Below are 56192 nucleotides of genomic sequence, written 5' to 3' on the forward strand. Positions count from 1 at the left end.
TAGCCGGCGAACTGCGTGACGCCGATCTCGGCGAGCGCCTCGAGCTTGGCGATGTGCTCGTCGGCCGTGCCCAGCACGCAGAAGCGCTCGACGATCTCGTCCGGCACGAACGAGGTGTGGCTGTTGCCCGCCCGCCCGTGCTCGTTGTAGTCGTAGCCCTCGCGCCCCGCGATGTAGTCGGTGAGGGCCTGCGGCACCGCGCCGCTGCTCCCGTAGCGGCCGACGATGTCGGCGACGTGGTTGCCGACCATGCCGCCGAACCAGCGGCACTGCTCGTACATGTGGGCGCGGTCGGTGCCGATGTACATCGGCGCGGCGATGCAGAACTGCAGCGACTCGGGGTCGCGGCCCACGTTCGCGGCCGCCTCCTTGACCGTGGTGATCATCCAGCGCGCGATGTCGACGTCGGCCAGCTGCAGGATGAAGCCGTCGCCGACCTCGCCCGCCAGCTTCAGCGCGAGCGGGCCGTAGGCGGCCACCCACATCTCGAGCGAGGAGCCGCGGCTCCACGGGAACTGCAGTGTCGAGCCGTTGTACTCGACCGAGCGGCTGTTGGCGAGCTCGCGGATGACGTGGATCGACTCCCGCAGCGTCTTGAGCGTGGTCGGCGCCCCGCCCGTCACGCGCACCGCGGAGTCGCCGCGGCCGATCCCGCACACGGTGCGGTTGCCGTACATCTCGTTCAGCGTCGCGTGCAGGGAGGCGATGACCGTCCAGTCGCGCGTCGCCGGGTTGGTGACCATCGGGCCGACCGTGATGCGGTGCGTCTTCTCGAGGATCTGCGAGTAGATCACGTAGGGCTCCTGCCAGAGCAGGTGCGAGTCGAACGTCCACGCGTAGTCGAAGCCGTAGGTCTCGGCCAGGACGGCGAGGGCGACGGTGCGCGAGGCGGGCGGGTTGGTCTGGAGGACGACTCCGAAGTCCATGGGGTTCCTTTGTGCTGCGGTCGGACGAGGAGAGGTCAGATCAGATATTGCGAGAGTCCGCGCTTGATGTACTTGCCGTCGCCCTTGGTACCCACGTACTGCCCGTCGTCGACGACGACCTTGCCGCGGGAGATCACGGTGTCGACGTGCCCGTCGATCTCGAACCCCTCCCACGCGGAGTAGTCCATGTTCATGTGGTGACTGCGCCCCTCGCCGATGCCGATCGAGGTGTGGCCGTTCGGGTCGTAGACGACGACGTCGCCGTCGGCGCCGGGCTGGATCACGCCCTTCTTCCCGTACATCCCGAACATCCGCGCCGGAGTCGTCGACGTCAGCTCCACCCACCGAGGGAGCGTGATCTGCCCCGACACGACGCCCTGGTACATCAGGTCCATGCGGTGCTCGACGGAGCCGATGCCGTTGGGGATCTTCGAGAAGTCGCCGACGCCCATGTCCTTCTGGCCCTTCATGCAGAACGGGCAGTGGTCGGTGGACACCATCTGGATGTCGTTCGTGCGCAGCGACTGCCACATGTGGTGCTGGTGCCCCTCCGCATTCGAGCGCAGCGGCGTGGAGCACACCCACTTCGCGCCCTCGAACCCCGGCGCGCCCAGCTGCTCCTCGAGCGAGAGGTACAGGTACTGCGGGCAGGTCTCGCCGAACACGTTCATGCCGCGGTCGCGGGCCTGCGCGATCTGCTCCACCGCCTGCTTCGCCGACACGTGCACGACGTAGAGGGGTGCACCGGTGAGGTCGGCGATCATGATCGCCCGGTGCGTCGCCTCCTCCTCCGCCTGCCACGGGCGCGAGGTGCCGTGGAAGTACGGAGACGTGTTCCCGGCCGCGAGGGACTGCTTCACGAGCTCGTCGATGATCGCGCCGTTCTCGGCGTGCATCATCATCATCGCGCCGTTCGAGGCGCCCTTCTGGAACGCGCGGAGGATCTGCCCGTCGTCCGACAGGAACACGCCCTTGTAGGCCATGAAGAGCTTGAAGCTCGTCACCCCCTCGTCCATCAGCTCGTCCATCGCGACCAGCGACGAGTCCTGCACGTCCGACAGGATCTGGTGGAAGCCGTAGTCGATCGCGCACTCCCCCGCCGCCTTCGCCTGCCACGCCTGATACCGCTCGACGACGCTCTCGCCGGGGTACTGCACCACGAAGTCCACGATCGAGGTCGTGCCGCCCCACGCGGCGGCCCGCGTGCCCGTCTCGAAGGTGTCCGAGGCGAAGGTGCCGCCGAAGGGCATCTCCATGTGCGTGTGCGCGTCGATCCCGCCCGGGATCACGTACTTCCCCGTCGCGTCGATCACGCGGTCGACGTTCGCCCCGAGATCGAAGCCGAGCAGGGTCGACCCGGGCGCGAGGACCGCCGCGATCGTCTCTCCGTCGATCAGCACGTCGGCCGCGCCGGTGCCGGTCGCGTTCACGACCGTGCCGTTGATGATGAGGGTCTTCATCGTCGCTCCTGGATGGTTCGCGCGGTCACGGCTTGGGGATGCTGGTGTACGACTCCGGCCGGCGGTCGCGGTAGAACTGCCAGTCGTCGCGCATCTGCTGCACCATGTCGAGATCGAGGTCCCGGAGGAGGATCTCCTCGCTCTCCCCGGAGCCGCGCTCGCCGACGAACTCGCCGCGCGGGTCGATGACCTGGCTCGTGCCGTAGAAGTCGACGGCGAGGTCGCCGTACTCGTTGTCCTCGCGGCCCACCCGGTTGGGCTGCAGCACGAAGTACCCGTTCGCCACGGCGGCAGCGGGTCCCTCGACCTCCCACAGGCGGTTGGAGAGCCCCGGCTTGGTCGCGTTGGGGTTGAAGACCATGTGCGCCCCGTTCAGGCCCAGCTCCCGCCAGCCCTCGGGGAAGTGCCGGTCGTAGCAGATGTGCACGCCCACCTTGCCGACGGCGGTGTCGAACACCGGGTAGCCGAGGTTGCCCGGGCGGAAGTAGAACTTCTCCCAGAACCGGTCGAGGTGCGGGATGTGGTGCTTGCGGTACTTCCCGAGGATCGTGCCGTCGGCGTCGACGACCACCGCGGTGTTGTAGTAGACGCCGGTCTGCTCCTCCTCGTAGATCGGGAGGATCATCACCACCCCGAGCTCCTTCGCCAGCGCCGCGAAACGCTGCACGATCGGCCCGTCGGCCGGCTCGGCGTAGCGGTAGTACTTCTTGTCCTGCGTGATTCCGAAGTACGGACCGTAGAACAGCTCCTGGAAACAGACGATCTGCGCCCCGTCGGCGGCGGCGTCCCTGGCCATCTGCTCGTGCTTGTCGAGCATCGACTCCTTGTCGCCGGTCCAGGTGGTCTGCGTGATCGCTGCGCGGACGATGGTCATCGGTACCTCCATGACAGTGGGGCCATCCGCCAGCGGGGCTTCGACGGCGGAACTCCTCGGGTGCCTCGGCACCGTGCGGATGCGGAGTCGGGGGACCGTGGTCCCACTGTGGTGGGCCGAGCGCCCGAAGGCAACGACCCGCCCGACTCCGTGGACAGGGGTTCATCGTCGTCCTCCGACGTTTCCCGCGTGTTTCGAGTGGGAATCCGTGGGATTAAGGAGTCGGCTCCACCGATTCCGTCGCCGCTCGACGAGGGCGGTACCGTGAGTGGATGCGCATCACGATCCTCGCCGGCGGCGTCGGAGGAGCCCGCTTCACCTCGGCCGTGCGGGGGCACCTCCGCGACCTCGAGGCCGCGGGTGGCGGCCCGTCCGAGATCACGGTGGTCGCGAACACGGGCGACGACATGTGGCTCACCGGCCTCAAGGTCTGCCCCGACCTCGACTCCCTCACCTACGCCCTGGGCGGAGTGAACGACACCGAGCGCGGCTGGGGCCGGGCCGGCGAGTCGGAGCGGGTCTCGGCCGAGCTCACCGCATTCGGCGTCGGCTGGCCCTGGTTCACCCTCGGAGACCTCGACCTCGGCACGCACATCGCCCGCACCTCGATGATGCGCGACGGTCTCACCCTGTCGGAGGCGACCGAGCGGATCACGGCGCGCTGGCCGCTCGGCGTCCGCCTGCTCCCCATGTCCGACGACGACGTCGAGACGCACGTCGAGGTCGAGATCCCCGGTGAGGGCGTGCGGCTGCTGCACTTCGAGGAGTGGTGGGTGCGGCTGCGCGCCTCCGTGCCCGCCCGCCGCTTCGTGCAGAAGGGGGTCGCGACCGCGCGTCCCGCTCCCGGCGTCCTCGAGGCGATCGCCGACACGGATGCGGTGCTCGTCGCACCGTCGAACCCCGTCGTGTCGATCGGCACGATCCTCGGCGTGCCGGGCATCGCCGACGCCCTGCGCGCCACCGCCGCCCCCGTCGTCGGGGTGTCCCCCGTCATCGGCGGAGCCGTCGTGCGCGGGATGGCCGACGCGTGCCTCGCCGCGATCGGCGTCGAGACCTTGGCCGAGGCGGTCGGCCTGCACTACGGCTCCCGCTCCACGGGCGGGCTGCTCGACGCGTGGCTGGTCGGCGAGGAGGACGCCGGAGCCGTCTCCGCGCTCGAGGCGGCCGGTCTGCGGACGCGCTCGGTGCCCCTCTGGCTCCGCGACCGCGAGACCTCCGCCCGCCTGGCCGCCGACGCGATCGCCGCCTCCCGCGGCTGAGCCGTGGTGTCTCCCGCGCGGCCCGCCGTCGCCCGATCGGGCCGTTTGCTTGTACCGTCGTCCCGGATCGACTTCCCGGGCGACGAGCGCCGGAACCGGAGTCGCACGACCGCCCGTCCAGGACCGCCCCCGCGGATCCGCCGCTCGGGCCGCAGGGCGCGCGCGCTCGCAGGAGGACTCATGCAGCATCGCACCCGCATCGGAGCGGACGCCGTCCGCGGTGCCGGCGGTGCGCGCCGTGCCTGAGCGCTCCTTCGTCCTGCACACGCCCCCTGACGACGGCATGACCGCGATCCACGAAGCGCTCGAGGAGCTCTGGGCCGAGAGCCCGGGCCTGGGCTCGTGGGATCGCATGTCCTTCACCACGGCCCTCGTCGAGGTGACGTCCAACGTCGTTCAGCACGCGCGCTCCTCCCGGCCCGTCGTCTGCCGCGTCGAGATCCGCGTCGACGACCTCGAGATGCGCGCCGTTCTGAGCGACTCGGGCGAGGCCGCCGACATCGACGTGGCCGAGCGCCGCGACATGCCCGACGAGTGGGAGGAGGCCGGCCGCGGCATCCCGTTCATCCAGGCCCTCGTGACCAGCTTCGAGCACCGCCGCGTCGACGGGCAGAACGTCTGGACGATCGTGCGCGAGCGCAAGCGCTCCTGAGCGCTCCCACCGGACGCGGGAGCCGACGCCCAGGACCGTGTGACAGCGTCGGAGGAACCGCGTCCGGACCACAGTCGCGGACCCCCTGCGGAAGGAACTCGTTCATGCCTGGTGCCCTCGTCCTCGCCGGAGGCGGACTGGCCGGTATCGCCTGGGAGCTCGGCGTCGTGCGCGGCATCGCCGACGCGTCCCCCGAGGCGGCCCGGCTCCTGCTCGACCCCTCGACCACGTTCCTCGGCACGTCCGCGGGATCCGCCGTCGCGGCCCAGCTCAGCACCTCCGTCGGCCTCGACGAGGCCTACGCCTCGCAGCTGCGCGAGGAGTCGGCCGAGATCGGCGCCGTCATCGACTCCGAGGCCCTGCAGGCCAGCTTCGCCGCCGCGATCGAGGGCGCGACCTCGCCCGAGGACGCCCGCCGTCGCATCGGCGTGCTCGCCCTGTCGACGTCGACCCTGTCGGAGGAGTCGCGCCGGGACGTCATCGCCGCTCGCGTCGCCGACGCGGGCTGGCCCGATCGGCGCCTCCTCATCACCGCCGTCGACACCGCCACCGGCGCCCTCGTCGTCTTCGACCGGACGAGCGGCGTCCCGCTCGTCGACGCCATCGCCGCGAGCTGCGCCGTTCCGGGCGTCTGGCCGCCGGTCACGATCGACGGCGTGCGCTACATGGACGGGGGCGTGCGCTCGGGGAGCAACGCCGACCTGGCCGCCGGAGCCGACTGGGTCCTCGTCGTCACTCCGCTGCCCGGCGTCGGCGCACCCGGAGCGGGCACCCTGCCCACGGCCGAGCTGGACGCCCTCGCATCCTCGCGGGTCGAGGTCGTCTACGCCGACGAGACGTCGATCCGGGCCTTCGGACCGAACTCGCTCGACCCCGCGGTGCGCGCCGCCTCGGCGGAGGCCGGTCGCGCCCAGGGTGCCCGGATCGCGAGCAGGATCGCCGAGCTCGTCGGCGCCTGACGCGTCCTCAGCGCACGACGCCGTAGCGGAGGAAGAGCGTCCCGTCGCTGAAGCGCCGCTGCTCGCGCAGATCGAGCGCCGTGCGGAACCCGGACGGCAGGAACCGCGTCCCGCCTCCGACCACGACGGGCACCACGTACCAGCGGATCTCGTCCACGATGCCGGCGCGCAGAGCCTGAGCGGCGAGGTCGGCCCCTCCGATCGAGGCGTCGTGGTCGAGCGCGTCCACCTGCTCGCGCACCGCCTCGGGGTCGAAGCGCCGCTCGAGCCGGGTGCGCTCGGTCCGGACGTCGTCCAATGTCCGCGAGTACACGATCTTGTCCGCCGACCGCCACATCTCCTGGAAATCGCGGATGAAGGCGAACTGCTCGGCGAGAGCGAATCCCGGCCCCCAGGGGCTCATGGTCTCGTACATCCGCCGGCCGTAGAGATAGGTGCGCACCTCCGCCTCGGTCTCGTTGATGAAGCGGTGCACCTCGGGCCGCGGCTCCGCCCAGGTGAAGCCGCCGGCCTCGTCCCGGGTGTACCCGTCGACCGAGGCGATCCCGCTGTAGACGAGCGCGCCCACGTCGGCCTCCTCCGCGGGCGGGTTCGGGTTCCGCCCACGAGCGCAGGCTAGACGCGAGAGCGCTCTCACGCAACACGGAGCGGAGGGATCGGCGACGATCGACGGGTCGGCGATCCCTTCCCGACCGCGTAGGGTTCAGGAGGCCGTGCCCGCGGCCGCGAAGGGTTCCGGATGAAGATCAGCCAGCTGCGTCACTTCGTTGCGGTCGCCGAGGAGCTGCACTTCGTGCGCGCCGCCGAGAAGCTCGGCATCTCGCGGAAGAAGCTCGACTCCTCCGTCGCCGCCGTCGAGTTCGACCTCGGGCGCCCGCTCTTCGAGCCCGGCGCGTCCCGCACGGTGCTCACCGCGGCGGGCCGCGAACGGCTCGCCTCCGCGCGCGCGGAGCTCGCGGCCCTCGGCGACGAGCCCGAGGCGGCTCCCCCCGCCGGCGGCAAGGCGAAGGCCTCGAAGGGCACCGGCCGCGCCCCGATCGTCAAGGGCCAGCCCAAGCCCTACAAGCGCCGTCAGACGCGCTGAGAACGGATCCGCCGGGCCCGCCGAGCGCGATTCCGGAGTGGGCCCTACCGGGCTCGAACCGATGACATCCACGGTGTAAACGTGGCGCTCTACCAACTGAGCTAAAGGCCCCCGTCGCGGCCTGGCCGCCGACGAGCGTCCCCATCGTACGACACCCTCTCCCGCGTCCCCGGCCGTCGGGCGCCGCTAGCCTCGGCACATGACCGACGCACCCGGCGACCGGGCGAGGCGGCGCGCCGAGAGCCGCTGGCCCGCCTCCGCCGCCATCCTCGTCGCCGTCGCCCTCAACGTCGTGGGGCACGACGACCGCACGTCGGCGGTCAGGCTGGCCGCGGCGGCGCTCACCCTCGTCCTCCTCGTCCCGCTGTTCGTCGTCAACCCGCGCCGCCTCGACAGCGAGACGAAGTGGTCGCGCGTCGTCTCGATCTCGCTGGCCGTCGTCCTCGCCGTCGCCAACCAGGTGAACGTCGTCGCCCTCGTTCTGGCGCTCGTCGACGGATCGACGGACGGACCGCTCCTCCTGCTCACCGCTCTGCAGGTCTGGGTGACGAACGTGGTCGCCTACGCGCTGCTCTACTGGGAGCTCGACCGCGGCGGCCCCGTCGCCCGCGGGACACTCCCGCGGAGCGGGCTGCCCGCCGCCGATTTCGCGTTCCCGCAGGACGGCTACCGGGACACGGTGCAGGAGGTCTCGGCGACATCCTCCGAGCGCGCAGATTGGCGGCCCGGCTTCGTCGACTACCTCTACGTCTCGACGACGAACACCATGGCGTTCAGCCCGACCGACACCATGCCGCTCTCGAGCCGGGCGAAGCTCCTGATGGCCGTCGAGGGCGTCACCGGATTCGTCCTGCTCGCGCTGGTCATCGCCCGCGCGGTCAACATCCTGAACTGACCCGGTACCCGATCACTCGGGTTGCGTCTCCGCGAGATGCCACTCCGGTACGCGACACGCCGCAGGAGCCGTACCGAAGTGGCATCTCGCGAGGAGCGTCAGGCGTGCGCCGGCTGGAGCGCGTCGATCGCGGCGCGGTACGCGTCGATCGAGCGCGCCTCGCCGGGCTCGGTGATGAAGGTGTCGCGGATGACGCCCTCCCGGTCGATGAGGAAGGTCGCGCGCGTCGCGTAGCCCTTGCTCTCGACGAAGACGCCGTACTGCTTCGCCACGTCTCCGTGCGGCCAGAAGTCCGAGAGGAGCGTGAAGTCGTAGCCCTGCTTCTCGCCCCAGGCGCGCAGCGTGTGCTTGGAGTCGACCGAGATGCCGATCACTTCGACGTCCGCGTGCTCGAAGAGCGACAGGTTCTCGCGCAGAGCGCAGAACTCCCCCGTGCAGGTGCCCGAGAACGCGAGGGGGAAGAAGACGAGGGCGACGTTGCGCCGCCCGTGGAAGTCGCCGAGCTGGATCCGCTCGCCGTACTGGTTGGCGAGTTCGAAGTCGGGAGCGAGCGTCAGCTTCTCGAGAGCCATCGGTCCGATGTCCTTCCGTGCGCACGAGATTCGCGCGAGCACGAGGGGCAATGCTAGACCCGCTTCGCGCCCCCACCAAGGGGGATCGGCGAACCGGCGATCGGAGCCGGCTCCCCCGATGGCCGCGGAGGGCCCTCCGGATGGTGGAACCCCACAGACCGCTGAACGCTTCCGTCGTGGATCGCCACAGTAGGCGGGAATCGCTAGGCTTGCCCAGGTGCCTGCGCGCAGCTCGTCATCCGTAGCACCCGCGCGTGGATCCGCACCGCTTCATGAGAATGATGTCTCGGGCACGATCTGCCCCCAGAGAGAGGTCGAGGGTGACTGTTAACGATCAGGACCCGTATTCCGTCGGTCACGTGGACTCGGACCCCGAGGAAACGTCGGAGTGGAACGAGTCGCTGGACGCGCTCGTGCAGGAGCGGGGTGCGGGTCGCGGACGCGACGTCGTGCTCAGTCTCCTGAAGCGCTCCAAGGAGCTGCACCTCGGCGTGCCGATGGTGCCGACCACGGACTACATCAACACCATCGCGCCCGAGAACGAGCCCGAGTTCCCCGGTGACGAGGACGTCGAACGCCGCTACCGCGCCTGGATCCGGTGGAACGCCGCGATCCTCGTGCACCGCGCGCAGCGCCCCGGAATCGGGGTCGGCGGCCACATCTCGACGTACGCGTCGAGCGCGTCGCTCTACGAGGTCGGCTTCAACCACTTCTTCCGCGGCCAGGACCACCCCGGAGGAGGCGACCAGGTCTTCATCCAGGGTCACGCCTCGCCCGGCCCCTACGCCCGCGCCTACCTCGAGGGACGCCTGACCGAGCACCAGCTCGACGGCTTCCGCCAGGAGCGCTCGCACAGCGGCGGAGGGCTCTCGAGCTACCCGCACCCGCGCCTCATGCCGGAGTTCTGGCAGTTCCCGACCGTGTCGATGGGCCTCGGGCCGATCAACGCGATCTACCAGGCCCAGGCCAACAAGTACCTCACCAACCGCGGCATCAAGGACGCCTCCGACCAGCAGGTCTGGGCGTTCCTCGGCGACGGCGAGATGGACGAGGTCGAGTCGCGCGGTCAGCTCCAGGTCGCCGCGAACGACGGTCTCGACAACCTGAACTTCATCGTCAACTGCAACCTCCAGCGCCTCGACGGACCCGTCCGCGGCAACGGCAAGATCGTGCAGGAGCTCGAGTCGTACTTCCGCGGAGCCGGCTGGAACGTCATCAAGCTGATCTGGGGCCGCGAGTGGGACGACCTGCTCGCCCGCGACACCGAGGGCGCGCTGCTCGACCTCATGAACAAGACGCCCGACGGCGACTTCCAGACCTACAAGACGGAGGACGGCGCCTACGTCCGCGAGAACTTCTTCGGCCGCGACGAGCGCGCCAAGAAGCTGGTCGAGGACTACTCCGACGAGCAGATCTGGGGCCTTCGCCGAGGCGGCCACGACTACCGCAAGATCTACGCGGCCATGAAGGCCGCGACGGAGCACAAGGGCCAGCCCACCGTCATCCTCGCCCACACCATCAAGGGCTACGGTCTCGGCCGCAGCTTCGAGGGCCGCAACGCGACCCACCAGATGAAGAAGATGACGCTCGACAACCTGAAGGGCTTCCGCGACACCATGCGGATCCCGATCACGGATGCGCAGCTCGAGGAGAACCCCTACCTCCCGCCGTACTACCACCCCGGTCAGAACGACGAGGCGATCGAGTACCTGCAGGAGCGCCGTCGCGCGCTCGGCGGCTACCTGCCCGAGCGCCGCTCGAAGTACACGCAGCTCAACCTCCCCGACGACTCCGCGTACAAGATCGGCAAGAAGGGCTCCGGGACGCAGGAGATCGCCACCACCATGGCGTTCGTCCGCATCCTGAAGGACATCCTCCGCTCGAAGGACTTCGGCAACCGCGTCGTCCCGATCATCCCGGACGAGGCCCGCACCTTCGGCATGGACGCGTTCTTCCCGAACGCGAAGATCTACAACCCCCGCGGGCAGCACTACACGTCCGTCGACCGCGAACTGCTGCTGGCGTACAAGGAGAGCCCCCAGGGTCAGATCCTGCACGTCGGCATCAACGAGGCGGGCGCCCTGGCGGCGTTCACCGCAGTCGGCACCTCGTACTCGACGCAGGGCGAGCCGCTCATCCCGGTCTACGTCTTCTACTCGATGTTCGGGTTCCAGCGCACGGGCGACGCGATCTGGGCGGCGGGCGACATGATGGCCCGCGGCTTCATGATCGGAGCGACCGCCGGCCGCACCACGCTCACCGGCGAGGGCCTGCAGCACGCGGACGGGCACTCCCCGATCCTCGCGGCCACCAACCCGGCCGTCGTGAGCTACGACCCGGCGTACGGCTACGAGATCGCGCACATCGTGCAGTCCGGTCTCGAGCGGATGTACGGCGGGAAGCACTCCGACCCGAACGTCATGTACTACCTCACGGTGTACAACGAGCCGATCGTGCAGCCCGCCGAGCCCGAGGACGTGGATGTGGACGGCATCGTCCGCGGCATCCACCGCGTGTCCTGGGGCCAGTGGGACGGCCCCAAGGCGCAGCTGCTCGCCAGCGGCGTCGCGGTGCCGTGGGCGATCGAGGCGCAGAAGCTCCTCGCGGAGGACTGGGGCGTCTCGGCCGACGTCTGGTCGGTCACCTCGTGGAACGAGCTGCGCCGCGACGGCATGAAAGCCGAGCAGCACAACTTCCTCCACCCCGAGGACGCTCAGCAGGTGCCGTACGTCACCGAGAAGCTCGCCGACGCGAAGGGCCCCTTCGTCGCCGTCTCCGACTTCTCGCACCAGGTGCCCGACCAGCTGCGCCAGTTCATCCCGGGCGACTTCGCGACGCTCGGAGCGGACGACTTCGGCTTCTCGGACACCCGCGCGGCCGCTCGTCGCCACTTCAAGATCGACGGCCCGTCCGTCGTGGTGCGCACGCTGCAGCTGCTCGCCAAGCGCGGCGAGGTCGACCCCTCGCTGTCGGTCCAGGCGATCGAGAAGTACCGGCTGCACGACGTGAACGCCGGCACCACCGGCAACGCGGGCGGCGAGAGCTGACGGACAAGTCGGTGCTCTCCTCCGACGCGTCGTCGTCGTCGTCGACCACGCGAGGGTCTGCTCCCGCAGCCCCGGCCTCACGGCCGGGTGCTGCGCGCACCAAGGAGCAGACCCTCGCGTGGCTGCGCACCATCGCCGGTGAACTCGCGACGCAGACCATCAAGCGCCTCGACGACACGCTCCCCTGGTACGGAGCGATGCCTCCGGGTCGGCGCTCGGCCGTGGGTCTGGTCGCCCAGGCCGGCATCACGTCGTTCATCTCGTGGTTCGACGATCCGCAGGCGACCCCGTGGATCGCGGCCGACGTCTTCGGCGCGGCCCCTCGGGAGCTGCTCCGCTCGGTGTCGCTGACCCAGACGCTGCAGCTGATCAAGGTCACCGTCGAGGTGGTCGAGGACCGGGTGCGCAACGGCAGCGAGGACCTCCGCGAAGCGATCCTCCTCTACTCCCGCGAGGTCGCGTTCGCGGCGGCCGACGTCTACGCGCGCGCCGCCGAGGCGCGCGGACTCTGGGACGCGCGCCTCGAGGCCCTCGTCGTCGACTCGATCCTCACGGGCGAGGCCGACGACGAGCTGCCCAGCCGCATCGCCGCTCTCGGCTGGCACGGGCACGGCGAGGTCGCGGTCCTGGTCGGCACGGCGCCCAAGATGCTCGACGTCGACCAGCTGCGGCGCACCGCGCGGCACATGGACGCCGACGTGCTGATCGGCGTGCAGGGCAGCCGCCTCGTGCTGGTGATCGGCCGCGCCGAGCCGAGCGAGAACGCGACGGAGGAGACCGGTCCCCCGGTCGCGTTCCTCGAGATCGCGGAGGCGCTCGAGCCCGGCTTCGGCACCGGCCATCTGGTGCTCGGCCACGAGGTCCCGACGCTGGTCGAGGCGTCCCGCAGCGCCCGGGCCGCTCTCGCCGGCTTCGCGGTCGCCCGCTCCTGGCGGAACGCACCGCGCCCGGTCAGCGCCGACGACCTCCTGCCCGAGCGCGCCCTCGCCGGCGATCCGCTCGCCCGGCAGAGCCTCATCACCCAGATCTACAAGCCCCTGCAGAAGCACTCGACCGAGCTGCTCACCACGCTGTGGGCCTACCTCGACAACGGGCGCTCGCTCGAGGCCACCGCCCGCGAGCTGTTCGTGCACCCCAACACGGTCCGCTACCGGCTCAAGCGCGTCGCCGAGGTGATCGGCTGGGACGCGACGGGCGCCCGCGAGGCGCTCATCCTGCAGTCGGCGCTCATCCTCGGGTCGATGAGCGACCCCGATGGAGCCGTCCGCCGCCGTCCCGCGCGCAGCTGACCTCCGCTTCTTGTAGACCCGCCACAAGCTCTTTGTGGTTTCTCCGTACGAACAAGCGGCGCCCAGTGTGGCGCGGATCGGAAGACTGGACACGTGATCGTCGTCGTCGCCCCGGGTCAGGGCTCCCAGACCCCCGGATTCCTCGCGCCCTGGTTGGCCGTCCCGTCCGTCGCCGAGCAGGTGGCGGCCCACTCCGAGGCCGTCGGCATCGACCTCGCGGCGCACGGCACCGAGTCGGACGCGGACACCATCCGCGACACGGCCGTCGCCCAGCCGCTCATCGTCTCGGCCGGACTCGTCAGCCTCGCCGCCCTCCTCGAGGGCGGGCGCCGCGACCGGATCGCCGGCATCGCCGGGCACTCGGTGGGCGAGATCACCGCGGCCGCCGGAGCGGGAGTCCTCTCCGAGGCCGACGCGCTCGTCTTCGTCCGCGAGCGCGCCCGCGCCATGGCCGCGGCCGCAGCTACGGAGCCGACCGCGATGAGCGCCGTCCTCGGCGGCGACGAGCAGGCGCTCCTCGCACGCCTCGACGAGCTCGGCCTCGAGCCGGCCAACTACAACGGCGGCGGGCAGATCGTGGTCGCCGGAGCCGTCGACGCCCTGCAGGCGCTCAAGGACGAGCCGGTCGCCGGCACCCGCGTCATCCCCCTCCAGGTCGCCGGAGCGTTCCACACCCGCTACATGGCGCCCGCCCGCGACTCGCTCGCCGACGTCGCCGCCGGCATCACTCCGGCCGACCCGACCCTGCGGCTGTGGACCAACCGCGACGGCTCGGTCGTCGAGTCCGGCCCGGCCTTCCTGGACCTCCTCGTGGGCCAGGTCGCGTCCCCGGTGCGCTGGGACCTGTGCATGGCGGCGTTCGCCGAGGCCGGAGTCACGGGCCTCATCGAGCTCGCCCCGGCCGGCGCCCTGGTGGGCCTCGCCAAGCGCGGCCTCAAGGGGCTGCCGACCCTCGCGGTCAAGACCCCCGACGACCTCGACGCCGCCCGCGCCTTCATCGACGAGCACGCCGCCTAGCAGGAGAGACCCATGACGACCCCTACCCTCACCCAGTCCAGCGGCACCGCCTACACCCGGATCCTCGGCATCGGAGCGGCGCGCGGCGACCGCGTCGTGCCGAACGACGACCTGATCGAGCCGATCAACTCCTCCGACGAGTGGATCCGCCAGCGCACCGGCATCATCGAGCGCCGCCGCGCCTCGGCCGACGTCCAGGCGGTCGACCTCGCGACCACCGCCTCCCTCGAGGCGATCGAGAAGGCCGGCATCCGCCCCGACCAGATCGGCGTCGTGCTCGTCTCGACCATCAGCAACACGGTGCAGACACCGTCGCTCGCGGCCCTCCTCGCCGACCGCATCGGCGCCAACCCGGCCCCGGCCTACGACATCTCGGCCGCCTGCGCCGGTTACACGTACGGCATCGCGCAGGCCGACTCGTTCATCCGCTCGGGTCTCGCCGAGTACGTGCTCGTCGTCGGCGCCGAGAAGCTCTCGGACCTGGTCAGCCCCACCGACCGCAGCATCTCGTTCCTCCTGGGCGACGGCGCGGGCGCGGCGGTCGTCGGGCCGAGCGACTCGGCAGGCATCTCGAAGACCGTCTGGGGATCGGACGGCTCCCGCTGGGACACCGTCGGCATGGACAACCCGATGCTCGCCTACCGCGAGGGCCGCGCCGAGTGGCCCACCCTCCGGCAGGACGGCCCCTCCGTCTTCCGCTGGGCCGTCTGGGACATGGCGAAGGTCGCGAAGCAGGCGCTGGCGGAGGCGGGCGTCGAGCCCTCGGACCTCGCCGCGTTCATCCCCCACCAGGCGAACATGCGCATCATCGACGAGTTCGCCAAGCAGCTCAAGCTGCCGGACACCGTGATGATCGCCCGCGACATCGAGACGACCGGCAACACTTCCGCCGCGTCCATCCCGCTGGCGACCCACCGCCTGCTCGAGGAGCACCCCGAGCTCAGCGGCGGACTCGCCCTGCAGATCGGGTTCGGAGCCGGACTCGTGTTCGGCGCGCAGGTCGTGGTGCTCCCTTAGGGGGCACCGCCCCACCCCTAAACTGACTCACGGTCACTCGACGACAACCCGAACCGAACCCCTCAAGGAGAGCACCATGGCACTGTCCACCGAAGAAGTCCTCGCCGGCCTGGCCGAGCTGGTCAACGACGAGACCGGCATCGCGACCGATTCCGTCGAGATGGACAAGTCGTTCACCGACGACCTCGACATCGACTCCATCTCGATGATGACCATCGTCGTCAACGCCGAGGAGAAGTTCGACGTGAAGATCCCGGACGACGAGGTCAAGAACCTCAAGACGGTGGGCGACGCGGTCACCTTCATCGTCAAGGCGTCCGAGTAGCACTTCCGCGCCCCTGAGGCGGACACCCCGGCCCGGCATCCGCCCGGCCGGGGTGCGCCCGGCACCCACCCCGTCACGGAACAGAGATCGTCGTCATGAGCACCAAGAAAATCGTCGTCACCGGCATCGGAGCCACCACGCCCCTCGGCGGGACCGCCCGGGACTCGTGGAACGCCCTCCTCGCGGGGGAGTCCGGCATCAGCACCATCGAGGCCGAGTGGGTCGCGAAGCACGAGCTGCCCGTGACGTTCGCCGGCCAGGCCAAGGTCCGTCCCGAGGACGTCCTGCCCCGTGCCGAGTTCAAGCGGCTCGATCCCTCCGCCCGTTTCGCCGTGATCTCCGCCCGCGAGGCCTGGGCCGACGCGGGCATCACCGACGTCGATCCGCTGCGCGTGGGCGTCGACTACTCCACCGGCATCGGCGGACTCTGGACGCTGCTCGACGCGTGGGACACCCTGCGCGAGCGCGGACCCCGCCGCGTCCTGCCCATGACCATCCCGATGCTCATGCCCAACGCCGCCGCCGCGGCGATCAGCATGTCCATCCCCTCCCGCGCCTACGCCCGCACCGACGTCTCGGCCTGCGCCTCGAGCACCGAGGCTCTCGCGAACGCCTACGAGCACCTCCAGCGCGGCCTCGCCGACGTCGTCATCGCCGGCGGCACGGAGTCGGTCATCCACCCGCTCCCGCTCGCCGCCTTCGCCGCCATGCAGGCCCTCTCCCGCCGCAACGACGACCCGGCCACCGCCTCCCGCCCCTACGACGTGAGCCGCGACGGCTTCGTCATGGGCGAGGGAGCCGCGTCGCTCGTCCTCGAGACCGAGGAGCACGCCCTGGCCCGCGGCGCCCGCATCTACGCCGAGCTCGCCGGCGGCGCGGTCACCAGCGACTCGTACCACATCACCGCCCCCGACCCCGAGGGCTCCGCCGCCGCCCGCGCGATGATCGCCGCCCTCGAGCAGGCCGGCGCCGACCGCACCGACGTCGTCCACGTCAACGCCCACGCGACCAGCACCCCGGTCGGCGACATCGCCGAGTACCGCGCCCTCGCCCGCGTGTTCGGCGACCACCTCCCGAACATCGCCGTGTCGGCGACGAAGGCCGCCACCGGCCACCTCCTCGGCGGCACCGGCGCCCTCGAGGCGATCTTCACCGTCCTCGCCCTGCACGAGCGCACCGCCCCGCCGACGATCAACCTCACCGAGCAGGACCCCCAGATCCCCCTCGACGTCGTCACCAGCCCCCGCGCCCTCGGCGACGGCCCCCTCGTCGCCCTCTCGAACTCCTTCGGGTTCGGGGGGCACAATGCTGTGGCCGCGTTCCGGTCGGTCTGACGGGGCTTCGCCCCGTGGACCGAGCGGAACGCGGGCTTCGTTGCGCGTAGCGCAACGAAGGCGCGTCCGCTCCCTACGCGGCTGAGTTCCCGGGGGCCGGTGCGGTGCGGCGACGGAGATCCGCTGGGACGCGGATCTCCGGATACGCCTCGCGGCGCTCGGGTGGGGTGCGCGCTGCCCTCCGGGCATCGGCGCGGTACTCGCCCTGCCGGGCCTCGAGACACGGCTCGCCCTACCGGGCATCGGCGCACAGTTCGCCCTATCGGGCATCAGCAGACGACTCGCCCTACCGGGCATCGGCACACGGCTCGCCCTACCGAGCAACGGCACACAGGCCGCCCTACCGGGCATCGGTGGACAACTCACCCGGTCGGGCATCGGCGCACAGCTTCCGCCGTCCGGCTCCCGCATCAGGGTCGCCGACAGTGCATCAGCTGCGCCGCTCGCCGTGCCGGGCATCAGCACTCGTCTCCGAGACCCGCGGATCGCATCCCCGGCTCGCCGAATCGCGTCGGGCTCGCGAGACCACCGGCTTCCAACAAGCCCGTCCCGATCCCACGAGCCGAAACATGGAGAACACGCGCTCTGGCACCTCCGGTCGGCGACGGCCCTCCCGTCGACCCGATCGCCAGGTGTGCACGGGCTCGGCCCGATCCCCAGCGCTTTCCACGAGCCGAGGCTGCGGCACCCGGCCGGCTTCCACCGCGCGAAACTCCCGAGCTCGCCTCCGCATCCGGATCGCCGAGCCCCGCGAGGCGTATCCGGCGATCCGCGTGCCAGCGGATCGCCGTCGCCGAACGCACCCCGCTCTGCAGAACGCGACCCCGTCGCGAAGCCGACCGCGCGACGCCGCGCGAGGAGCGGCGTCGACGATGCACGGAGTCGGCGTCAGCCGACTCCGTGCATCCAGATAACCGGCGCGAAGTCGCTCGCGTACCGGAACGGCTCGAGTTCGTCCTCCCACGCCTGGCCGAGGGCGAGGCGGAGTTCGCGGTGCAGCTCGATGGGGTCGGCGCCGGCGGTCTCCATCGCGGCGCGGACGCGGTCCTCGGGGATGACGGTGTTGCCGACGCTGTCGGTCTGGGCGAAGAAGATCCCGAGGCCGGGAGTGTGCATCCAGCGGCCGCCGTCGACTCCGGGGGACGGCTCCTCGGTGACCTCGTAGCGGACGTCCTCCCAGCCGCGCAGAGCGGAGGCGATGCTCGCGCCGGTGCCGGGGGCACCCTCCCACGCGAACTCGGCGCGCTGCGTTCCGCGCAGGACCGGCTGATCGATCCACTCGAAGTTCACGGCACGACCGAGAGCGCGCCCGGCTCCCCACTCGAGGTGGGGGCAGAGCGCGCGAGGGGCGGAGTGCACGAAGAGCACACCCCGAGTCTGCTGCGCCACCATGCTGTCCTCCGTTCGTCCCGGTGCGTCTTCCCCAACGACCCGGACCACGTACGACTAGCGGTGCATTCTTCGATTGTGCGGTGGACGAGCCACCACGTCAGAGTATGCATCAGCCGTCCCGCGCCGACAAGGCGGCTCGCCGCGCCCGCCCGGGGCGCGCCCGGATCCCCTGCCTATACTCGGCATGTCCGGTGCCCGCTCCCGCTCGGGCCCGTCCGAGAGGAGTCCCGTGTCGGTCCGCGACGGTCTCCTGGCGCTCCTCACCCTCGGTCCCGCCTACGGTCTGCAGCTGCACTCCGAGCTCCTCGATCGCGCGGCGCACCGCCGCCGCGTCAACGTGGGCCAGATCTACTCGACGCTCGAGCGCCTGCGCGAGCGCGGTCTCGTCGTCCCGGCCGGAGCGACGGAGGACGGACTCCCTCTGCATGCGTTGACCGACGACGGCCGCGCGGAGGCGTCCGCCTGGCTCCACGGCGACGGCGCCTCGGCGCAGGAGGACTGGGACGACGTCCTCGACCGCATCCTGCTCGCGTCGACCCTCGAGGAGGCCGACCTCGATGCGGTCCTGGCCGCGTACTCGGTCGCGCTCCCGGAGGACGAGGAGCCCGTCGACGACCACCCGCAGCGCCGCCTCGCCGCCCGCGCCCTCCGGGTCCGCGACGACGCCCTGCGGAGCCTGCTCGACGCGGCCCGCGAGGAGCTGTCCGGAGCGGAGGCGGCGGCGGGCGTCCGCGGCTTCACGCTCGAGCGTCCGCGCCGGGGCCGGAGAGCGGTGTCCCGGGACGAGACAGGCGAAGGGGCCGTCGCTTAGGCTGGAGCGCATGTCCCGCTCCCCTCTCGGCCTCCGCGTCGCCTCGCGCACGCGTCGACGCCTGATCGCGGCGGGTACCGGCACTCTCCTCGTCCTCTGCGCCTCCCTCGCCTCGCCGCTCACCGCGTCCGCCGCGTACGATCCGGCCGATTACCCGTCGTGGTCCGACGTCGAGGCCGCGAAGGACAGCGAAGGCGCCACGGCGGCCGAGGTCGACAGGATCACGGCCTTCCTGGCCGATCTCCGCGATCAGGCCGCCGAGCTCACCGACGCCGCCATCGCCCGGGCATCCGAAGCCGACGCCGCTCGAACCGCCCTCGATGAAGCGGGTCAGCGCGTCACCGCGCTCGAGAGCCGCGCCGATGCGGCGCGCTCCGCCGCCGACGCCGCGAAGGAGCAGGCCGGTCGGCTCGCCGCCCAGCTCTACCGCACCGGCGGCACCGACGCCACGCTCAACCTCCTCGTCGGCGGACAGGAGTCGGACGAGCTGCTGTACCGCATCGGCACGATGAGCCAGCTGACGCTCCAGACGAGCACGCTGCAGACGGCGGCCGAGACGAGCGAGAACGAGGCCGGCGCTCTCGCCGCCCAGGCCGAGAAGGCCCGGTCCGAGCGGGTCGCGCTCGCCGACGCGGCCGGCCGCGCCCTCGACGAGGCCGAGGCGGCGCAGTCGGCGGCCGACGCGAAGGTGGCCGAGCAGGAGCAGTACAGCTCGACGCTCTACGCCCAGCTCGCCGAGCTCAAGGACACGACCGCCGCGCTCGAGGAGCAGTACGCGACCGGGCAGCAGGAGAAGGCGGTCTTCGAGGACCAGCAGCGCCGTGCCAGGGAGGCCGCTCAGCAGGAGGCGATCCGCACCGCGCCGTCCGCCGGCTCGCGTCCCGTTGCCGCTGCTCCCGCCCCTGCCGCTCCGGGCGGCGGGCCGCTGCAGCTCGGGAACGACGACCCGACCGGAGCGCGCAACAGCTCCGCCGAGACCATCGCGGCCCTCAGCACCTACGCGGGCCGCACCGACGGCCTGTCCCCCTCGCAGGCGCAGGCGTACGCACGGACGGTCCTCGGGAACTACGGTTGGGGGCAGGACCAGATGGACTCGTGCCTCGTCCCACTCTGGAACGGGGAGTCCGGCTGGCGCTGGAACGCTCTGAACCGCTCCTCCGGCGCCTACGGGATCCCGCAGGCGCTGCCGGCGAGCAAGATGGCCTCGTCCGGGTCGGACTACCAGACCAGCGCGGCGACGCAGGTGAACTGGGGCCTCTCGTACATCAAGAGCTCGTACGGATCGCCCTGCAACGCCTGGGCGAAGTGGAACTCCCGCTCGCCGCACTGGTACTGAGCCCGCGTCTCACTTCGCCTCGTCGTAGGCGTCGACCACCGCCACGGTCACGGGGAAGTCGATGTCCGCTCCGCCGAAGAGGGCGCGGCCCGCGCGGGCGGCCGACTCCCGGACGATCCCGGCGACCTGCTCGGCGACGTCCGCCGGTGCGTGCACGATCACCTCGTCGTGCAGGAAGTACACCAGGTGCGCCCGATCCAGGCCCGGGCCGCCGTCGCGCAGTCGGGCGCGCAGATCGCCCATCCAGCAGAGCGCCCACTCGGCGGCGGTGCCCTGCACGACGAAGTTCCGGGTGAAGCGGCCCCAGTCCCGCGCCCGCTGAGCGCTGCGCGCGTCGGGACTCTCGTCGTTCGCTCGGACCGCTCCCGGAGGGGAGCTGCGGCCGAGCCAGGTCGAGACGCTCTCGCCCCGCTCCCCCGCGCGGGCGGCGGCCTCGACGTGCGCGACGGAACGCGGGTAGGCCCGGGTGAGCCGCGGCAGGAGGCTCCCCGCCTCCCCGCTGGTCGCTCCGTACATCGCACCGAGCATCGCGACCTTGGCCCGCGGACGGTCGGGGACGACCCCGGCGTCGACGATGCCCTGATAGAGGTCGCGTCCACGCCCCGCTGCGGCCATGGCGGAGTCGCCCGCCAGCGCGGCGAGGATCCGGGGCTCCAGCTGCGCGGCGTCGGCCACGACGAGCTTCCAGCCGTCGTCGGCGACCACGGCGGCGCGGATCTGCCGCGGGAGCTGCAGCGCGCCTCCGCCCGACGTCGCCCAGCGACCGGTGACCACGCCTCCCACGACGTACTCCGGCCGGAACCGGCCGCCGTGCACCCAGGCGTCGAGCCACGCCCAGCCGTTCGCGGTCAGCAGCCGCGAGAGCTTCTTGTACTCCAGGAGCGGCGGGATCACCGGGTGCTCGAGGGACTGGAGCTCCCACGAGCGGGTCGACTCGACGGCCAGACCGGCGCGGCGGAGCGAGCGGATGAGGTCGGCGGGCGAGTCGGGGTTGAGCTCGGGTGCCGCCAGAGCCGAGCGGATGCGATCGGCCAGCGCCTCGAGACGGGCGGGGCGACCGCCGAAGACGGGCCGCGGACCGAGCGCCTCCGTCAGCACGCGGTCGTGCACGTCGGCGCGCCAGGGCAGGCCCGTGGCGGCGATCTCGCGCGCGATGAGCGCGCCGACCGACTCCGCCGCGAGGAGCAGGCGCAGTCGGCCCGGCTGCGAGGACGCCGTGACCGCCTCCTCCTGCCGGGCGAGCTCGACGACGGGGTCGAGCTCGGCGGGGTCGGCGTCGGCCTCCTCGAAGCCGACGAGCGTGTCGGTGGCGGCGGGCGCGACGGCGTCCGAGTCCCACGCGTCGCGGGGAGCTCGTGCGAGCGGCGAGCCTGCTGCGGCGACCGAGCGGCGGAGGATCGCGCGGCCGAGCCGCAGATCGTGGCACCGCGACACGCGGACGTCGGCATCGAGCAGCGCGGGATACCAGCGCGACGTGTCGTCCCACACCCAGCGCGGACGCCGGGACTCGTTCACCCGGACGAACCGGGCGAGGTCCCCGGCGCCGCGACCGCTCCCCTCGGGCGACGACTCCCCCGTCTCGGCGACGGAGACGGCCCACCAGGCACCCGAGGGTGAACCGGCGAGGACGAGGAGCATCCGTCCATTCTCCTCCGGCGAGCGGACGCCCCCGGCGCCGGGACCGCTCATCCCTGACGCTGCGAGGCCGGGTAGCCGGGGAAGGGCTTCTCCTGCGCGGTCGGCGGCTGACGCTCCCAGAGCGCCTTCGCGATGGTCTCCATGTCGCGGGAGTAGCCGACGAGCGTCCGCTTCTCGGGCTCGGCCGCCCAGGTCACCGCACGGAACCAGGTCTCGCGGTACGGGCCCGTCTCGATCCGGCGCACGAGTCCGATTCGGCCGGTGCGCACGGCGTCGACCATGACCCACTCGTCCGGGCCGCTGCTGCGCAGCATCTGCAGTGGACTCCACTCGATCATTGCGCCTCCCCGCCGTTCGCTCGTGGCCGTGGCGGGTGACTTCGCCGCGGCGTACACTCGCAGACTATCGAACACATGTTCGAACGGCCAACCGCCACCGGAGCATCCGGGCGGGTCGCCGACGAGGAGGAACGGGGCGCGAGGATGGCGGTGATCGACGAGACGGCGCTGGTCTCGACCGACGGCGAGGGCGTGCCGATCGCACTCGACTGGCGGGGCGGGCGCTACCGGGTGACCGACCGGCCGACGGTGTGGACCTGCACGAGCGCCTGGTGGGCACCGCTCGAGGGCTTCCGGCCCACGTTCGGACGACCGCCCGTGAGCATCGGGGGCTGGCGGTTCCAGGCGACCCACGTCGAGACGGGCGGATCGTTCGTCCTCGACGTCATCGCGTCGACGGAGCCGAGCTGGAGCGTCGTGCGGGTGTACGAGTGAGGCGCGACGGCGCCGGTGCTACTTGTCGGCCGACCAGGGCGCCACGGTCATGGCGATCAGGGCGGCAGTGCCCGAGACGAGGCCGGCGGCGGTGATACCTGCGATGACGAGCCAGAGCACGAGTTCCATACGACGAGTCTACCGAGCGCGTCGAGTCCTCCTTCCATCCCCCGGCTATGGAATACCGTCGGAGGAGTGACCGACGCCCCGACCCGTGCCAGCGTCGGACTGCGCTCCGAGCGCGGTCCGATCCTCCTCTCGCTGATGATCTCGACCGCACTGGTCGCCCTCGACGCCACGATCCTCGCGACGGCCGTGCCGTCGATCGTCGACGACCTCGGCGGATTCGCCCAGTTCCCCTGGCTGTTCTCGATCTACCTGCTCGCGCAGGCCGTCTCGGTCCCCCTGTACGGCAAGCTCTCGGACGTGATCGGGCGCAAGCCCATCATGCTGATCGGCATCGGGCTGTTCCTCCTCGGCTCCCTGCTCTGCGGGCTGGCCTGGAGCATGCCGGCGCTGATCGCCTTCCGGGCCCTGCAGGGGCTCGGCGCGGGTGCGATCCAGCCCATGGGCATCACCATCGCGGGCGACATCTACACGGTCGCCGAGCGCGCGAAGACCCAGGGCTACCTGGCGAGCGTCTGGGGGATCTCCTCGGTCGTCGGGCCGACCCTCGGCGGTGTGCTGTCGGATCTCGGCGCCTGGCGCGGGATCTTCCTGATCAACATCCCGCTCTGCCTGCTCGCCGCGTTCCTCCTCATCCGGAGCTTCCGCGAGACGACCAGAGGCGAGCGGCAGCCGATCGACGTCGCCGGAGCGGCCGTCCTCGCCGTCGGCACCGCGCTGCTGATCCTCGGCCTGCTCGAAGGAGGGACGGCCTGGCCGTGGCTCTCGCCGGCCGGGATCGGAGTGTTCGCCCTCTCGGCCCTCGCCTTCGCCGTGTTCGTCGCGATCGAGCGGCGCGCCAGTGCCCCGGTGCTGCCGCTCTGGGTGCTCAGCCGTCGCCTCCTGCTGTCGACGAGTCTCGTGTCCGCCGCCGTCGGCGCGATCACCCTCGGCGTCACGTCCTACTTCCCGACCTTCGCCCAGGGCGTGCTCGGCAGCTCGGCGCTCGGAGCGGGCTTCGCCGTGGCCGCGATGACGCTCGGCTGGCCCGTCGCGGCGAGCCTGTCGGGGCGCCTCTACCTCCGCATCGGCTTCCGCAGCACGGGATTCATCGGAGCGGGGCTCGTCGTCGTCGGCACCGCGCTGACGATCCTCCTCGGCAGCACCTCGACGCTCTGGCACATCGCAGGATTCTGCGTGCTGATCGGTGCGGGCATGGGTCTCGTGGCGACTCCGACCCTCATCCGGGCGCAGTCCAGCGTCGAGTGGAGCGAGCGCGGCGTCGTGTCCTCGACCAACTTCTTCGCCCGCAACATCGGCAGCGCGGTCGCGGTCGCGGTCTTCGGCGCGATCGTCAACGCCGCGACCGGCGACGGCACTCCCGCCCCCGAGGATCTGGCCGCCGGGACGCGGTTCGTGTGCATCGCGCTCGCGGTCGTCGCCCTCGGCATGCTGGCGGCGGTCGCGGCGATGCCGAAGGAGGGGCGTCCCGTCGCCGACTGATCAGTCGCGCGTGCGGTCGGCTCGTGCTGCGAGGGCACGGCGCGACGCGGCGATCCGCTGCAGCCGCCCGATCCGGGAGCGACGGACCCGGTGCGTCCAGCGCAGCACGGGGTCGCCGAGACCCGGGTGCCGACGGAGCGTGTGCAGCGCGCGGTCGAGGCGGCGCATCATGTCCCTCGCCGCGCCGAACGGCCGCGCCGAGATGCCGACCTCGAGGTGGCGGTCGAGCACGATGCGGTGGCGCACGCCGAGGTGCACGCTGATCTCGACGTCGTCGTGCACGTACGAGTCCTCGCGGTGCATCTCCTCCGCGATCTCCTGCCACGCGGAGCGGCGGATCGCGCAGTTCGACCCGAACAGCGGCCAGTGGGACAGTGCGGAGCCCATCAGGGCGAAGTACGCGTCCATGTAGACCACGCGGGCGAGCAGGCGCGGCACGGGGCTCAGCTCGACGAAGCGGCCGGGGCCGGTCACCGCTCCGACCGTCGGATCGGCGAAGTGGCCGGCGAGCCGTGCGATCCAGTCCGGTCCCGGCTGCGAGTCGGCATCCAGCCGCGCCAGCACGTCGCCCTCGGCGGCGTCGAAGCCGAACGCCGTGCTCGCGGGGATCCCGCTCCCCTCGTGCACGACGACCCGGGCGCCGAACGCCCGAGCCACTTCCGCACTGTCGTCGGTGCTGCCGTCGTCGACGACCACGACCTCGAGGGGGGCGAGGGTCTGCTCGGCGAGGAGGGCGAGCAGCCGCTCGAGGTGGCGGGCGTCGTCCTTGACGGGGACGACGACCGAGATGCGACGGTGTTCCATCCGCCCAGTCAACGCGATGCGAGGGGCCGGAGTGACCCTCCCACGCCGGACGCGCGTCTCGCGCTCGTGTCAAGCCGGTCCCGTCGGCCTCCTCCGGATGCTCGGATCGAGGTGACGACGACGAACCCACTCGGCATCAGGAGACGACATGACCCACGGACCTCGAGACTTCCAGCCGACGCGCGCCGTCGTGACGGCATCGGACTCCGGCATCGGCCGAGCGACGGCCGTCGCCCTGGCCCGGGCCGGGATGGACGTCGGCATCACCTGGCACAGCGACGAGGAGGGAGCGAACGGCACCGCGGAGGAGGTCCGCTCCCACGGCCGCCGCGCCGAGATCGCGCAGCTCGATGCGACAGAGCTCGACCGGGCGGGAGACGTGATCGACGATCTCGCCGAGCGCCTGGGCGGCCTCGACGTGTTCGTGAACAACGCGGGTGGCGGAGGCGGCGAGCCGTTCCTCCAGCAGAGCGTCGAGAGCTGGCGGAGCACGGTGGCGCTGAACCTCGACGGGGCCTTCGTCTGCCTGCAGCGTGCGGCGCGGCGGATGGTGGACGCGGGCACCGGAGGACGGCTGATCGCCGTCACCAGCGTGCACGAGCACCAGCCCCGCGTCGGCGCCGGAGCGTACGTCGCGGCCAAGCACGGACTCGGCGGGCTGCTCAAGGTCGCCGCACTCGAGCTCGGGGCGCACGGGATCACCGTCAATGCCGTCGCTCCCGGCGAGATCGCGACCCCGATGAACGACGCGGACGACGTCGATCCCTTCACGATCGACCGTCCCGGCATCCCGCTCGGCCGGCCCGGCGACGCGCGCGAGATCGCCGCCGTCATCGCGTTCCTCGCCTCCCCCGGAGCCGCCTACGTCACCGGCTCCTCGTACGTGGTCGACGGCGGCATGCTGCAGATGGGCCCGCAGGCCGGCTCGCACCTGCTGCAGGATGACTGGCGTGAGGCCTGAGCGACTCCCCGCGCCGCTCCCCCGACCGGTACTCTCGAAGAGGTGCTCCGGCGGGCGGGGCGCCGTGCTCGGGATGTAGGTGACGCGCGTGTGGTTCCGCCGTCGACGCCGACTCAAGATGAGGCCGTACGACCCCGATGAGAACCCCTCGCGCGAGCCGGTCTCGGTCGAGGAGGCGACCGAGGAGGGTCTGATGCTCGCCGAGTACGCGAGCCGGATGGCCGTGAAGAACCGCGTGCTGATGGACGGGCTCACCGCCGACGTCCCCTTCGACGTGGGCCACTACTCGCGGGCCGCCGCGCTCGAGCTGACGAAGCTCGCCGACGAGTCCGTGGCCGCAGCCGAGCGCCTGCGCGCGATCGCCGCCGAGGCGACCTCGGTGGGCGGTCGCTCCGACCACGTGCACGACTACCGCTCGGCCGACGTCGACAATCTCGACCACCGCGAGCGGCTCTCGATGGCGGTCGCCGACACCCTCCGCCGCCGTGCCGAGGACGACGAGTACCTCGCCGGACTCGTGGACGGAGCGCGGCAGGACGCCTGGCGCGAGCTCTCGCAGTCGATCGAGGAGACCCTCGACCGCGCACCGCGGATCGACCCCGACGACGAGGAGTACCGGCGCGACCGCTCCGTGCGGATGGCGCTGGTCGTCATCGACGACCTCGCCAAGCTCGCCCAGGACCGCGGCATCGACCTCGAGCCCTGAGTCGACCTCGAGCCCCGAGCAGGGCGGGAGTCGGTTCAGGCCGGCCTCGGTTCAGGCCCGGCCTCGGTTCCAGCCCAGCCTCGGTTCAGGCCCAGCCGGCGCGGAACGACTCCGTCGCCTCGGTCGACCTCTCGCGCACCGCCTCGAGCAGCTGCTCCATCGACTCGCTCCGGAGGAACGCCAGCCGGTCGAGCTCCGTCACCGGGGCGACGCCCGCGAGCTGCCACGCGTGCGCGGCCGGATCCTCGGCGAGCTCGACGACGGCGCCGTAGCGCTGCTCGACGAACTCGCTCGCCACGGCCAGCGCCGTGCGCACCGCGGATTCCGCGGCGGTCAGCGCCTCGGCGAGGCGCGGCTCCCACTCCAGGTCGGGCAGCAGGCGGACCTCGGCCCGCGGGTACGGGTCGTCCTCGTACCACCGGACGACCTCGAAGCGGTGCTCGCCGACCGAGTCGAGGGTGACGAACGACTCCGCGCCGTCGATGTTCAGGATGCGCGCCACGGTGCCGACCGCGAAGCGCTGATCTCCGCCGCCCACCTCCTGGCCGCGCTCGATGAGGACCACGCCGAAGGACAGGCTCTCGTCCTCGAGCACGTCGCCGAGCATCCGCAGGTACCGCGGCTCGAAGAGCCGGAGCGGGAGCGGCATGTGCGGCAGGAGCACGGAGCCGAGCGGGAACATCGGGAGGTCAGGCACAGCACCAGGGAATCATGTCCGGCAGTCGGCGGCCAGTACGGGCATCCGGGCGGCGGACGTGCTAGCGGTCACGCGGTGGACTCCGGACGCTGTCCGAGGACGGCGACCACGAGCTCGTCGGCGTCCGCCAGGTAGCCGAGCAGCTCGGCCGTCTCCCGCGCCTCCGCGAGCCCGGCGATCGTCGGCGCGCTGAACACCCCGTCGGTGGGGTCGCGGAGCAGGATCCCGCCGCGCGCGAGCGCCACCGCCGTGTCGTCGTCGAGCAGCCACGCGTTCACCCCGGCCGTCTCGACCGTCGCGTCGACGGACCGCCGCCCTCGGCCGGTGTGGACCCGGGTCGCCGACCGGACGGGCAGTGGCGCCACCGTCAGGTCTCCCCTGTTCACCGCGCGGGTCACCGCGTCGGACAGGGCGCCCCTCCCCAGATCGTGCAGCCGTGTCGCGAGCTCGATGTGCTCCACCGGTGATCCTCCGTCGTCCCTCGCGGCCGGCGGGGACGAGACGGCGGGCCCTCTCGCCCGCGGCAGGCCTCCTGCAGTGCGGGTGAACGCTCCGTCGCCTCCACGACCCAGGGTAGAGAGGTCGGGTCCCGCGCCGCGCCCCCCGTCGTGGACGGCGGCACCTGCTGTTCACCCGGCTGGTGCATCATTCTCCGGTGGCTGCTGACGTGAACCTCGACGAGATCGCCTCCGAGGTATCGGCGCGCCTGCGCGCCCGCTTCCCCGACCACTCGGCGGAGGAGGTCGACGCGACCGTCCGCGCCGAGCTCGACGCCCTCGCCGACCGCCCGGTCCGCGACTACCTGTCGGTGCTCACCGAGCGTGCCGCGAAGTCCCGCCTGAAGAAGTCGCCCTCGGCCTGACGGCCCCCGACTCCGCAGAAATTGTCGTACTCGGCGTCGAGTACGACGACTTCCGCTGACTCGAAGGACCTCGAGTCCGGAGAGACTGCGTTCACCCGGTCGCATCTGCGAAGCTCGACACTCCAAGCGTCCGCGGGGTCTCAGGCACCTGACCCGATGTCGTGTGGCTAGACGGACGCGCCGATGACGGCGAGCAGTTCGCCGAATCTCGGGGCATCGAGGATCTCGATCCTCTGACCCGCTAGCGCGAGTTCCCGCGCCTTCAGCACTTTCGCACTGACGATCTCGCCCGGCTTGAGCTCTCCCGGACCGAAAGTGCCCATCACCACGAGGGTCGTCTTTCTCGTGACGTTCGAGCCGATGCTGGCTCCGTGCGCGGCGACCAGCGCCTGAGCCTTCTTCCGCGGCATGCCGTCGATCTCCCCGGTGAAGACGACTGTCTCCCCGAACAGCGGACCGGTCGGATCGGCGTCCGCGGCGGGGGCCGGGAAATCCGCGAGACGAGTGTAGGCAGCGCGGGCGGACGTCTTCGGCACCCGACTGTCACTCCAGAGATGATGAACATCGTGACGCCCGAGACGGCGCCCGAGGGCGAGAGCCACTTCAGCGCTGGCGACAGCATCGGCTTCCGCATCGTGGTGGTCGTCGAGGACCACCCCGAGGTGTGCGGCGACGGTCGGCAGACGGTAGGAGTCCAGGGCCAGATGAGCTTTCGCCAGCACCACCGTGCACAGGAGGTCCGGAACAGGCGCGTCAAGCATCGCCAACTTGTGTGCGGCTGCGATCACTCCCTTCTCGAAGGGCGCGTTGTGAGCGATGACCGGATCGTCTCCGATGACCGTGTCCAACCATCCTGCGACCGCCGCCCAGTCCGGAGCGGTCTCGCAGTCCTCCCATCTCAGCCCGTGGATACCCGTGTTCCTCAGGGAGAAGTCGTCTCCTGTCAGCGGCCGGATGAGGGTCGACGCGCGATAGCTGATCACCCCGTTGGTCACCCGAGCGACACCGACAGCGCAGGCCGAGCCTCGCTGCGCGTTCGCCGTCTCGAAGTCGATCGCTGTGAAGGTGAGGGGCATCCGCGGTTCTCCTCTGGCTGGCGGGCAGTCCTCGGATCTTCGCAGCAGCGAGCGCTCGTGAACGCGCACTGGACGACGCGTGTCGCGTAGGTTCTCGAGCCGCCTTCCTGGGCGCCCGCGGAATCTCACCGCTATCCGCGCCGGCGACCGTCGGGCCACCGAGGCCGTGCGGACAGACGCGGCGCGGAAGTAGGGCGTACGGGACGTGAACCCGTGACCGGCGGATCATCAGCGCGGCGCCCACTCCTCACCGGCCCGAACGGAGACACCCTGCCGCAACGCACAGGGAACCTAAAGATTCACGCCGTAGCTCGAACAAACCAGCCTTCGACACTCGACTTGCGACTCGTCTCGGTACGGCTCGGACAACCTCGGCCGGGTGCAGTCGAGCGGTTTTCGGAGAGACTTGTATCGTGTGAATTAGACCCGCGAACCCGTGCGCTCGGACAGGGCCACTGTCGCACGAGCGCGAACGAGCGCGTTCGAGAGCACGAACCACAGACCCGCAGCCACGACGGTAGCTACAGCCGCAATTAAAGCGGCCACCCCGACCCAAGACCATGCACCATTTACGACGGCGCGATCAGCGGCTGCGGTCGCAAGCGCGTCTGCGCTCGCGTCCGTCGCGTCCTCAAGGCGCTCGGTTGCGTCCTCGAATTCCTCGACTACAGGGCTATACTCGGCCGCTGAGGCTGCGACTGCGGTGTCCAGTTCCGCCTTCAAGCCCGCGTCATAGCCGACAGTGGCCGGCCAAGCAGGGGCCGGAATGGACCCATTCTTTACTCCGCGAGCGACCGACACGTCATAGATCTGTGCGGCGTTCTGCTGGTCGTACTGCAGTTCTTCCCAGGCGACGTCTTTCCGGTACTGCGCCCCCTTTGCATCGCGCTTTGCCTCCGTCAGGTGCGAGGCAGCGGAAGCGGCAGATGCCGCCGACGCGTCTGCCCGGTACGAATGCTGCACGGCGCCAAAGATGCCGCTGCCGACTAGTACGAGACTGCCGGCGATCACGACGAAGAAGACCAGTCGGCCCACTTGGGCTGCCACCTCTGCGCGACGCAAGAAGTGGCGGACAGGGTCGGGAACAGTTGCGGTGGAAGCAGTCGGCACGCGGTGATCCTATCCAGACTCTGGAGAGGGCGGCGGCGGCCCGGTTCGCTGCCCCGCCCCTGGGCCGCTATGGCACGCGTGCCGGAGCAAACCAAGGCTGCTCACGGAGGACGCGGCCGCCTTGGCGCTCCTGCTCGGCCACGCTCGCGTTCTTCGAAAACTGCCGGATGAGCAAGGCGAATACATCGCCACCCGCCCACACGCCGCCGAGCCGACCGCGTCGCTGTGGCCGGGGCGAAACTACGGCGGGTGCGGCGACTTCCGCGGCGGGCTCAATTGGTCCAAGCGCATGCACTACAACTCGTTCTACCTGCTCCGGTTCCGTGACGCCGCCAAGGCCATCGGCCAGCTGGACCTGCGCTTCCATGACCTTCGCCACACCGCAGCGTCCTTGTTCGCCGCGTCTGGGATGCCGCTGGCGCGGGTCGCCCGAATCCTCGGCCACGCCGACACCGCGACCACCTAACAAGGTGTCCCTGCACTTCTCCCTCGATGACCACGCCGCCGACATGGATCGCCTCGACTCGTACCTCTCACCCGACCGTGGCCGCAAAGCCGCCGAGGCGCCGTTGACTCTAAGGGCGATGCTCTAACCGACTAGGTGTTGCTATTGTGCGTCGCCTTCAATCTGCCGTCCCACGGCATTCGGATGAACCTCGAAGCCGAATGCCTTATTGTGTTCGCCCATCAATCCGTGGCGACCGAGGACCGCGATCGCTTCCCACCAACGGTGCAGACTGTCGGCGATGGCGGTATTGGTGCCGCGAGTCAGCCGGTTGAAAGCCGCCATATCGCCAGCGAAGCCAGCATCTCTCAGCGCCTGTAGCTCTGGCGACGCGTCAATCGCGCAGTTCTCTACGAGAGTCCACTGTGCTGAGGGGCTGTCCCAAGACTGGGGTTCGTCCGCGAGCAAGTCCAGGTTGTAGAAGCGCCCCGACCGTCCGTAAGCATCGAGTGCATCGAGCAGGATCGGCCATACGGGATCGGTTTCGACCTTAGCAAACCAGCCTTGGGCATAGCTCGATTTGTCGCCGATACCGGCCCGCAGCTTCTCTCGAAGGAGCCCGTCGAGCTTTACAACGCCGTGACCGAACTCCCGTTTCATGACCGTCTGCGTTGGCCAGGCGCCGCTCTCGTCCAAAGCCACCAGCCCCACTGCCACCTTCAACAGCTTCTCAACACCGATCGACAGCATCGTCAAGATCGGGTCGCGGGTGGTGTCAGCGAACGCGGCCGAACGAACGGTCCGTTCGCCATAGGCCAGCAGGTGCTTCGCCGAGTCCATTTCCTCGATCAGGGCTATCGCCTGTCGTTGGTTCAGCCCCTCGAAGTTCCCCATTGCCAGAGTTTGGCAGCCGCCATGTCGAGCTCGCTACCCATCGAGGGGATCGGGTCAGCCGAGGGTTTCTGGAGGGGTTCCGCTTCTGGAGCTTCCGACCCGAGACCCCTACTCCTCAGTGTTCACTTGGTAGGGCGTACGGGACTTGAACCCGTGACCGACGGATTATGAGTCCGCTGCTCTGACCGGCTGAGCTAACGCCCCGCGGACCCCGCCGGCGGGAGAGCCGTCAGGCTCGGCCAGCCGTGGCGGAGGCTGCGTCGATGGTCGGATCGGCCACCGGCTCCCCACGATACAGGCTCTCGAATGTGCTGATCGTGCGGGTGATGTCGTGGGCGGCGACGATGCGCAGGGAGGCGCGCTTCATCTCCTCGAGGTGCTCGGGGGTGCTGGTCAGGACGTCGGTCAGGCGGTCGGCGAGGGCCTGCGCGTTGCCGGGCTCGAAGAGATGGCCGTTCTCGCCGTCGTGCACGAGGTGCGGGAGGGCCATCGCGTCCGCGGCGACGACGGGGAGGGCCGAGGCCATCGCCTCCATCGTCGCGATGCTCTGCAGTTCGGCGATCGAGGGCATCGCGAAGACGGTGGCGCGCGAGTACGCCTGCTTGAGCTCGGCGTCCGAGACGTAGCCGGTGAAGCGGACGCGCTCGCCCAGCTGGAGGCTCGCGGCCAGCTGCTGGAGGTTGCGCATCTGGTCGCCGCCGCCGACGATCTCGAGCTGCGCGTCGAGGGACGGATCGAGCAGGGCGACGGCGCGCAGGAGGACGTCGATGTGCTTCTCGCCGGTCACGCGTCCGACGAAGAGGATGCGGTTCTCGCCGCGCGGAGTGAAGTCGGGGGTGTAGTTGTCGGCGTCGATGCCGCAGGAGATGGCGTGCACGCCGCGGAGGCCGGTGTACTGCTCGAGGAACTGGGCGGCCCTGCGGGTCGGCGTGGTCACGGCCTCCGCGCGGCCGAAGGTGCGGCGGGCGGCGCGCCACGCCATCTGCACGGCCTTCGCCTGGACGGCCTTGGGCAGCAGCGTGAACTCGAGCATGTTCTCGGGCATGAAGTGGTTGGTGCCGATGATGCGGATGCCGCGCTTGGCCGCCTCGATGCCCAGTCCGCGACCGACGATGATGTGCGACTGGAAGTGGACGACGTCGGGCTTCACCTCGTCGAGGATCCGCGCGCTGTTCTGCTTGATGCGCCACGGCATCGCGAAGCGCAACCAGTCGTGCGGGAACCAGCGCCAGCTGTGGAGGCGGTGCACGATCATCCGCTGACCTTCGTGGGTCTCGAACCGCGTGCCGCTCCAGCCGTCGGCCGACGGGGCGACGACGTGCACCTCGTGGCCGCGGGCGACGAGGCCGGCGGCGAGGCGCTCGGCGAACTTCGCGGCGCCGTTGACGTTCGGGGCGAACGTGTCGCAGCCGATCACGACCTTCAGCGGTCGGGGGCCCGAGTCCGAGGAGGTCGCCTCCGTGACGTGCGGGACGGAGTCGTCGGGAGCGTCCGATGACTCGCTCGGCACGGGTGACTCCGGTCCTGAGGCGGCGCGGGGGTCTGACACGGGGTGGTTCCTCACGGTGTGGTCCGCTCGTGGCGGGGTGTCGATCGGCGAGTGGTCGGTCGGCTTCGGCTCACCTCGGCGCGGTCCCAGTGTAGACAGCGGGCCTCGGGGATCCGCGGATTGGCGGGCCGCGTCGCCCGGGTCAGCGGGCCTGCGGGTGGTGCTTCGCGAGCAGCAGGACGCCCCAGATCGCGACCGCTCCGGCGATCACGAAGAGCGGGATCGCCCAGGGGGCCGCGTACTGCGCCTCGCCGAGCACGATGATGCCGATGGCCACGGCGACCAGCGGATCGATGACGGTGAGACCGGCGACGACGAGGTCGGGAGGGCCCGACGAGTAGGCGTTCTGCACGAAGTAGCCGCCGAGAGCGCTGGCGGCGAGGAGCGCGACGATGCAGACGACGGTGAGCGGGTCGAACTCGCCGAACTTGATCCGGTTGAGGACGACCTTCGCGAGTGTCGCGACGAAGCCGTAGACCACTCCGGCGCCCAGGATGTAGAAGATGGCGCGCGCCTTCCGCCGGAACACCCGGAACGCGACGACGAACACCACGAGCACGACCCCCAGGATCACGAGGATCGTGATCAGCTGGGGCGTGCGGATCGACTTGTCGACCGCGTTGAAGGCCGCGACGAGGACGAACGTGCCCACGCCGCCGACGCACAGCACGATCGCCCGGATCGAGGCCTTGTTGAGACGGACCCGGCTCACCCGCGCGTTCATGACGGCCGTGATGACCAGGGCGACCGCGCCGAGCGGCTGCACCACGATGAGCGGCGAGAAGCCGAGGCTCGTGAGCTGGAACACGACGGCGAGGCCGAGCATGAGCGTCCCGACGACCCACGAGGGCCGCGAGAGCAGGGCGAAGAGCTGACCGCCGTTCAATCCGGAGGAGCCGGAGCGGCCCGAGAACCGCTCCACCTTCGCGACTCCGCGGTGCTGGAACTGCGCCCCCAGAGAGAGGAAGACCGCGCCGACGAGCGCGATCGGGATGCCGATGAACTGCACCGGGTCGAGCGTGAACTGCTCGGTCAACTCGGTCAGATCTGCGGACATGCGCTCGACCCTACCGACATATCCTCCGCGGGCCGTCCGGCGCACGGGTGACGCGGGAAGCCCAGCGGATGACCCCCGAGGACGGGGCTGGAGGACCCCCGCGATACCCTGGGCTCCATGGCCGTCCTCCCCATCCTCATCGCCGGCGACCCCGTGCTGCACTCCCCCGCCGCCCCCGTCACCGTGTTCGACGACTCCCTCCGCACGCTCGTCGCCGACATGTTCGAGACGATGGAGGCGGCTCCCGGCGTCGGCCTCGCGGGCCCGCAGGTCGGAGTCGCACTGCGCCTCTTCGTCTACGACTACGCCGCCGACGACGGCACCCCCCGCCGCGGCGTGGCGATCAATCCGGAGCTCTTCGTCTCGCCCGTGCCCCTCGGCGAGGCCGACGAGGACACGGAGTCGGAGGGATGCCTCTCGTTCCCCGGCGAGCGCTTCCCGTTGCGCCGCTCCGAGAAGGCGATCCTGCGCGCCGTCGACCTCGAGGGCGCGCCCTTCGAGATCGAGGCGGAGGGCTGGTTCGCGCGGGTGTTCCAGCACGAGTTCGACCACCTCGACGGCATCCTCTACACGGACCGCCTCGAGCACGAGTACCGGAAGCCGGTCGCGAAGATCACCCGCAAGCGCGGCTGGGGCGTTCCCGGCACGTCGTGGATGCCGGGAGTCGACAACCTCGAGGACTGACCTCCGCTCAGCCCAGGTCGACCCCGTGCACGCCGTTGTGGTGGCGCAGCGCGGGGAACGAGGCGGTGACGGAGCGGCCCACGCCCGGCGTCCGCTTCTCGGTCACGTCGCCGCCGAAGAGGGCGGCGCGCTCGCGCAGCTCCAGGAGGGCGGGGCTGTCGATCCGCTCGGTCAGCGCGTGCAGATCCGCCTCGACGGCGCTCGCATCCGCCTGCGCGGCTCCATGCCGCTCGCGGTCGTCGTCGATCTCGACCCGGAGGCCGGTCGACGTCCAGCGCGAGCTGATCCGGACCTCGGTGCCGGTGCCACCGGTCGCCGACGCCTGGTCGAAGGCGTACTCGAGGACGCGCAGGACGGCCACCTCGGCTCCGTCCTGCAGCGGGAACGGCTCGCCGAAGGTCTCCTCGTGGACGGCGAGGCCGCGGTCGCGGGCGAGGGCTGTCAGGGTCTCGGCGCCGTCGGTGGCGGGCAGCTCCCGCGGGTCGACGGCGGCGACGACCGCGATGCGCCGCAGCTGCGCGAGCGAGGACTCGGCGGCGCGCACCGCTCTCACCGCGGAGCGCTCGGCGGCGGCCGGGTCGCGCTCGATCGTCAGCCGCACGCTCTCGGCCTCCTCGACGACGAGCGAGGCGCTGCGGACGGCGAGCTGCTCGAGTTCGCCCACGATGCGCAGGCGCGCCTCCTGCTCGCCGACGGCCAGCTCGAGGCGCGCGACGCGCTCCGTCTCGCGGGAGTGCCGCTCGCGCAGCTCCTTCTCGGCGGTGGCGGAGCGGCGCCACAGGACGATCGCGCCGACGGCGACGATCAGTGCCAGGACGAGGACGACTTCGAGCACGACGGCCTCCGGTGCGGTGACGGGGATCGGCGCGAGGGCACGCCGGAGAGCGATGGTACCCGCGTGCGGCGGCCGCTCGCTGAGCCCGCGACGGGGCTTGCGCTCAGCGGTCGGCGGCGCGGACCGAACGGGTGACGGTGAACTTGCGATCGCGGGCGACGACGGACGTCGCTCCGATCGACCGGCGCAGCTCGGCCGGGTGGGCGAGGTGGGAGTTGAACACGGTCCAGAGCTCGCCGCCCGGGCGCAGGAGGCGGCCGGCCGCGCGGATCATGCGCCGCGCGACGAGGTCGGTGACGGCTCCGTCCGAGTGGAACGGCGGGTTGCAGACGACGACGTCGACCGATCCGCCGTCGAGCGTCGAGGCGTTGTCATCGCGGAGGACGCGGTAGCGCAGGCCGTTGGCCTCGGCGGTGGCTCGGGCCGACTCGGTCGCGGCGCGCGAGGTGTCGGTGGCGACGACCTCGAGGTCGGGGCGGGAGCGGGCCAGCACGGCGGCGAGGATCCCGGTGCCGCAGCCGAGATCGACGGCGGTGCCCGCGGGCAGCGCCCGGACGTCGAGAGCGGCCAGCAGCGCCCGGGTGCCGATGTCGAGGCGGGCGCCGGCGAAGGCTCCGGGGACGGCGACCACGTCGAGGTCGAGATCGTCGAGACGGCGGCGCTCCGGGCCGGGGGCGGGGGCCTGGTCGGCACGGGCGGCGGTCGCGAGCAGGGCCCGCGACTTCTGCCGCGCCGGGCTGACGTCGACGCGCTCGTAGCGGGCGAGCAGCACGTCGTTCATGCCGTGGCTCATGTGCTTGATGCGGCCCGCGGCGATCAGCGGGGCAGCGGGGGCGGCTCGGGCAGTGCCGGCGGCGATCGCGGCGAGGGCGTCGAGAGAGCGGGGCAGCCGGAGGAGCACTGCGTCGCTCCCGCCGACGGCGGCCTCGACGCTCTCGGCGACGGTCACGGCGGCGAGCTCGATGCCCGCTGCGCGCACCGCCTCGGCGTTCGCGGCGAGGGCCCGCTCGGCGGTGATCGAGTCCTGGACGACGCTCACCGCGACGCCCTCGGCGGCGAGGGCGAGCGCGAGTGCTCCGTAGGCGTCTCCGACGACCGCGATGCGGCCGCGCTGCTCGAGCAGGTCGAGGAGGAGCCGGTCGGACGCGTCGACCGCCACGAGGGACGGGGCCTCGACGTCGGGGCGTCGACGGAGGAGGCCGAGGACGTCCTCGCGCATCGCGCCTCCGTTCCGCGGATGGCGCGGGACCGTGGAGCCGCGACCCTCACCAGGGCAAAGAAAAAGGGCCCGAGAGTGGAGTCCCAGGCCCTTCGCTCCCCGACTTGGACTCGAACCAAGAACCTACCGGTTAACAGCCGATTGCTCTGCCAATTGAGCTATCGAGGATCATCCGACCACCCGGAGGCGATCAGCGCAGGACTACTTTAGCAAACTCTGCGGGAAGACCAAATCGGGCGGCGGGGTCCGTCAGTAGCCCGCGTCCGGGTCGACGACGCCGACCAGGTCCTCCCCCGCGGCGAAGGCAGCGGTGTTGATCCGGACGCGCTCGGCGAGCAGCGGCGCGGTCATCTCCGGGGTGTCGGCGGAGTGAGGAGTGATGAGGCACCGGGGCTCGCTCCAGAGGGGATGCCCGTCGGGCAACGGCTCCGGGTCGGTGACGTCGAGCGCGGCTCCCGCGAGCCGGCCCTCGGCCAGCGCGGCGACGAGCGCGTCCGTGTCGACGAGGGTCCCCCGCGCGATGTTCACGAGGACCGCGTGCGGCGCGAGACGCGAGAGCAGCTCCGCGTCGACGAGGTGCCGCGTCCCACCCGTCGCGGCGGCGGCGAGGATCAGCACGTCGGCGTCGGCGACGACCTCGGCGAGCCCGTCGCCCGTCACAGTGCGCTCGGCGCCCGGCACCGGGTCGGCGCGGCGCCGCACCACCGTGACGTGCGCGTCGAAGACCGAGAGGAGCCGCAGGAGCTCCTGCGCGATGCCTCCGGCGCCGACGACGACGACGCGGGCGCGGTGCAGGGTCGCGGCGTGCTTCGCACCCCACGAGGTCGCCCGCGCGCGCTCGGGGAGGGACCGCAGCAGCGCCAGGGTGAGGGCGAGCGCATGCTCGGCCACCGGCTCGGAGTAGGCGCCCTTCGCACTCGTCCAGGTCAGACCCGGTCGAGTGGCGCTGCGCAGGGTGGACGCGAACGCGTCGACTCCGGCCCAGGGCAGCTGGACCCAGCGGATCGACGGGTGCTGCTCGAGGACGTCCTCGAGCTCGTCCACGCGGCCGTACGAGAGCCAGAGCAGGGCGTCGGGCGTGCCGTCGAGTCCGACGACCCGGCCGCCGCCGTCCTCGATCGCCCGGGTGAACACGTCCTTCGTGCGCGGCAGCACCGCCACGCGCGGCGTCGTCACAGCGCCTCCTCGGCCGGAGCGACGCGCTGGGCGCGCGAGGCGTCGAACCGCTCGTACTCCGCGAAGGCGGCGCCGAGCTCCCGCACGTACGGATGGCGCGACTCGACCAGCACGTCCAGGAGCGGGCCGTAGGCGACCACCTCGCCGCCCACGAGCACGGCGATGCGGTCGGTCGCGCGGCTGAGCACATCGATGTCGTGGCTGACGACGACCGCGGCGAACCCCTCCCTCCGGCGGAGGTCGGCCAGCAGATCGACGATCGACTCGCGGACGGTGGCGTCGATGCCCGAGGTGGGCTCGTCGGCGACGAGGACCTTCGGGCCGAGCACGAGCGCCCGGGCGATGGCGACGCGCTGCCGCTGGCCGCTCGAGAGCTCGTACGGGAAGCGGTCGAGCAGGAAGAGCGGCAGGTGCACCGAGTCGAGCAGGGTCGCGACGCGCACGGCGGCGCTCTTCGGGTCGTAGTGGCGGTCGCGGAGGAAGATCGGCTCGGCGATGAGCTCCGAGACGGTCAGCTCGGGCCGGAGGGTGGCTCCCGCGTCTTGCGCCAGGTAGGCCACGTCGAACGTGAAGCGCTTGATCTCGCGGGCGGGCAGGTGGCGGAGCCGGTGACCGGCGACGGTCGCGTCGCCTCCGACGATCACCGGACGGGCCCGGTCGCCGTCGCCTCCCAGCCCGTCGCCGCCCAGGACCCGGGCGAGCGTCGACTTGCCCGAGCCGCTGCCGCCGAGGATCCCGAGCACCTCCCCCGGCTCGACGCGGAGACTGATGCCGCGCAGGGCCGTCCAGCGGCGGCTGATACCGCGCGGCGGGTACTCGACGCTGAGATCGTCGACGACGATCGGCGCGGACTCCGTGCTCACGCGTCGCGCTCCGCGCGGGTGATGCGGCGCAGGAGCTCGCGGCGCTCGGCCTGCTCAGCCGGGTCCGGGACGGGCAGGGACGCGAGCAGGCGCTGCGTGTAGGGGTGCTTCGGCGTCGCGAGGACCTCCTCGCCCGTGCCCTCCTCGACCAGCTCGCCGCGGTAGAGCACCGCGATCCGGTCGGCCAGGAGGTCGACGACGGCGAGGTCGTGACTGATGAACAGCGAGGCGAAGCCGAACTCGCGCTGCAGCTCCGAGAACAGCTCGAGCACGCGGGCCTGCACCGAGACGTCGAGCGCCGAGGTGGGCTCGTCGGCGATCAGCAGCTTGGGCTGGAGCGCGAGCGCGCGCGCGAGGCTCGCGCGCTGACGCTGCCCGCCCGAGAGCTCGTGCGGGTAGCGGTCGCCGTAGGACTTCGGCAGCTGCACCGCCTCGAGGAGCTCGTCGACGCGCGATCTCGCGGAGCCCGCATCCGGGAACCGCCCGTGCACGATCAGCGGCTCGGCGACGCACTCGGCGATGGTCAGCAGCGGGTTGAAGCTCGACGCCGGGTCCTGGAAGACGAAGCCGATGTCGCCGCGCACCGGGCGGAACGACCGCTCGCGGATGCCGCGCATCTCCTTCCCCAGGACGCGGAGGGATCCGCCGGTGACGGTGGTCAGGCCCGCGATCGCACGCCCGATCGTCGTCTTTCCCGATCCGCTCTCGCCCACGAGGCCCAGGACCTCACCGGCGCGGATGCGGAACGAGACTCCGTCGACCGCGATGAAGCCGGACCGGCCGAGCCGGCCCGGGTACTGGATCCGGAGCCCGTCGGCCTCGACCAGCGTCTCGGCCTCGGGCAGGCTCGCCCGCTCGATGGCGCGGTCCTTCGCCCGCTCGACGCCCTGGCCGACGTGCGGCACGGCGGCGAGCAGCTTCTTCGTGTACTCGGCCTTCGGCGAGGCGAAGAGCTCGGCGACGGGCGCCTCCTCGACCAGCTCGCCCTGGTACATGACCGCGACGCGGTCGGCGAGGTCGGCGACCACGCCCATGTTGTGCGTGATCAGCACGATCGAGGTCCCGAAGTCGTCGCGGCACCGGCGGAGGAGATCGAGGATCTCGGCCTGCACCGTGACGTCGAGCGCCGTGGTCGGCTCGTCGGCGACGATGAGCCCCGGATCGAGCACGAGCGCCATCGCGATCACGACGCGCTGCTTCTGCCCGCCCGAGAACTGGTGCGGGTAGTAGTCGACCCGCTTCTCCGGCTCGGGGATGCCGACCGTGCGCAGGACGTCGATCGCGCGGGCGCGCGCCTCCTTCTTCGAGACGCTGCCGTGGGCGCGCAGCCCCTCGGCGATCTGCCAGCCGACCGTGAAGACGGGGTTGAGCGCGGTCGAGGGCTCCTGGAAGACCATCGCCACGTCGGTGCCGCGGATCTCGCGCAGTCGCGCCTTCGGCACGGACACGACATCGGTGGAGGAGCTGCCGTCCTTCTTCGAGAGCAGCACGACCCCCGACGCGGTCGCGGTCTCGGGCAGGAGGCCCAGGATCGTCTTGGCCGTCACGGTCTTGCCGCTGCCGGACTCGCCGACGATGGCGAGCACCTCGCCGCGCTCGACCCGCAGGCTCACTCCGGCGACGGCGCGCACGGCGCCCCGGTCGCTGGCGAAGGCCACCTCGAGATCGGTGATGTCGACGATCGGCCTCTGGTCGCTCATCGCGTCCCCTCCACTCCGGCGACGGGGTCGTGCCCCGGCGTCTCCAGGCCGTCCGCGGCGAGCACGCCGCCCGGGACGACGGACGTCGCGGCGACGTCGCCGGCTCCGGCGGCCACCGCGCGCCGACCGCGCAGGCGCGGGTCGGCGAGGTCGTTCAGGCTCTCGCCGACGAGCGTGATGCCCAGCACGACGAGGACGATGGCGAGGCCCGGGAAGACCGAGGTCCACCAGATGCCGCTCGTCACGTCCGAGAGCGCCTTGTTGAGGTCGTAGCCCCACTCGGCCGCCGAGGTCGGCTCGATGCCGAAGCCGAGGAAGCCCAGCCCGGCGAGGGTCAGGATCGCCTCGGACGAGTTGAGCGTGAAGATCAGCGGCAGGGTGCGGGTGGCGTTGCGCAGGACGTGACGGAACATGATCCGGCTCGTCGAGGCTCCGACGACCTTCGCGGACTCGACGTAGGCGTCGCCCTTGATCCGCACCGTCTCGGCACGGATCACCCGGAAGTACTGCGGGATGTAGACGACCGTGATCGAGACGGCGGCGGCGAAGATGCCCGCCCAGAGGTTCGACTGCCCGCCCGAGATCACGATCGACATCACGATGGCGAGCAGCAGGGTCGGGAAGGCGTAGATCGCATCGCAGATCACGACCAGCACGCGGTCGAGCCAGCCGCCGAGGTACCCCGAGACCAGCCCGAGGAACACTCCGACGAAGATCGACAGCACGACCGCGACGACGATCACGAGGAACGCGGTCTGCGCGCCCCAGAGCACGCGGCTCAGGACGTCGTAGCCGCCGACGGTGGTGCCGAGCAGGTGCTCGGCGCTCGGCGGCTGCTGCGCGCCGAACGCCCCGCTGTCCGAGCGCAGCTGCGAGTAGCCGTAGGGCGCGATCAGCGGAGCGAAGAGGGCGACCAGGAGGAACGCGCCGGTGATGACGAGGCCCGTGACGAGCATCCCGCGCTGCAGCCCCACGCTCTGGCGGAGCTGGTGCACGACGGGGAGCCGGTCGACGAGGCGGCGCCGCGGACGCGCGGCGGAGGCGGTGGTGGTGCTCATGCTCAGTACCTCACTCGCGGGTCGATGAGCGCCGCGATGACGTCGACGATGAAGTTGGTGAGCGCCACGATGACCGCCAGCAGGGCGACGATGCCCTGGACGGCCACGAAGTCGCGCGCCTGGAGGTACTCGGCCAGCTGGAAGCCGAGTCCCTTCCACTCGAACGTGGTCTCGGTCAGGACGGCGCCGCCGAGCAGCAGGGCGATCTGCAGTCCGATCACGGTGATGATCGGGATGAGCGCGGGCCGGTAGGCGTGTGTGCGGACCAGGCGGAACTCGGCGACACCGCGCGAGCGCGCCGCGTCGACGTAGTCGGTGCCGAGGGTGCCGATGACGTTGGTGCGGACGAGGCGGAGGAAGATGCCGGCGGTCAGCAGGCCCAGCGCGACCGCGGGCAGCACCGCGTGCGAGAGCACGTCGGACACCGCGGCCGGGTCGCCGGTCTGGAACGCGTCGATGAGGTAGATACCGGTCTTGTTCTCGAGGAACTGCAGCGACAGCTCCGTGCTGGTCGAGGCGCGCCCGGCGACCGGGAACCACTTCAGCCAGACCGCGAAGACGAGCTTGAGCAGCAGGCCGGCGAAGAACACCGGAGTCGCGTAGCAGAGGATCGCGAAGATGCGCAGCACCGCGTCGGGCGTGCGGTCGCGGTGGTAGGCGGCCAGCATGCCGAGCGGGATGCCGACGAGGAACGCGACGAGGAGCGCGTAGAACGCCAGCTCGACGGTCGCCGCTCCGTAGGTCAGCAGCACCTCGGTGACCGGCCGGTTGTCGCTCAGCGTGGTGCCGAAGTCGCCGGTGAGCAGCTGGCCGAGGTACTCGATGTACTGCACGATCAGCGGCCGGTCGTAGCCCGCGGCCGCGACGCGCTCGGCGAGCTGGTCGGCGGTCAGGCGTCCGCCGAGGGCGGCCGTGATCGGGTCGCCCGTGGTGCGCATGAGCAGGAACACCAGCGTCACGAGGATGAAGACGGTGGGGATGATGAGCAGGAAGCGGACGAGCAGGTAGCGCCCGAGTCCGCCTCCGGAGCCGCGCGATCGCCGGGTGGGCGTCGTCGCCGCAGCCGTCGTGGCTGTCGTCACGTGATGCCTTTCGTGGAGAAAGGCCGGCGCCTCCCGATCGGGGAGGCGCCGGCCTCGGAGGGGTGGATCAGCCCTTGCTGAGCGCCGCGTAGCGGAACTTGAACGAGGCGTCGAGGGTGTCCTCGGCTCCGCTCACGTCGCTGCCGACGACCGCGACCTGCGAGCCCTGGAGGTACGGGACGGTCGACAGCTGCGCCGCGACCTTGTCCTGGATCTCCTCGATGACCGCGGTGCGCGCGTCGGGATCGGTCGTCGAGACCTGCTCCGCGATCAGGCCCTGGACCTCGGCGTCGTCGTAGTGGTTCGCGAGGAAGTTCTCCTTGATGAAGAACGGCGAGAGGTAGTTGTCGGCGTCCGAGTAGTCCGGGAACCAGCCCAGCTGGTACGCCGGGTAGACGTCCGAGCTGCGGTCCTTCGAGTACTGCACCCACTCCGTGGTCTGCAGGTCGACGGTGAACAGGCCCGAGGACTCGAGCTGGTCCTTGATCAGCGCGTACTCGTCGCCCGAGGACGGGCCGTAGTGGTCGTTCGAGTACTGGAGGCTGAGGTTCACCGGCTCGGTGACGCCGGCGGCCTCGAGGGTCGCCTTCGCCTTGTCGGCGTCCGGTCCGCCCTCGCCGTCACCGTAGAGCGACTTCAGGGGCTCGGTCGCTCCGGTCAGCCCCTCGGGGACGAACGAGTAGAGCGGGGTGTAGGTGCCCTTGTAGACCTGGTCGGCGATCTCCTCGCGGTCGATCAGGTCGGCCACGGCCTGGCGCACGGCGAGCGACTTGGCCGGGTCGGCCTCGGCGGTCGTCGCACCGAAGGGCTGGGTGTCGAAGTTGAAGACGATGTAGCGGATCTCGCCGCCGGGGCCGTCGACGACCTTGACCGCGTCGTTGCCGCGGAGGTCCTCGACGTCGGTGGCGGAGAGGCTCCGGAACGCCACGTCGATGTTGCCCTCCTGGATGTCCAGCTTGAGGTTCGACGAGTCGGCGTAGTACTTGACGTTGACGGTGCCGGTCTCGGCCGCGCCGAGCACGCCCTCGTAGCCCTCGTACGCCTTGTACTGGATGAGGTTGTTCACGTCGTAGTTCGCGATCGTGTACTGACCGGCGAAGGCGTCGCCCGAGACGATCTCGTCGTCCGGAGTGAGCGCGTCGGCCGAGAAGACGTCCTCGTCGACGATCGGGCCGGCGGGGCTCGAGAGGATCTGCGGGAACGTCTGGTCGTTCTCGGACTTGAGCGTGAAGACGACGGTGGTGTCGTCCGGAGCCGCGACGCTGTCGAGGTTCGCGAGGAGCGACGACGGGCCGTTCGCGTCCGCGATCGCCAGCTGGCGGTCGAACGAGAACTTGACGTCCGAGGAGGTCAGGTCGTTGCCGTTCGCCCACTTCAGACCCTCCTTGAGGGTCACGGTGTACTCGGTGGGCGCCGAGAACTCGGCGGACTCGGCGATGTCGGGCTCGACGTCCGGGCTGCCGTAGGGCGTGTTCATGAGGAACGGGTAGACCTGGTTCATCACGGCGAAGGAGCCGTTGTCGTACGAGCCGGCCGGGTCGAGCGTCGTGATCTTGTCGGTCGTGCCGATCGTCAGGGCGCCTCCTGCGGCGCTGTCGCCCGCGGAGTCGGAGCCGCCGGCGGAGCAGCCCGCGAGCACGATCGCGACCGCGGCGAAACCTGCGGCGGCGGAGAGCGCGCGAGCGCCCCGGGTGGATGCGGATGTCATCGTCCGTCTACCTCTTCCTGGTAAGGATCTGTTGCGGATGCGCTCGTGGCGCGCGCGGTCGTGCGGCGGACCCGTTCTCCGGGGCGCGCACCAGCGCACCCGTTCCGGGCGTCCGCAGTGCTGTTGTTCAGTGGTAACACATGTGGAAGCGCTCTCCGAGCCCGAGCGCTCCGCCGCGGCGGAATCTTCACACGACTGCAACACGCCCCTGGAAGGGTGACGATTGCTCCTCCGCTGGTCACTCGCTCCGCAGAGCGCGCTTCTCGCGCTCGAGCTCGACGAGGCGCACCTGCACCGCACGCGACATCACGGGATCGGCGGAGGCCCGCTGCAGAGCCCCGCGCAGCTCGGCGATCTCGCGGAGCAGGTCGCGCTCGATCAGAGAGACCGCGACGTCGCGGGCGTAGCGCGCGAGCTTCGCCTCGTCGGCGGCCGGGATCGGCGCCACCGCGAGCTGGCGGACCAGGGAGGCGAACGGGCCGGGGACGTCGTTCGCGACGTGCTCGACCCAGTCGCGGTCCTCCGCGCGCTCGAGGTTCGCGACGACGGCGTCGCGCACGACGCGCAGGGTCTCGTTGGTCACGGCGGCGTGCGCGGCGCGGGTGAGCAGCTCGACACCCATCGCCTGCGGGAGCTGGAGCATCGCCATCAGCGCCTCGCGCTCGATGCGCGTGACGACGTCGACGGGGAGGTCGGCGAGGCGCGCGCCCGCGGGCGGCTCGGGCGCCGCGGTCTCGCGCTCGGGCTCGCGACGCTCCTCACGGGAGCCGCGGGGGCGGGAGCCGGCGGAGCGCACCGCTGAGTTGACCTCGGACATGTCCAGGCCGAGCATCCGGGCGAGCTCGCGGGAGTAACCGGGCCGGAGCGCGGGATCGCGGATCTCGGCGACCACCGGGGCGGCCGCGCGCAGGGCGGCGACCCGGCCCTCGACCGTCTCGAGGTCGTACCGCGACAGCAGCTGCCGGATCACGAACTCGAACATCGGCTTCTTGTCGTCGATGAGGCGGCGGACCGCGTCGTCGCCGCGGTTCAACCGCAGGTCGCACGGATCCAGGCCCTCGGGCGCGACGGCGACGAACGTCTGCGCGGCGAAGCGGTGCTCCTCCTGGAACGCGCGCATCGCCGCCTTCTGACCCGCGGCGTCGGGATCGAACGTGAAGACGACCTCGCCCACTCCGCTGTCGTCGCCCAGCACCCGGCGCAGCACCTTGATGTGGTCGACGCCGAACGAGGTGCCGCACGTGGCGACCGCGGTCGTCACTCCCGCGAGGTGGCACGCCATCACGTCGGTGTAGCCCTCGACCACCACCACCTGGTGCCCGCGCGAGATGTCGCGCTTGGCGAGGTCGAGCCCGTAGAGCACCTGCGACTTGTGGTACACGGGCGTCTCGGGGGTGTTCAGGTACTTCGGGCCCTTGTCCTCCTCGAGGAGGCGGCGGGCGCCGAAGCCGACCGTCTGCCCGGTCACGTCGCGGATCGGCCAGACGAGGCGACCGCGGAACCGGTCGTAGACGCCTCCGCGGTTGCTGCTGCTGACCAGGCCCGCCGCGGTGAGCTCGGTCTCGGAGAAGCCGCGCCGCTTGAGCGCGGTCGTCAGTCCGTCCCAGCCGTCGGGCGCGAAGCCGACGCCGAAGCGATCGGCGGCGGCGCGGTCGAAGCCCCGCTCGCCGAGGAACCTGCGGCCGACGTCGGCCCCCGGAGTGGCCAGCTGCTCGCGGAAGTACTCCTCCGCCGCCCGGTTCGCCTCGAGCAGGCGCACGCGACCACCGGTCTCGGGGGCCTGACCGCCGCCCTCCTCGTACTGGAGGACGATGCCGACGCGGGCGGCGAGCCGCTCGACCGTCTCGCTGAACGAGGTGTGGTCCATCTTCATGATGAAGCTGTAGACGTCGCCCGACTCCTGGCAGCCGAAGCAGTGGTAGAACCCGGCCTGCGGGCGCACGTGGAAACTGGGGCTGCGCTCGTCGTGGAAGGGGCAGAGACCCTTGAGCGACCCGACACCCGCCGACTTCAGGGTGACGTACTCGCCGACGACGTCGCCGATGTTGACCCGCGCCTTGACCTCCTCGACATCCTGTTGTCGAATCCGTCCTGGCACCCCACCATCGTAGTCGCCGGTCCTCGCCCGGCGCCTCGCGGTCGGCTTTTCGACGGTGCCGGTCTCGCAGAGCGGGTCACGTCCGCCTACGGCGATCCGCTGACACGCGGATCACCGGTTCGGCTCGAATGGGGCCGCCCACCCGCCGCTGCAGCTCGCTTCCGGCGCAGAACAGGAGTTGAGGAAGGAGTGCGACCGCTAACAGGGGCTGAACCCCGTTGGCAGCCGACGTTGCGCATCGCGCTGCCGCTCCGACGAGGCTTCCGCCTCCCCCTGCTGGTCGAGTAGCCCCGCAGGGGTGTATCAAGCGGCGAAGCCGCGTTGCGTCTCGGTGGTGAGGGAAAAGCCGGCTGCCTGCAGCCGACCCAGTCACCACACGCATGAGGTGACTTTTCCTAAGAGACCCACCCTCCGAGCGGACGCGGATCTCGATACGGCCGCTGCGCGCCCTACTCGATCAGCAAGAGAGGAGCGCACCGGCACACTGACCACACCGAGCGGAACGGGCGATCCGCGTGCCAGCGGATCGACCTACGCGAACGCGACACGCTCTGCAGAACGCGGCCATCCACGAGAGCCGACCGCGCGGGGCCGGGCAGGGACCGGCCCCGTATCGGCACAGCGGGACGGGCGATCCGCGTGCGAGCGGATCGACCTACGCGGACGCACCCCGCTCTGCGGAACGCGAGCATCCACGAAAGCCGACCGCGGGGAGCCGGGCGAGGACCGGCTCCCTATGGGCACAACCTCTCGAACCAGGCGAGGGCGCTCTGGTCGGTGAGGTTGGCGACCTGGTCGACGACGACGCGGCGGCGGGCGTCGTCGGAGTCGCTCGCGCGCCAGTCCTCGGCGAAGCCGGGCTCGAGGACGCCCTCGCCGCGCTCGAGGAGGGTGTCGGCGAGGCGGGTGAGGACCTCGCGTTGCTGGGCGTAGATGGGCTGGCGGGTGTTCCGCGACATCACGAACGTCGCGACGATGCCCTTGAGTACCGCGATCTCGGCCTGCTGCTCGCGGGGCACGACGACGTGGCCGCCGAAGCGGACGAGGTCGGGGTGCGAATATGCCTCGCGGGTCGCCTCGGTGGCGGCGGCGGCGAAGCGGCCGATGAGCTGGCTGGTGAGGTTCTTCAGGCGAGCCTGATCGCGGCGCGACCCGTCCCACGAGTCGAGCCAGACGTCGAGCGAGTCGAGGCGGTCGAAGGCGGAGACGAGCTCGGCGTGCTCGATCTCGTCGCCGACCCAGGCGTGCATCGAGGCCACGAGGTCGTCGTGGTCGCTGCGGGAGCCGAGCGCCTCGACGTCGATGTAGCCCGAGACGACGGCGTCCTCGAAGTCGTGCACCGAGTAGGCGATGTCGTCCGAGAGGTCCATCACCTCGGCCTCGATGCAGCGCACGCCCTCGGGGGCGCCCTCGCGCATCCAGGCGAACGCCGGTGCGTCGTCGGCGTAGAACCCGAACTTCGCCCGGCCGGAGGGATCCGCGACGGAGCGCGTGTCGGGCCAGGGGTACTTGCAGCTGGCGTCGAGGCTCGCGCGGGTGAGGTTCAGACCGTAGGGGCGGTCGTCGTCGCCGAAGACCTTCGGCTCGAGGCGGGTGAGCAGGCGGAAGGTCTGCGCGTTGCCCTCGAAGCCGCCGATGCCGTCGGCCCAGGCGTTGAGCGCCCGCTCGCCGTTGTGGCCGAAGGGAGGATGGCCGATGTCGTGCGCGAGGCAGGCGGTGTCGACGACGTCGGGGTCGAGGTCGAGGCTCGTCGCGAGCTCGCGGCCGATCTGCGCCACCTCGAGCGAGTGGGTCAGGCGGTTGCGGGCGAAGTCGACTCCGGCCGTGGGGCTGAGCACCTGCGTCTTGGAGGCGAGGCGGCGCAGGGCGCTGGAGTGGAACAGCCGCGCGCGGTCACGTGCGAAGTCGGAGCGGCGGGTGGAGTGCTCCTCCGGCAGGAACCGCTCGACGTCGACGAGCGAGTACCCCCAGAGCGCGCGGTCATCCACCGCTGTGGTGGACTTCGGCGGCGGACACGTCGGCGCGCTGGCCGGCGTCGAGCTCGCGGGACTCGAGCCAGCGGTCGGGCAGCGACGGGACCTTCGGCGATCCCGCGCGGCCGCGCTGGCCCTCGGCCGCCTCGCCCGGGTAGGGCTCCTCGGGGTCGAGCTGCGCGAGCAGCTCGTCGAGCTCGGCGAGAGTCTCGGCCGACGCCATGCGGGCGCGCAGCTCGCCGCCCACGGGGTAGCCCTTGAAGTACCAGGCGACGTGCTTGCGGATGTCGCGGCAGCCGCGCTCCTCGCTCTCGAAGAACTCGCAGATGAGCTCGGCGTGGCGGCGGAAGGCGAGAGCCACCTGGCCGAGCGTCGGGCGGAAGCGCTCCTCCGAGCCGGCGAAGGCCGCGGCGAGGTCGCCGAACAGCCACGGCCGACCGAGGCAGCCGCGGCCGACCACGACACCGTCGCAGCCGGTCTCGGACATCATCCGCAGCGCGTCCTCGGCCGACCAGATGTCGCCGTTGCCGAGCACGGGGACACTCGTGATCGCCTCTTTCAGCGTCGCGATGGCCGACCAGTCGGCGTGGCCGCTGTAGAACTCGGACGCGGTGCGGGCGTGGAGGGCGATGGAGGCGACTCCGGCACCCTCGGCGGCTCGGGCGGCCTCGAGGTAGGTCAGGTGGTCGGCGTCGATGCCCTTGCGCATCTTGACGGTCAGCGGCACGTCGCCGGCGGCCTTCACCGCTCCCTCGACGATCTGCCGGAAGAGGGGCAGCTTCCACGGCAGCGCCGCTCCCCCGCCCTTCCTGGTCACCTTGGCGACCGGGCAGCCGAAGTTGAGGTCGATGTGATCGGCGCGGTCCTCCGCGACGAGCATGGTGACCGCTTCGGCGACCGTCTTCGGATCGACTCCGTAGAGCTGGATGGAGCGGACCGACTCGCTGGGGTGGTGGCGGATGAGGCGCATCGACTCCGGCGTGCGCTCGACGAGCGCCCGGGAGGTGATCATCTCGCTCACGTAGAGCCCCGCGCCGAACTCGCGGCAGAGGCGGCGGAACGCGGTGTTGGTGATCCCCGCCATGGGAGCGAGGACGACCGGCGCGTCGAGTTCGAGGGGGCCGATGCGCAGCGCCGGCGCGGGTCGCGCGGGCGGTGGGGCCAGAAGAGTGGAGGACATCGGTATCGATTCTCCCAGATCCTGTGTTGGGGAAGGCGAGACGAGCAGAGGAGGCGGATCGATGAGCACGATCGATGCTGGGGAGGACGGGCCGGCGCGCTTCGAGGCGGACGCCCGGGCGCGCGGACTGGACGTCGAGGTGGTCGAGAGGCCCGAGGCCGGGAGCCTCGAGGAGGCCGCGCGGCTGCTCGGCATCGAGCCGGGCACGATCGTCAAGTCGCTCGTGGTGAAGCGCCACGACGGTGGTCTGCTCTTCGCGCTGATCCCCGGCGGGCGGCAGATCTCGTGGCCGAAGCTGCGCGCGGTGGTCGGAGTGAACAAGCTGAGGATGCCCGAGGAGTCGGTGGCGTTCGAGGCCACCGGGTACCGACGCGGAACCATCACGCCGATCGGCTCCACGACCGCCTGGCCCGTCGTCGCCGACGAGCGCATCCGGGGCCGGCGCATCGCGATGGGCGCCGGGACTCCGGGACGCAGCGCCTTCGTCGACGCCGACGCGCTGATCGAGGCCTACGGCGCCGACGTGGCCGACATCAGCGTCGAGGAGCCTCTGCGCTGACGGCAGCGGGATCGGGAGCGGCGGTCGGCACGGCGCAGACCCCGTCCTCGCAGACGGGCACGCCGGCGGCTCCGAGCATCTCGAAGCTCACGACGCGCTCACCCGCTGCTCGAGGACGTGCTCCAGCACCTCGGTGAACGCCTGCGGCTCCTGCGCGCCCGAGACGCCGAAGCGGCCGTCGAGGACGAAGAACGGAACGCCGTTGATCCCGTACTCGCGGGCCTGCGCAATGTCGGCCTGCACGTCGGGCAGGTGGCGCTGCTCCGCGAGGACCTGTGCCGTCTCGGCCTCGTCGAGGCCGACCTCGGCGGCGAGCGACGCGAGGACCGCTGAGTCCGCGAGATCGCGGCCCTCGACGAAGTACGCGCTCAGGAGCCGTTCCTTCAGCTGGAGCTGCAGTCCCTGCGCCTTCGCGTGGTGCAGCGCCTGGTGCGCGGTGACGGTCTTGACGTGCCGCACCGTCTCGAAGTGGTAGTCGAGGCCGACGCTCGCCGCGATGGCGGTGACGGTGTCGAGCATCTGCTGCGCCTGCGCCTCGGGGATCCCCTTGTGCTCGGCCAGGAACGCCGCTTCGCCGCCGCGGTAGTCCTCGGGGGTGTCCGGCGACAGCTCGAAGCTCCGGTACTCGATCGCCACGGCGGGCGCCTCCGGGTGGGCGAGACGGAAGGCCTCGAGCCCGCGCTCGAACTTGCGCTTGCCGATGTAGCACCAGGGGCACGCGATGTCCGACCAGACGTCGACGGTGATGGGGGGCTGGGAGTCGCTCACTCCGAGGACAACCGAGCGGGGCCGCCGCTATTCCCGCAGCAGTCGGACCAGCTCGTCCACGTCGGACTCGTCGTTCCAGACGTGGAACGCGACCCGCAGCCGTCCGCCGCGTCCCGACACCTTGATCCCCGCCTCGAGCAGGCGCGCCAGGTCCGCACCGTCCTCGTCCGGCCACGAGACGATCGCCCGGCGCTGGGGGTCGCGATCTATTCGTTCGCAGAGCAGATCGCCGAGACCGGAGGCGTGCCGCCACACCTCATCGAGGTCGAGCGAGCCGAGCAGGGCGAGCGACGCCTCCGCTCCCACGAACGCCTGCCAGGCGGGCGAGACGTCGAAGCGGCGGGCGTTCTCGGCGAGGTGCATCGCCGGCCCGTAGCAGGACGACCACACGTCCTCTCCGGAGTACCAGCCCGCCTGCAGCGGCACGAGCTCGGCGGCGTACTCCGGCGAGAGCGTGAGGAACGCGACTCCGCGGGGCGAGCACAGCCACTTGTACGCGTGGGTGAGCGTCGCGTCGAAGCGGGAGGCGTCGACGGGCAGCACGCCCGCCGCCTGGGTCAGGTCGCACGCGGTCCGCGCATCGCATCGGGCGGCCGCTTCGAGGACCGCGTCGAGGTCGGCGAGCGCTCCGCTCCTGGACTGCACCGCCGAGAAGACGACCAGATCGTCGGCGGGCTCGACGGAGTCGGCCAGCGCCTCCAGGGGCACCGAGCGCACCACGACGCCGCGGTGGGCCTGGGCGAGGAACGGGAAGACGATGGAGGAGAAGTCGCCGTCGACGCAGAGCACGCACGCGCCGTCCGGCAGCGAGCCGGCGAGGACCGAGGCCATCGCCGAGGTCTGCGAGCCGATCGCGACGCGCTCGACGGGGACGCCGACGATCCCCGCGAAGGAGGACCGGGCGCGCTCGGCGACGTCGCCGTAGCCGGCGGCCGTGTTCTCACCCGCGGACCAGCGGTCGAGATCGAGACGCAGCGCCTCGACGCTCTCGCGGGGCGGCAGGCCGAGCGTGCAGGCGTTGTGATAGCCGCGCGCGCCGGCGAACCGCTCGCGCAGGGCGGTCACGGACGGGCCTGGAGTACTCACCCTTCGAGGATCCCCCTCCCCCGCCGGATCGCCAAGAGCGCTCCCACGCCGGGCGCGTCGATCCTCAGCGGGCGGCGAGGGCGTGCGCCTGCTCGATCACCGCGACGACGGCGAGGGCCTCGTGCACGTCGACGGGGGCCGGGGCGCCGTCCTGCAGGGTGCGCGCGACACCCTCGTAGAAGGACGCGTAGCGGCCGCGCTGGCTAGGCACGGGGCGGCGTCCGGAGTCGTCCGTCAGCACTCCCCACTCCTCGCGCGGGACCTCGCCGAAGCCGGCATCGTCGACCCGCGCTCCCCCGTGCCGCAGCGCGGTCTCCTGCGGGTCGAGCCCGTCGACCGAGAAGGCGGCTCCGGTGCCGAGGACGCGGAACCGCGGTCCGGTCGCCCGCGCGACCCGGCTCATGGTGAGATGCGAGCGGACCCCACCGCGGTGCAGGAGCGAGACGAAGGCGTCGTCCTCGCTCGCGCCGCCCGCGTGCACCACTCGCGTCTCGGCGGCGGTCACGGTCGCGGGTCCGAAGAGCACGAGCGCCTGGTCGACGAGGTGGCTGCCGAGGTCGAAGAGGATCCCGCCGCCCTGCTCCCGGCCGATCGCGCTCTGCCAGCGCCCGGTCTTCGGCGCGCTCCAGCGCTCGAACGTCGACTCGAAGCGCACGACCTCTCCGAGAGCGCCCTCGTCGAGCAACCGCCTCAGCGTCAGGAAGTCGGCGTCCCAGCGCCGGTTCTGGAACACGAGGACGGGGGCGCCGCTCGCCTCCGACGCCGCGAGGATCGCCTCGGCGTCGGCGACGCTCGGAGCGAACGGCTTGTCGATCACGACCGCGACGCCCGCCTCGAGCACGGCGACCGCCTGCTCGCGGTGCACCGACGGCGGAGACGCGAGCACCACGAGGTCAGGGCTCTCGGCGAGGGCCGCGGCGGTGTCGGCGACGATCCGTGCTCCGGGATGCGCGGCGGCGGCGCTCGCGGCGCGCTCCGCGTTCGACGTCGCCACCGCGACGACCTCGAACGAGGGATCGGCGGCCAGGAACGGACCGTGGAACACGCTGCCCGCCAGCCCGTAGCCGACGATCGCGACGCGGATCACGTCGACGCCCCCGGCACGTCGACGGCACCGCCGAAGCGGCGGGAGCGACCGGAGTAGTGCTCGATCGCCTCCCACAGGTCGGTCCGCGAGAAGTCGGGCCAGAGGCGGTCGAGGAACACCATCTCGGCGTACGCGCTCTGCCAGAGCAGGAAGTTGCTGGTCCGCTGCTCGCCGGAGGAGCGCAGGAAGAGGTCGACGTCGGGCATCTCGGGCACGTAGAGCGCCTTCGCGATCGTCTTCTCGGTGATGCCCGACGGCTTCAGCCTGCCCGCCGCGACCTCGCCGGCGAGGCGCTGCACGGCGTCCGCGATCTCGGTGCGGCCCCCGTAGTTGACGCACATGGTGAGGGTCAGAACATCGTTGCCCGCGGTCAGCTTCTCGGCGAACTGCAGCTCGTTGATCACCGAGGCCCAGAGCCGGGGCTTCCGCCCGGCCCAGCGGATGCGCACGCCCCACTCGTTGAGCTGGTCGCGTCGGCGGTGCAGGACGTCGCGGTTGAACCCCATCAGGAAGCGCACCTCCTCGGGCGAGCGCTTCCAGTTCTCGGTCGAGAACGCGTAGACGCTGAGGTGCTTGACGCCGATCTGGATCGCTCCCGCCACGACGTCGAGCAGCGCCGCCTCTCCGCGCTTGTGCCCCTCGATGCGGGTGAGCCCGCGCCCGTTCGCCCAGCGGCCGTTGCCGTCCATGACGATGGCGACGTGCCCGGGCACGGCTTTCCGCGGCACGTCCGGCGGGTAGAGCCCGGTCCAGTCGAGCTCGCGGTAGGGCTCGGCGTCCTTGTGCGTGAAGGGCTTCATCGGGTGACGTGCTCCAGGGATCTCAGTCCTCGTTCGAGGTGGAACTGCGTGTAGGCGGCGACGACTCCGCTCGCGCGCGATCGGGTCGAGGGCTCGGTGGACTCGGCGTGCACCCAGTCTCCGGAGAGCAGCGCGCCGAGCAGCACGACGACCTCCGGGGCGACGCGCGGGGCGCCGGGAGGAGTGCAGTCCTCGCAGACCACCCCGCCCAGCTGCACGACCACGGCGCCGTGCGGGCCGGGGGCGCCGCACCTGGCGCAGTCCTCGAAGCTCGGCGCCCAGCCCGCGATCGACAGCGCGCGCAGGAGGTAGGAGTCGAGCGTCAGCACCGGCTCGTGCTCGCGCCGCGAGAGCGAGCGCAGCGCCCCGACGAGCAGCAGGTACTGCTGCAGGGAGGCGTCGGAGTCGGTCAGCCGGTCGGCCGTCTCGACCATCGCGTTGGCCGCGGTGTAGCAGTCGTAGTCGGCGGCGATCAGGGCGCCGTACGCGCCGATCGACTCGGCCTGGGTGACGATGTCGAGGCTGCGGCCCTCGTAGAGCTGCAGATCGGCCACCATGAACGGCTCGAGCCGCGAGCCGAACTTGGAGCCGGTCTTGCGGACGCCCTTCGCGACGGCGCGGATCTTGCCGTGCCCGCGCGAGAGCAGGGTCACGATGCGGTCGGCCTCGCCCAGCTTGTGCGTGCGGAGCACCACGGCTTCGTCACGATAAGTGGGCATGACCCCGATTATCCTCCCCGCCACTGACAGCGCCCCGGCCGCCGGGCCGGAGGCGGGTGCGGAGCGTGGAACGATGGGCCGGTGGCCGCCACCCTCTTCGTGATCCCCGCCTGGGCCGACCTGCTCGCGATCGCCATCGGCTGCCTCCAGGGCGCGATGTTCGCGGGCGAGTTCCGCGACCGCCGCATCGACCTGCTCGGCGTGACGATCATCGGCACGGCGACCGGTCTGGGAGGCGGCGTGCTGCGCGATCTGCTGCTGCAGACTCCGCTCGTCGCCCTGCACACCAACGCCTACCTGATCGTCGCGGTCGCCGCCTCGCTCGTCGGGATGCTCCTCCAGCACGTGCTGAACCGCGTCGACGGCACGATCACCGCCCTCGACGCCCTGACGCTCGGGCTCTTCGGCGCGATCGGGACGACGAAGGCGCTGGCGCTCGGCGTGCCGGAGGTGCCGGCCGTCTTCGTCGGGACCGTGTCGGCGGTCGGCGGGTCGGTCATCCGGGACGTGCTGCTCAACCGGCCGATCGCGCTGATGCACGTCGGCTCGCTCTACGCGATCGCCGCGACCGCGGGCACGGCCGTGCTCGTGGCGGGACTGCGCTTCGGGATGCTCATCGACTTCGCCGCGCCGCTCGCGGTGGGCGTCACCACGCTGATCCGCCTGCTCGCCGTGCGCTACGGCTGGAGCCTGCCCGAGCAGCGCGCCCTGAACCGCGTCCCCCGCCTCCACTGGCGTCGCCGCGCCTAGACACGCCGTGAGCCGAGGGAACCCCGACCCGTCGAGGGAACCCGCTGGTGCAGGCTCCCTCGACAGGCCGGGGTTCTCTCGGCCGGACGGATCAGACCGAGGTGGCGGCCAGCTCGAGGGCGGGCGCCTCTTCGCGCAGGGCGCGGTTCACGGCCGAGACGATCGCCTTCAGGGAGGCGGTCGAGATGTCGGCGTCAACGCCTACGCCCCAGAGCGTGCGGCCGTTGACCGAGCACTCGACGTAGGAGGCGGCCAGCGCGTCGCCGCCGGCGCTGAGAGCGTGCTCGACGTAGTCGAGCACCCGCACCTCGACGCCGTGCTGGGCCAGCACGGACTCGAAGGCGTTGACCGGGCCGTTGCCGGAGGCGTTCGCCTCGATGACCTCGTCGCCGACGCGCAGCACCGCGTTGAGGGCGAT

Annotated in this window: 55 protein-coding genes and 3 tRNA genes (2 of these 58 only partly in view); 22 read left to right on the forward strand and 36 right to left on the reverse strand. The window is 71.3% G+C overall.

Going from position 1 to position 56192, the window contains the following annotated elements; genetic code table 11:
- The 3 genes in view from ASF48_RS13755 to ASF48_RS13765 are tightly spaced (at most 35 nt apart) and all read right to left on the reverse strand, a layout consistent with a single transcriptional unit that may run on beyond the window.
- Positions 1-926, reverse strand: partial view of a TIGR03842 family LLM class F420-dependent oxidoreductase gene (locus ASF48_RS13755; RefSeq protein WP_055792722.1) — the 5' portion only. It extends 91 nt beyond the left edge of the window; the window shows 926 of its 1017 coding nt (coding positions 1-926); the start codon lies at positions 924-926; its stop codon lies beyond the left edge, outside the window.
- Between the two features lie 35 nt (positions 927-961).
- A complete protein-coding gene (gene hydA, locus ASF48_RS13760; protein ID WP_055792725.1) occupies positions 962-2386 on the reverse strand; it encodes a dihydropyrimidinase in 1425 nt (474 codons plus the stop codon).
- Positions 2387-2411: 25 nt separating this feature from the next.
- Positions 2412-3260 (reverse strand): nitrilase-related carbon-nitrogen hydrolase, encoded by an 849-nt coding sequence (locus ASF48_RS13765; protein WP_055792728.1) that lies wholly within the window; start codon positions 3258-3260, stop codon positions 2412-2414.
- Positions 3261-3532: 272 nt separating this feature from the next.
- Here ASF48_RS13765 and cofD point away from each other — a divergent pair, with 272 nt between their 5' ends.
- The 3 genes from cofD to ASF48_RS13780 all read left to right on the forward strand — a co-directional run bounded on the left by cofD (position 3533) and on the right by ASF48_RS13780 (position 6130).
- Complete coding sequence (gene cofD / locus ASF48_RS13770; RefSeq protein WP_055792731.1) at positions 3533-4519, forward strand: 2-phospho-L-lactate transferase; 987 nt, start codon at positions 3533-3535, stop codon at positions 4517-4519.
- Positions 4520-4757: 238 nt separating this feature from the next.
- The gene (locus ASF48_RS13775) at positions 4758-5171 is read left to right on the forward strand and encodes an ATP-binding protein (RefSeq protein WP_157603168.1); all 414 of its coding nucleotides are present in this window, start codon (positions 4758-4760) and stop codon (positions 5169-5171) included.
- A 104-nt stretch (positions 5172-5275) separates the two neighbouring features.
- The gene (locus ASF48_RS13780) at positions 5276-6130 is read left to right on the forward strand and encodes a patatin-like phospholipase family protein (RefSeq protein WP_055792734.1); all 855 of its coding nucleotides are present in this window, start codon (positions 5276-5278) and stop codon (positions 6128-6130) included.
- A 7-nt stretch (positions 6131-6137) separates the two neighbouring features.
- On the opposite strand, the gene ASF48_RS13785 is transcribed toward ASF48_RS13780, so the two are convergent.
- Positions 6138-6698 carry a dihydrofolate reductase family protein gene (locus ASF48_RS13785; protein ID WP_055792738.1) on the reverse strand — a complete coding sequence of 187 codons (561 nt, stop codon included), beginning with the start codon at positions 6696-6698 and terminating at the stop codon, positions 6138-6140.
- 171 nt (positions 6699-6869) lie between these two features.
- Here ASF48_RS13785 and ASF48_RS13790 point away from each other — a divergent pair, with 171 nt between their 5' ends.
- Entirely contained in the window at positions 6870-7214 is a 345-nt protein-coding gene (locus tag ASF48_RS13790; protein WP_055792740.1) for a helix-turn-helix domain-containing protein, read from the forward strand.
- Between the two features lie 38 nt (positions 7215-7252).
- Here the strand turns inward: ASF48_RS13790 and ASF48_RS13795 are convergent.
- A tRNA-Val gene (locus ASF48_RS13795) sits at positions 7253-7325 on the reverse strand.
- Between the two features lie 88 nt (positions 7326-7413).
- Between ASF48_RS13795 and ASF48_RS13800 the strand changes: the two genes are divergently transcribed.
- Positions 7414-8109, forward strand: a complete 696-nt coding sequence (locus tag ASF48_RS13800) for a DUF1345 domain-containing protein (protein WP_055792744.1) — start codon at positions 7414-7416, stop codon at positions 8107-8109.
- Positions 8110-8207: 98 nt separating this feature from the next.
- On the opposite strand, the gene ASF48_RS13805 is transcribed toward ASF48_RS13800, so the two are convergent.
- Positions 8208-8681, reverse strand: a complete 474-nt coding sequence (locus tag ASF48_RS13805) for a peroxiredoxin (protein ID WP_055792747.1) — start codon at positions 8679-8681, stop codon at positions 8208-8210.
- A gap of 320 nt (positions 8682-9001) precedes the next feature.
- Here ASF48_RS13805 and aceE point away from each other — a divergent pair, with 320 nt between their 5' ends.
- The 6 genes from aceE (at position 9002) to ASF48_RS13835 (ending at position 16710) form a co-directional block, all read left to right on the forward strand.
- Positions 9002-11728: a pyruvate dehydrogenase (acetyl-transferring), homodimeric type gene (gene aceE / locus ASF48_RS13810; protein WP_055792750.1), complete on the forward strand. Its 2727-nt coding sequence runs from the start codon at positions 9002-9004 to the stop codon at positions 11726-11728.
- 122 nt (positions 11729-11850) lie between these two features.
- On the forward strand, positions 11851-13017 hold the full coding sequence (locus tag ASF48_RS13815; protein WP_055793208.1) for a PucR family transcriptional regulator: 1167 nt from the start codon (positions 11851-11853) through the stop codon (positions 13015-13017).
- A gap of 93 nt (positions 13018-13110) precedes the next feature.
- A complete protein-coding gene (locus ASF48_RS13820) occupies positions 13111-14034 on the forward strand; it encodes an ACP S-malonyltransferase (RefSeq protein ID WP_055792753.1) in 924 nt (307 codons plus the stop codon).
- Positions 14035-14046: 12 nt separating this feature from the next.
- Positions 14047-15051: a beta-ketoacyl-ACP synthase III gene (locus ASF48_RS13825; RefSeq protein WP_055792755.1), complete on the forward strand. Its 1005-nt coding sequence runs from the start codon at positions 14047-14049 to the stop codon at positions 15049-15051.
- A gap of 76 nt (positions 15052-15127) precedes the next feature.
- Positions 15128-15376: an acyl carrier protein gene (locus ASF48_RS13830; protein WP_055792757.1), complete on the forward strand. Its 249-nt coding sequence runs from the start codon at positions 15128-15130 to the stop codon at positions 15374-15376.
- A gap of 95 nt (positions 15377-15471) precedes the next feature.
- Positions 15472-16710, forward strand: coding sequence for a beta-ketoacyl-[acyl-carrier-protein] synthase family protein (locus ASF48_RS13835; protein ID WP_055792760.1), 1239 nt, complete (start codon positions 15472-15474; stop codon positions 16708-16710).
- An 888-nt stretch (positions 16711-17598) separates the two neighbouring features.
- Here ASF48_RS13835 and ASF48_RS13840 read toward each other — a convergent pair.
- A complete protein-coding gene (locus ASF48_RS13840; RefSeq protein WP_055792765.1) occupies positions 17599-18102 on the reverse strand; it encodes a DUF3145 domain-containing protein in 504 nt (167 codons plus the stop codon).
- A 229-nt stretch (positions 18103-18331) separates the two neighbouring features.
- On the opposite strand from ASF48_RS13840, the gene ASF48_RS13845 reads away from it, so the two are divergent.
- A complete protein-coding gene (locus ASF48_RS13845; RefSeq protein ID WP_055792768.1) occupies positions 18332-18913 on the forward strand; it encodes a PadR family transcriptional regulator in 582 nt (193 codons plus the stop codon).
- Between the two features lie 10 nt (positions 18914-18923).
- A complete protein-coding gene (locus ASF48_RS13850; RefSeq protein WP_055792770.1) occupies positions 18924-20249 on the forward strand; it encodes a hypothetical protein in 1326 nt (441 codons plus the stop codon).
- A gap of 9 nt (positions 20250-20258) precedes the next feature.
- Here ASF48_RS13850 and ASF48_RS13855 read toward each other — a convergent pair whose 3' ends face one another.
- Both ASF48_RS13855 and ASF48_RS13860 read right to left on the reverse strand, forming a co-directional pair.
- Positions 20259-21887: a bifunctional 3'-5' exonuclease/DNA polymerase gene (locus ASF48_RS13855; RefSeq protein ID WP_055792773.1), complete on the reverse strand. Its 1629-nt coding sequence runs from the start codon at positions 21885-21887 to the stop codon at positions 20259-20261.
- 47 nt (positions 21888-21934) lie between these two features.
- On the reverse strand, positions 21935-22225 hold the full coding sequence (locus ASF48_RS13860; RefSeq protein ID WP_055792776.1) for a hypothetical protein: 291 nt from the start codon (positions 22223-22225) through the stop codon (positions 21935-21937).
- Positions 22226-22300: 75 nt separating this feature from the next.
- Between ASF48_RS13860 and ASF48_RS13865 the strand changes: the two genes are divergently transcribed.
- Both ASF48_RS13865 and ASF48_RS13870 read left to right on the forward strand, forming a co-directional pair.
- Complete coding sequence (locus tag ASF48_RS13865; protein WP_230671221.1) at positions 22301-22660, forward strand: hypothetical protein; 360 nt, start codon at positions 22301-22303, stop codon at positions 22658-22660.
- A 264-nt stretch (positions 22661-22924) separates the two neighbouring features.
- Positions 22925-24268, forward strand: a complete 1344-nt coding sequence (locus ASF48_RS13870; protein WP_082481528.1) for an MFS transporter — start codon at positions 22925-22927, stop codon at positions 24266-24268.
- Here ASF48_RS13870 and ASF48_RS13875 read toward each other — a convergent pair whose 3' ends face one another.
- Complete coding sequence (locus tag ASF48_RS13875; RefSeq protein ID WP_082481487.1) at positions 24269-25072, reverse strand: glycosyltransferase; 804 nt, start codon at positions 25070-25072, stop codon at positions 24269-24271.
- 148 nt (positions 25073-25220) lie between these two features.
- On the opposite strand from ASF48_RS13875, the gene ASF48_RS13880 reads away from it, so the two are divergent.
- Positions 25221-26033 (forward strand): SDR family oxidoreductase, encoded by an 813-nt coding sequence (locus ASF48_RS13880; RefSeq protein ID WP_055792793.1) that lies wholly within the window; start codon positions 25221-25223, stop codon positions 26031-26033.
- 118 nt (positions 26034-26151) lie between these two features.
- Positions 26152-26739 carry a hypothetical protein gene (locus ASF48_RS13885; RefSeq protein ID WP_055792795.1) on the forward strand — a complete coding sequence of 196 codons (588 nt, stop codon included), beginning with the start codon at positions 26152-26154 and terminating at the stop codon, positions 26737-26739.
- An 85-nt stretch (positions 26740-26824) separates the two neighbouring features.
- Here ASF48_RS13885 and ASF48_RS13890 read toward each other — a convergent pair whose 3' ends face one another.
- Together ASF48_RS13890 and ASF48_RS19450 are read right to left on the reverse strand one after the other, a co-directional pair.
- Complete coding sequence (locus tag ASF48_RS13890; RefSeq protein ID WP_235577256.1) at positions 26825-27436, reverse strand: LON peptidase substrate-binding domain-containing protein; 612 nt, start codon at positions 27434-27436, stop codon at positions 26825-26827.
- A 68-nt stretch (positions 27437-27504) separates the two neighbouring features.
- Entirely contained in the window at positions 27505-27897 is a 393-nt protein-coding gene (locus ASF48_RS19450) for a hypothetical protein (protein ID WP_055792800.1), read from the reverse strand.
- A 194-nt stretch (positions 27898-28091) separates the two neighbouring features.
- Between ASF48_RS19450 and ASF48_RS13900 the strand changes: the two genes are divergently transcribed.
- Complete coding sequence (locus ASF48_RS13900) at positions 28092-28298, forward strand: three-helix bundle dimerization domain-containing protein (RefSeq protein ID WP_146168465.1); 207 nt, start codon at positions 28092-28094, stop codon at positions 28296-28298.
- Between the two features lie 167 nt (positions 28299-28465).
- Here the strand turns inward: ASF48_RS13900 and ASF48_RS13905 are convergent, their stop codons facing one another.
- On the reverse strand, positions 28466-29374 hold the full coding sequence (locus tag ASF48_RS13905) for an exonuclease domain-containing protein (protein WP_055792806.1): 909 nt from the start codon (positions 29372-29374) through the stop codon (positions 28466-28468).
- A 420-nt stretch (positions 29375-29794) separates the two neighbouring features.
- Positions 29795-30484, reverse strand: coding sequence for a hypothetical protein (locus ASF48_RS13910; RefSeq protein ID WP_157603169.1), 690 nt, complete (start codon positions 30482-30484; stop codon positions 29795-29797).
- A 121-nt stretch (positions 30485-30605) separates the two neighbouring features.
- Here ASF48_RS13910 and ASF48_RS19815 point away from each other — a divergent pair, with 121 nt between their 5' ends.
- On the forward strand, positions 30606-30950 hold the full coding sequence (locus tag ASF48_RS19815; RefSeq protein ID WP_055792812.1) for a tyrosine-type recombinase/integrase: 345 nt from the start codon (positions 30606-30608) through the stop codon (positions 30948-30950).
- Between the two features lie 141 nt (positions 30951-31091).
- On the opposite strand, the gene ASF48_RS13920 is transcribed toward ASF48_RS19815, so the two are convergent.
- From ASF48_RS13920 to ASF48_RS13935, 4 genes are all read right to left on the reverse strand, one after another.
- On the reverse strand, positions 31092-31823 hold the full coding sequence (locus ASF48_RS13920) for a hypothetical protein (protein ID WP_055792815.1): 732 nt from the start codon (positions 31821-31823) through the stop codon (positions 31092-31094).
- 127 nt (positions 31824-31950) lie between these two features.
- Positions 31951-32027, reverse strand: a tRNA-Ile gene (locus tag ASF48_RS13925).
- 25 nt (positions 32028-32052) lie between these two features.
- Complete coding sequence (locus tag ASF48_RS13930) at positions 32053-33237, reverse strand: glycosyltransferase (RefSeq protein ID WP_082481532.1); 1185 nt, start codon at positions 33235-33237, stop codon at positions 32053-32055.
- A 277-nt stretch (positions 33238-33514) separates the two neighbouring features.
- On the reverse strand, positions 33515-34429 hold the full coding sequence (locus tag ASF48_RS13935) for a DMT family transporter (RefSeq protein ID WP_055792818.1): 915 nt from the start codon (positions 34427-34429) through the stop codon (positions 33515-33517).
- Between the two features lie 117 nt (positions 34430-34546).
- Here ASF48_RS13935 and def point away from each other — a divergent pair, with 117 nt between their 5' ends.
- The gene (gene def, locus ASF48_RS13940) at positions 34547-35113 is read left to right on the forward strand and encodes a peptide deformylase (protein ID WP_055792821.1); all 567 of its coding nucleotides are present in this window, start codon (positions 34547-34549) and stop codon (positions 35111-35113) included.
- Positions 35114-35120: 7 nt separating this feature from the next.
- Here def and ASF48_RS13945 read toward each other — a convergent pair whose 3' ends face one another.
- The 12 genes from ASF48_RS13945 to dusB form a co-directional block, all read right to left on the reverse strand.
- Positions 35121-35948 (reverse strand): hypothetical protein, encoded by an 828-nt coding sequence (locus ASF48_RS13945; RefSeq protein ID WP_055792824.1) that lies wholly within the window; start codon positions 35946-35948, stop codon positions 35121-35123.
- Positions 35949-36051: 103 nt separating this feature from the next.
- On the reverse strand, positions 36052-37167 hold the full coding sequence (locus tag ASF48_RS13950; RefSeq protein WP_055792826.1) for a class I SAM-dependent methyltransferase: 1116 nt from the start codon (positions 37165-37167) through the stop codon (positions 36052-36054).
- Between the two features lie 95 nt (positions 37168-37262).
- Positions 37263-37335, reverse strand: a tRNA-Asn gene (locus tag ASF48_RS13955).
- Between the two features lie 81 nt (positions 37336-37416).
- A complete protein-coding gene (locus ASF48_RS13960) occupies positions 37417-38343 on the reverse strand; it encodes a D-isomer specific 2-hydroxyacid dehydrogenase family protein (protein ID WP_157603170.1) in 927 nt (308 codons plus the stop codon).
- Positions 38340-39206 carry an ATP-binding cassette domain-containing protein gene (locus ASF48_RS13965; RefSeq protein ID WP_082481491.1) on the reverse strand — a complete coding sequence of 289 codons (867 nt, stop codon included), beginning with the start codon at positions 39204-39206 and terminating at the stop codon, positions 38340-38342. The genes ASF48_RS13960 and ASF48_RS13965 overlap by 4 nt, the downstream gene beginning before the upstream one ends.
- On the reverse strand, positions 39203-40906 hold the full coding sequence (locus tag ASF48_RS13970; RefSeq protein WP_055792829.1) for an ABC transporter ATP-binding protein: 1704 nt from the start codon (positions 40904-40906) through the stop codon (positions 39203-39205). The genes ASF48_RS13965 and ASF48_RS13970 overlap by 4 nt, the downstream gene beginning before the upstream one ends.
- The gene (locus ASF48_RS13975; protein ID WP_055792832.1) at positions 40903-41964 is read right to left on the reverse strand and encodes an ABC transporter permease; all 1062 of its coding nucleotides are present in this window, start codon (positions 41962-41964) and stop codon (positions 40903-40905) included. Before ASF48_RS13975 ends, ASF48_RS13970 begins: the two co-directional genes overlap by 4 nt.
- Before the next feature lie 2 nt (positions 41965-41966).
- Positions 41967-43046 carry an ABC transporter permease gene (locus tag ASF48_RS13980; protein ID WP_055792836.1) on the reverse strand — a complete coding sequence of 360 codons (1080 nt, stop codon included), beginning with the start codon at positions 43044-43046 and terminating at the stop codon, positions 41967-41969.
- Positions 43047-43113: 67 nt separating this feature from the next.
- On the reverse strand, positions 43114-44754 hold the full coding sequence (locus ASF48_RS13985; RefSeq protein ID WP_055792838.1) for an ABC transporter substrate-binding protein: 1641 nt from the start codon (positions 44752-44754) through the stop codon (positions 43114-43116).
- A gap of 238 nt (positions 44755-44992) precedes the next feature.
- A complete protein-coding gene (gene dnaG, locus ASF48_RS13990; RefSeq protein WP_055792841.1) occupies positions 44993-46852 on the reverse strand; it encodes a DNA primase in 1860 nt (619 codons plus the stop codon).
- A gap of 734 nt (positions 46853-47586) precedes the next feature.
- Positions 47587-48840: a deoxyguanosinetriphosphate triphosphohydrolase gene (locus ASF48_RS13995; RefSeq protein ID WP_055792845.1), complete on the reverse strand. Its 1254-nt coding sequence runs from the start codon at positions 48838-48840 to the stop codon at positions 47587-47589.
- Positions 48833-50005 carry a tRNA dihydrouridine synthase DusB gene (gene dusB, locus ASF48_RS14000; RefSeq protein WP_055792848.1) on the reverse strand — a complete coding sequence of 391 codons (1173 nt, stop codon included), beginning with the start codon at positions 50003-50005 and terminating at the stop codon, positions 48833-48835. The genes ASF48_RS13995 and dusB overlap by 8 nt, the downstream gene beginning before the upstream one ends.
- 61 nt (positions 50006-50066) lie before the next feature.
- Here dusB and ASF48_RS14005 point away from each other — a divergent pair, with 61 nt between their 5' ends.
- On the forward strand, positions 50067-50564 hold the full coding sequence (locus tag ASF48_RS14005; RefSeq protein ID WP_055792851.1) for an aminoacyl-tRNA deacylase: 498 nt from the start codon (positions 50067-50069) through the stop codon (positions 50562-50564).
- 87 nt (positions 50565-50651) lie between these two features.
- Here the strand turns inward: ASF48_RS14005 and ASF48_RS14010 are convergent, their stop codons facing one another.
- The 5 genes from ASF48_RS14010 to recO all read right to left on the reverse strand — a co-directional run bounded on the left by ASF48_RS14010 (position 50652) and on the right by recO (position 55024).
- A complete protein-coding gene (locus ASF48_RS14010; RefSeq protein ID WP_055792854.1) occupies positions 50652-51332 on the reverse strand; it encodes a DsbA family oxidoreductase in 681 nt (226 codons plus the stop codon).
- A 27-nt stretch (positions 51333-51359) separates the two neighbouring features.
- Positions 51360-52418, reverse strand: a complete 1059-nt coding sequence (locus ASF48_RS14015) for an aminotransferase class V-fold PLP-dependent enzyme (RefSeq protein ID WP_055792857.1) — start codon at positions 52416-52418, stop codon at positions 51360-51362.
- A 64-nt stretch (positions 52419-52482) separates the two neighbouring features.
- Positions 52483-53505 carry a Gfo/Idh/MocA family protein gene (locus ASF48_RS14020; RefSeq protein ID WP_055792860.1) on the reverse strand — a complete coding sequence of 341 codons (1023 nt, stop codon included), beginning with the start codon at positions 53503-53505 and terminating at the stop codon, positions 52483-52485.
- Positions 53502-54305, reverse strand: a complete 804-nt coding sequence (locus ASF48_RS14025; RefSeq protein ID WP_055792863.1) for an isoprenyl transferase — start codon at positions 54303-54305, stop codon at positions 53502-53504. Before ASF48_RS14025 ends, ASF48_RS14020 begins: the two co-directional genes overlap by 4 nt.
- Positions 54302-55024 carry a DNA repair protein RecO gene (gene recO, locus ASF48_RS14030; RefSeq protein WP_055792866.1) on the reverse strand — a complete coding sequence of 241 codons (723 nt, stop codon included), beginning with the start codon at positions 55022-55024 and terminating at the stop codon, positions 54302-54304. Before recO ends, ASF48_RS14025 begins: the two co-directional genes overlap by 4 nt.
- Before the next feature lie 81 nt (positions 55025-55105).
- On the opposite strand from recO, the gene ASF48_RS14035 reads away from it, so the two are divergent.
- Positions 55106-55774, forward strand: coding sequence for a trimeric intracellular cation channel family protein (locus ASF48_RS14035; RefSeq protein WP_055792869.1), 669 nt, complete (start codon positions 55106-55108; stop codon positions 55772-55774).
- 91 nt (positions 55775-55865) lie between these two features.
- On the opposite strand, the gene leuA is transcribed toward ASF48_RS14035, so the two are convergent.
- Positions 55866-56192, reverse strand: partial view of a 2-isopropylmalate synthase gene (gene leuA, locus ASF48_RS14040; RefSeq protein ID WP_055792873.1) — the end only. 1446 nt of this gene lie beyond the right edge of the window; the window shows 327 of its 1773 coding nt (coding positions 1447-1773); its start codon lies beyond the right edge, outside the window; its stop codon occupies positions 55866-55868.

The organism is Rathayibacter sp. Leaf299, from assembly GCF_001423055.1.
GTDB lineage: Bacteria > Actinomycetota > Actinomycetes > Actinomycetales > Microbacteriaceae > Rathayibacter > Rathayibacter caricis.

What these genes read in the sequence shown, in the direction of transcription:
- hydA (WP_055792725.1), bottom strand. Translation starts at nt 2,386, where the DNA reads ATGAAGACCCTCATCATCAACGGCACGGTCGTGAACGCGACCGGCACC.
- ASF48_RS13765 (WP_055792728.1), bottom strand. Translation starts at nt 3,260, where the DNA reads ATGACCATCGTCCGCGCAGCGATCACGCAGACCACCTGGACCGGCGAC.
- cofD (WP_055792731.1), top strand. Translation starts at nt 3,533, where the DNA reads ATGCGCATCACGATCCTCGCCGGCGGCGTCGGAGGAGCCCGCTTCACC.
- ASF48_RS13780 (WP_055792734.1), top strand. Translation starts at nt 5,276, where the DNA reads ATGCCTGGTGCCCTCGTCCTCGCCGGAGGCGGACTGGCCGGTATCGCC.
- ASF48_RS13790 (WP_055792740.1), top strand. Translation starts at nt 6,870, where the DNA reads ATGAAGATCAGCCAGCTGCGTCACTTCGTTGCGGTCGCCGAGGAGCTG.
- ASF48_RS13800 (WP_055792744.1), top strand. Translation starts at nt 7,414, where the DNA reads ATGACCGACGCACCCGGCGACCGGGCGAGGCGGCGCGCCGAGAGCCGC.
- ASF48_RS13805 (WP_055792747.1), bottom strand. Translation starts at nt 8,681, where the DNA reads ATGGCTCTCGAGAAGCTGACGCTCGCTCCCGACTTCGAACTCGCCAAC.
- ASF48_RS13825 (WP_055792755.1), top strand. Translation starts at nt 14,047, where the DNA reads ATGACGACCCCTACCCTCACCCAGTCCAGCGGCACCGCCTACACCCGG.
- ASF48_RS13830 (WP_055792757.1), top strand. Translation starts at nt 15,128, where the DNA reads ATGGCACTGTCCACCGAAGAAGTCCTCGCCGGCCTGGCCGAGCTGGTC.
- ASF48_RS13835 (WP_055792760.1), top strand. Translation starts at nt 15,472, where the DNA reads ATGAGCACCAAGAAAATCGTCGTCACCGGCATCGGAGCCACCACGCCC.
- ASF48_RS13840 (WP_055792765.1), bottom strand. Translation starts at nt 18,102, where the DNA reads ATGGTGGCGCAGCAGACTCGGGGTGTGCTCTTCGTGCACTCCGCCCCT.
- ASF48_RS13850 (WP_055792770.1), top strand. Translation starts at nt 18,924, where the DNA reads ATGTCCCGCTCCCCTCTCGGCCTCCGCGTCGCCTCGCGCACGCGTCGA.
- ASF48_RS13855 (WP_055792773.1), bottom strand. Translation starts at nt 21,887, where the DNA reads ATGCTCCTCGTCCTCGCCGGTTCACCCTCGGGTGCCTGGTGGGCCGTC.
- ASF48_RS13860 (WP_055792776.1), bottom strand. Translation starts at nt 22,225, where the DNA reads ATGATCGAGTGGAGTCCACTGCAGATGCTGCGCAGCAGCGGCCCGGAC.
- ASF48_RS13865 (WP_230671221.1), top strand. Translation starts at nt 22,301, where the DNA reads ATGTTCGAACGGCCAACCGCCACCGGAGCATCCGGGCGGGTCGCCGAC.
- ASF48_RS13870 (WP_082481528.1), top strand. Translation starts at nt 22,925, where the DNA reads ATGATCTCGACCGCACTGGTCGCCCTCGACGCCACGATCCTCGCGACG.
- ASF48_RS13875 (WP_082481487.1), bottom strand. Translation starts at nt 25,072, where the DNA reads ATGGAACACCGTCGCATCTCGGTCGTCGTCCCCGTCAAGGACGACGCC.
- ASF48_RS13880 (WP_055792793.1), top strand. Translation starts at nt 25,221, where the DNA reads ATGACCCACGGACCTCGAGACTTCCAGCCGACGCGCGCCGTCGTGACG.
- ASF48_RS13885 (WP_055792795.1), top strand. Translation starts at nt 26,152, where the DNA reads ATGAGGCCGTACGACCCCGATGAGAACCCCTCGCGCGAGCCGGTCTCG.
- ASF48_RS13905 (WP_055792806.1), bottom strand. Translation starts at nt 29,374, where the DNA reads ATGCCCCTCACCTTCACAGCGATCGACTTCGAGACGGCGAACGCGCAG.
- ASF48_RS13920 (WP_055792815.1), bottom strand. Translation starts at nt 31,823, where the DNA reads ATGGGGAACTTCGAGGGGCTGAACCAACGACAGGCGATAGCCCTGATC.
- ASF48_RS13935 (WP_055792818.1), bottom strand. Translation starts at nt 34,429, where the DNA reads ATGTCCGCAGATCTGACCGAGTTGACCGAGCAGTTCACGCTCGACCCG.
- def (WP_055792821.1), top strand. Translation starts at nt 34,547, where the DNA reads ATGGCCGTCCTCCCCATCCTCATCGCCGGCGACCCCGTGCTGCACTCC.
- ASF48_RS13950 (WP_055792826.1), bottom strand. Translation starts at nt 37,167, where the DNA reads ATGCGCGAGGACGTCCTCGGCCTCCTCCGTCGACGCCCCGACGTCGAG.
- ASF48_RS13970 (WP_055792829.1), bottom strand. Translation starts at nt 40,906, where the DNA reads ATGAGCGACCAGAGGCCGATCGTCGACATCACCGATCTCGAGGTGGCC.
- ASF48_RS13975 (WP_055792832.1), bottom strand. Translation starts at nt 41,964, where the DNA reads ATGAGCACCACCACCGCCTCCGCCGCGCGTCCGCGGCGCCGCCTCGTC.
- ASF48_RS13985 (WP_055792838.1), bottom strand. Translation starts at nt 44,754, where the DNA reads ATGACATCCGCATCCACCCGGGGCGCTCGCGCGCTCTCCGCCGCCGCA.
- dusB (WP_055792848.1), bottom strand. Translation starts at nt 50,005, where the DNA reads ATGTCCTCCACTCTTCTGGCCCCACCGCCCGCGCGACCCGCGCCGGCG.
- ASF48_RS14005 (WP_055792851.1), top strand. Translation starts at nt 50,067, where the DNA reads ATGAGCACGATCGATGCTGGGGAGGACGGGCCGGCGCGCTTCGAGGCG.
- ASF48_RS14025 (WP_055792863.1), bottom strand. Translation starts at nt 54,305, where the DNA reads ATGAAGCCCTTCACGCACAAGGACGCCGAGCCCTACCGCGAGCTCGAC.
- recO (WP_055792866.1), bottom strand. Translation starts at nt 55,024, where the DNA reads ATGCCCACTTATCGTGACGAAGCCGTGGTGCTCCGCACGCACAAGCTG.